The organism is Burkholderia sp. TSV86 (genome assembly GCF_001522865.1).
Lineage (GTDB): Bacteria > Pseudomonadota > Gammaproteobacteria > Burkholderiales > Burkholderiaceae > Burkholderia.
The window spans coordinates 115,344-157,783 of sequence record NZ_LOWB01000103.1 but is presented as its reverse complement, the minus strand read 5'-3'; the positions used below and the strand labels follow the sequence as shown (position 1 = coordinate 157,783).

Below are 42,440 nucleotides of genomic sequence, written 5' to 3'. Positions count from 1 at the left end.
CTATCGGCAGTTTGAGGACGTCGCCAAGGCGGCCTGACTCAAACAAATCGGTCTCCGATGAACCCGGGGCGATTCAGGGCTCGACACTCGAGAGAGCCGGGGTCGCCGGCGTTGCCATGCTCGTGCCGCCGTTTAATTCGGACGGACGTGACGCGGCGATCGTCCAGTTTCCTGGCGGCTACATTGCCGAGATTCACGCAAGCGTTGCGAAATGAGATCCGAGGACACCATTCTTTCCGCGGTGGCCGGGTTCGTCGATACGCTGAGCTTCGTTTCGCTGTTTGGACTGTTTACCGCCCACGTGACGGGCAACTTCGTGTTGATCGGCGCTGGTGTCGCGGGTTTCGGGCAGGGCATCTTGCTGAAGCTAAGTGTTTTCCCCGCGTTTGTGTGCGGCGTCGTCGCAGCAAGCCTGATCGTGCGGTCGATGTCCGCACGACCGGCATGGCAGGGCGCTCGCGCACTTCATGCGGTGCAGGCAGTGCTCTTGTTCGGCTTCTGCACCGCAGGCGTCTGGGCAACGCCCGTTACTCAACCCGACAGCCTGCCGGCTCTCGTGGCCGGTATCGTCGGCACGTTCGCGATGGGCGTGCAGAACGCGCATCCGCGCGTGGTTGCGCGCGCCGGCGTACCGAACACCGTGATGACAGGGAACGTCACGCAGGCGATCCTCGACGTCGTCGACATGCTGTCCGCCGGCACGGCCGACAGTGCACGCACGGAAGCGCGGGGGCGGTTCGGCAAGATGCTGCCGGCGATCGCCGCTTTCGCGCTGGGCGCGATGGCGGGTGCGCTCGGTTTCCGCCACGTCGGATTTCTGGCACTGCTCGTGCCGGCTTGTGCGCTTGTGGTGCTGGCGTTGTCCCCCGGAAAGCGAGAAGGCGCAGCCACATCGAGTCGCGGGTGAGATGGAAGTGGTGTGGTGCCACGTCGGCCCTGTAATCTCATGCCCACCCTCGAATTCATCGAATCCGCGACCTGCGAGTATCGAACCGAGCGAGCGTCACGAAGGCGCGTTCTCCACGCTCTCCGTTCCTGTCGATTGAGGATACGGTGTTGGAATCACTCGGTGGTCAGAAAGAATCAGGACCGTCTGCTGGAATTCGAGCCATGATGGAGTTGTTTAACGCGACGGTAGAAACGGCAGAAGAACGCGGTTTACTGTCGGGTGAGCACTACGTGGCGCCGGCGTTGCTCAGCTATTTCAGCCATGTGCTGACCGGCAACCGGCACGGTCTGTTGGTCAACGTGCAGGCGAGCCGGGCGAATGGGCGGGCCGAGCTCGACATTGTCGTCCAGATGCTGCGAAAATCGAGAGCTTCGTGGCGATCGTCGCGAAACGCGAGATCGGACATGCGTCCAGCCGACCGGTAATTCAACAGCCTGCTTAAAGCTCCGCGCTCCGAGTCAACAGGGAATCGCGACCGGCACTGGCTCGATGGAGCGGTGAACTTCAGGCCATAGTTATTATTTTACATAATGAAAATTATCGACCTAATTGCTGTGACGGCTATTTAGTAATGTCCGCTTCCGGCTGGGTTCAGATGCCGCGTTTGAATCCATCGCAACAAACCGACCGCTGACAATCCCGCACTCGCGCCACAACGGAACGATTCGCGCCGACGATGTGACGATGCGCATGCGCGAGTTGGCCAGGTTTCAGGCTTGTGCGGCGCACGCCGGCCCGGCAGGCGTCAATCGGGCCTACCGCATGGCATACATCCCGCAGGTTCTTCCTATCCGCCACACGGCTCGCCAGCTTGCCACGCGCCGTCGCCACCCGATTGCTGAATAATGATTGTATTTTCACATTTAATGTGATTTTATTACCATTCACGATATCGGCTTATTCACGAGCCGGCTTGCCCTTCATCCCAAGGAAGACAAGGAAGACAGATGAAGACAATCGCTGTCATCGGCAGCAACATGGTTGACCTGGTGACTTACGTCACCCGCATGCCGGCGCGCGGCGAGACGCTCGAAGCGCCGAGCTTCGAACTCGGCTGCGGCGGCAAGGGCGCGAACCAGGCCGTTGCAGCCGCCCGCCTCGGCGCGCCGGTCGTGATGGTGACGAGCGTCGGCGACGATGTATTCGCCGACAACACGATCCGTAATCTCGAGTGCGCGGGCATCGACACGACGTATGTGCGCAAGGTGCCCGGCGTGCCGAGCGGCGTCGCGCCGATTTTCGTCGAGCCGGATTCAAGCAACAGCATTCTGATCGTCAAGGGCGCGAACCGCCATCTGCAGCCTGCCGACATCGACGCGGCCGCGCCGAAGCTCGCTGAGTGCGGCTTGATCGTGCTGCAGCTCGAAATCGAACTCGAAACGGTCTATCACGCGATCGCATTCGGCGCGCGGCACGGCATCGCGGTTCTGCTGAATCCGGCGCCCGCCGTGCCCGATCTCGATTTCGAGCGGATCCGCTCGGTCGAATTCTTCGTGCCGAATGAAACCGAGCTGGCGATCGTATCCGGCATGCCGGTCGATTCGCCGGGTGCGGCCGCACGTGCGGCCGCGTCACTCGTCGAGCGCGGGCTCAAGCACGTGATCGTCACGCTCGGCGACAAGGGTTCGCTGCACGTGTCGCGCGACGGCGCGCGGCATGTGCCTGGCGTGCCGGTCGACGCGCGCGACACCACCGGCGCGGGCGACGCATACATTGGCTGCTTCGCGCGCTACTACGTCGAATCGCGCGACGTGGCGGCGGCAATGCGTTACGCATCTGCGTATGCCGCGCATTCGGTCACCGGTTTCGGCACGCAAAAGTCTTACGCGAACGCCGCGACGTTCGAGCGCTTTATCCGCGACGCCGGTTTTTAAATGCGGCGGCGCAAGCCAACCAGACCGACAAAAACCGACAAAACATCCCTTCCCGGGAAGGAGACGCCCATGAATCGCGCCAGCATAGTACCCTCGCCCGACGGCTATTATCTGAACCGCACGCCCCTGTTCGCGTTCACGCTGCTCTGCTGCTTGTTCGCGCTATGGGGCACCGCGGCGAACCTGAACGACGTGCTGATCGCGCAATTCAAGAAGTCTTTTTTCCTGTCCGATTTTGAATCGGCGTTCGTGCAGTCCGCGTTTTATCTGGGTTACTTCTTCCTTGCCATCCCCGCTGCCACCGTGGTGAAGAAATTCAGCTACAAGACGACGATCCTCGTCGGCCTGCTGTGCTACACGCTCGGCTGCCTGTTGTTCTTTCCGGCCGCCTCGATGGCGAAATACGGGATGTTTCTCGCCGCGCTGTTCGTCATTGCCGCCGGCCTGTCGTTTCTCGAAACGGCGGCGAATTCGTATTCGACGCTGATGGGCCCGCGCGAAACCGGCACGCGGCGTCTGAATATCTCGCAGACGTTTTATCCGTTCGGTGCGATGGCCGGCGTGTACATGGGCAGCTTCCTGATCTTCAAGGAAGGCGATGCGTCGCACGCGCAGCTTGCGGCGATGTCGGCCGCCCAGGCGCGCGTGCATCAGCTCGCGATGATCCAGGCCACGCTCGAGCCGTACAAATGGCTGATCGCCGTGCTCGCGGTGGTATTCGTCGTGTTCGTGCTCACGCCCTACCCGGCATGCAAAGGCAACGGCCCGCGCGCGGCGGCGCCCCGGGCCGATGTGCGCGGCACACTGGCGCGCCTCGCGGGCAATCGCCGCTTCGTTGCCGGCGTGCTCGCGCAGTTCCTGTATGTCGGCGCGCAGGTCGGCGTGTGGAGTTTCACGATCCGGCTCGCGATGCAGATCGGCCAGCTTTCCGAGCGTGACGCGTCGCGCTACCTGCTCGCGACGTTTTTCGCGTTCTTCGTCGGCAAACTGATCGCGACGCTCGTGATGAGGCGCGTCGGCCCGGCGAAAGTGCTGATCGTCTACGGGCTGCTGTGCATCGCGCTGCTCGCGTACACGATCAGCGTGCATAACATGACGGCCGTTTATGCGGCGGTCGGCGTCAGCGTGTTCCTCGGCCCGTGCTGGCCGACGATCTACGGGCTCACGATCGACGGCCTCGGCAACGATACCGAGTACGGCGGCTCGATTCTCGTGATGAGCATCGTCGGCGGCGCGGTCGTGCCATTGATCCAGGGACTGATCTCCGATCATACGGGCGGCAACATGCAGCTTGCGTTCGCCGTGCCGCTCGCGTGCTTCGTCGTGATCGTCTGCTACGGCTTCCATTGCCTGCGCCATCTGCCGGCAGCAATGCCCGGCGCGCTTGCCGATACCGGCGAGCCGGCGCGCTATGCCGATACCCGCAACGCATCGGGAGCCTGATCATGCGGGGCGAGATCGAACTGCGCCGCGACGACTTCCGCGACACGCCGCGCACGCTATACCGGACCGATGGGCTCACGGCGACCGCGTTCGCGTATCCGTCGGGCGTCGAGGCGCTGAGGCTCGAGAACCGGCGTGGGCACATTGTCGTGCTGCCGTATCTCGGCCAGATGATCTGGGCCGCGGCGTTCGACGGCCGCGATTTGACGATGAAGCATATGTTCCGGCAACCGAGGCGCGCCGCGTCGATCATCGATACATACGGCTGCTTCATGTTCCATAGCGGCATGTTGCGCAACGGCTGCCCCGGCCCGCACGACACGCACGCGCTGCACGGCGAGATGCCCTGCGCGCCAATGGACCAGGCCGGCATGATCGTCGGCGCCGATGCGCACGGCGCCTACGTCGAGGTGACGGGCGAATACGAATACGTGCAGGGCTTCGGCAGCCACTACGTCGCGCGCGCGTCGGTGCGCATCGAGGAGCACGATGCGCGCATGCGGATCCGGATGGAAGTGACCAACCTGGGCGGCACGCCGATGGATCTGATGTACATGGCGCACTTGAACCACGCGTATGTGCCGGGCGGCCGGTTCGTGCAGTGGCTGCCGGGCGGCGGGCGGCGGCTGCGCGAAAGCGTGCCGGCGCACGTGAAGCCCACCGCCGCGTGGCGCGACTACATGGCCACGCTGGCGCGCGCGCCCGAGCGGCTCGACACGCTCGATGCCCCCGCGCTGTACGATCCGGAAATCGTGTTTTTCATGCGGGATGTGCAAACGGACGCGAACGGCGTCGCGCATTTTCTGCTCGTGCATCCGGACGGCGGCGCATTCCACACCGCCTATCGCCCCGACCAGTTTCCGCGCGCGACGCGCTGGATCCTGCACAATGTGAACCAGCAGGTCGCCGCGTTCGCGCTGCCATCGACATGCGAGCCGGAAGGTTACGAAGCGGAGCGCCGCAAAGGCCACGTCGCCGTGCTCGCGCCCGCTCAAACGCGCGTGTTCGAGGTCGTCACCGGTTATCTGGACGCGGCCGGCGTGCGCGATTGCATGGCGCGTCGCGATGCGTGATGCTGGATACGGCGCGCTCGCGTTACGTCACGAGCGCGATGCCATGCTCGCGAATTGCCGTTTCGTAATGGCGGCTCAACTGCCCGTCGCAGATCACGTAGTTGAAGTCGGCCAGCTCGCCGAAGTAAGCGGCGCGCACTTCGTCGAATTTCGTATGATCGACGAGCAGGAAGCGGTTTTGCGCGCGCTGCATGACCTTGCGTTTCGCGTCGACTTCGTGGAAATTGAAGCAGGTGACGCCGCAGCGGTCGCTGACGCCGGCCGCCGAGATGAAGGCTTTCGACACCCGAACGGTATCGAGAATGCTCGCCTCCGCGGCCGATTCGAACACCATGTTCTTGCGATGATAAACGCCGCCGCACAGAATCACGCTGCAATGCGGCTTTTGCTGCAGTTTCGCAAACACGTTCAGCGAATTGCAGATGGCCGTGAATTCGAGATCGTCCGCAATGAAGTCGATGATGAACGGCGTCGTGGAGCCGCAATCGACGAAGATTGTGTCGCCGGTTTTCACGAACTGCGCGGCGAGCTTGCCGATCCGGCGCTTCTCCTCGATCTGCCGGTTGTTCTCAGTGCTGATCAGGTATTCGCCGATGTCGCTGCGCTGCGCGGCGAAATGACGTGTGACATAGCCGCCGATCAGACTCAGGCCGTGCGGATTGTCGGCGAGGTCGCGGCGGATCGTCATTTCGGAGACGTCGAACAGCTCGGCGACTTCGCGCAGATGGATCGCGTTCTGTCCTTGCAGCATGTTCATCAATGTCTTGATCCGCTCGCTTTTCTTGGTTTCCATGCCTGTCCGTTATCCGCCTGTCGCTCGTCGGGCCGGGTGCGCGGGCCCGGCAGAAGTGCCGTATTTGTAACAAACCGATATGAAAACATCAACCTTCCGTGCGGCGTGCTGCCGCACGGCCCTTTGGAGTCCTGAAACATGTCGTATTCCCCTGCCCAGCTCGCCCACATGATCGACCACACCCTGCTCGCGGCCGACGCCGGCGACGCGCAGATCCGCACGCTCTGCCGCGAGGCCGCTGAGCACCGTTTCTACTCGGTCTGCGTGAATTCGGCCAACGTCGCGCTTGCCGCGCGCGAACTGGCGGGCACCGGCGTCAAGGTGTGCGCGGTCGTGGGCTTTCCGCTTGGCGCGAGCCTGTCGGCCGCGAAGGCGTTCGAGGCGTCGGCCGCGATTTCGGCCGGCGCCGGCGAAATCGACATGGTGATCAATCTCGGCGCGCTCAAGAGCGGCCGCCTCGACGACGTGAAGGCGGACATCGCGGCCGTGCACGCGGCCTGCGGCGCAGTGCCGCTGAAGGTGATTCTCGAGACGGGCTTGCTGAGCGATGACGAGAAAGTACGCGTTTGCGAGCTCTGCCGCGATCTCGGCGTGGCGTTCGTGAAGACTTCGACGGGGTTCGGTCACGGCGGCGCGACGCTTGCGGACGTCGCGCTGATGCGCCGCGCCGTCGGGCCGGACGTGGGCGTGAAGGCGTCCGGCGGCGTGCGCGACCGCGAGGCCGCGATTGCGATGATCGAGGCCGGCGCCACGCGGCTCGGCACAAGCTCCGGCGTCGCGATCGTCACCGGCGGCGGCGGCGAAGCGGCGTATTGAGCGGCGATCGAGCGGCGCCGGCCGATTCGATCGGCGTTAGACGCGCCGGCCCAGGCCGGCGCGCGCGTTAAGCGCATGTCACGCGCGCGAGGCGCCATCGGCCTGCGATCCGCGTCTATCGGCCAGCACCGATCGGTCGACGTCAGTGACGAGACGCTTGCCGGTCAAGGCCATCGTGATATCCAGTTCGTTGCGAATGATCTCGAGCGCGCGCGTGACGCCGTCGCGCCCGCCCGCGCCGAGCCCGTACAGAAACGGCCGGCCGATATACACGCCGCGCGCGCCGAGCGCGAGCGCTTTGAGCACGTCCTGCCCGCTGCGAACGCCACCGTCGAGATGGACCTCGATGCGCTTGCCCACGGCATCGACGATGTGCGGCAGCATGCTGATCGACGACGGCGCGCCGTCGAGCTGACGCCCGCCGTGGTTCGATACGATCAGCGCATCCGCGCCGCTGTCGGCGGCGGCGCGCGCATCGTCCTCGTCGAGAATGCCTTTCAGAATGAGCTTGCCGTTCCAGCGCGACTTGATCCATTCGATATCCCGCCACGACAGCCGCGGATCGAACTGCTCGGCGGTCCACGCGGACAGCGACGACAAATCCGACACGTTGCGCGCATGCCCGACGATGTTGCCGAACGAGCGGCGCTGCGTGCGCGCCATGCCGAAACACCAGCGCGGGCAGCGCGCCATCTGCCACAGATGCAGCGGCGTGAGCTTCGGGGGCGCGGACAGGCGGTTGCGCAGATCCTTGTGCCGCTGGCCGAGAATCTGCAAATCGAGCGTCACGATCAACGCCGAGCAGCGCGCCGCCTTCGCGCGCTCGATCAGCGCCGCGACGAAATCGCGGTCCTTCATCACGTACAGCTGGAACCAGAACGGCTTTGCCGTGTGCGCGGCGACGTCCTCGATCGAGCAGATGCTCATCGTCGACAGCGAGAACGGCACGCCGAACGCCTCGGCTGCCTGCGCGGCAAGAATTTCGCCGTCCGCGTGCTGCATGCCGGTCAGGCCGGTCGGCGCGATCGCGACGGGCATCGACGCGCTCTGGCCAGCCATCGTCGTCGCGAGCGACCGGTTGCTCATGTCGACGAGCACGCGCTGGCGCAGCTTGATCGCCTCGAAATCCGTCTCGTTCGCGCGGTAGGTTCCCTCACTCCACGAGCCGCTGTCCGCGTAATCGAAAAACAGTTTCGGCACACGGCGGCGCGCGGCGGCTTTGAGATCGTCGATGGTCAATGCATTCTTCATGTTTGTCTTCCGGGGTGTCGGCTTGATACGCGTGAAGATATCCGATCGGGCGCGGCCGGCAAACCGCGGCGTGATGCACGGCGCTGCACTGCCGCGCACCGGACGCGCCGGCTGCGGGCGCACGCTTTGCCGTGCGGTGCGCCGTCATGCGGCAGTGCGCCGCACGCCGCCGCCCGCCCTGCGCCGCATAGCGCGCCGCCCCGCGCAGATCCAGGCCGGCGGGCCGAATGCACGCGGCCGGCATCGCCCTCGCGCGGCCGTGGAAATCCGCGCGAACGGGCACGCCGATACGCGCGGCGACCGGCTCGACATCAGATCAAGGCAAAATAGAGGTTTTGCGCCGCCTGGCTCGGATGGACGAGAGGCTGGAGCGGGCCGAACCTAGGCCCGCCGCCGGCGGACCCGGTTCGTTCCGGGGCTGGCGCAATAGCCCGCCACCGGCGGGCCCAATGGAGTTTTTTTCCGATGACCGAACCGAACATTTCATTTGCCGGCAGGCTGTCACTTGCCTTCGGCCTATTCTTTTCCGTACTCGGCGATCGCGCGCTCGCGAGCCGCGCCCGCCGGCTGCGCGACGGCGAAGCCGACGCCGCCGCGCCCGTTTCCGCCGCCGCGCCCGTCACGCCCGCTCAACCCGCCGCCGCGCCTGCGCCCGCCGATATCGCGCAAGCCAGCCCGGACACCGCGCTGCAACTGCTTGCGCTGCTGCAGCGCGACGCGCGCCTGATCGATTTCGTCGAGGAAGACATCTCCGGTTACGCCGACGCGGATATCGGCGCCGCGGCGCGCCTGGTCCATGACGGCTGCCGCAAGGCGCTGCGCGAGCACTTCACGATCCGCCCGGTGCGTGACGAGGCCGAAGGCACGCGCGTGACGATCCCCGAAGGGTTCGACGCCGCCGCGATCCGCCTGACCGGCAACGTCGTCGGCACGCCGCCGTTTCACGGCAGCATCGGCCATCGCGGCTGGCGCGTCGACGCGGTGCGGCTGCCCAAGCTCAACAAGGGACACGATGCGACGATCATCGCGCCGGCGGAGGTGGAACTGTGAGCGAGCCGCGTTATTCGATCGGCATCGACCTGGGCACCACGCATTGCGCGCTGTCTTACGTGGATCTCACGGCCAGCGACGGCGAGAAGACTCACCTCGGCGTGCTGCCGATCACGCAATTGGTCGCGCCGGGCACACTCGAATCGCCGTCTTTGCTGCCGTCGTTTCTGTATCTGCCGCACCCGAACGAGCTTGCGCCGGGCGATCTCGCGCTGCCGTGGGCGGCCGAGCGCGATTTCGCGGTCGGCGAGCTGGCGCGCAGCCGCGGCGCGGGCACGCCGATTCGTCTCGTGTCGAGCGCGAAGAGCTGGCTGTGCCATCCGGGCGTCGATCGCCGCGCGGGCATCCTGCCGAGCGATGCGCCGCCGGAAGTCGCGCGCGTGTCGCCGCTCGACAGCTCGGTGCGCTATCTGACGCATTTGCGCGATGCGTGGAATCATGCGCATCCCGACGCGCCATTCGATCAACAGGACATCACCGTCACGATCCCCGCGTCGTTCGATCCGGCCGCGCGCGAATTGACCGCCGAGGCCGCGCAGGCGGCGGGCTGCGCGCGCATGACGCTGCTCGAGGAGCCGCAAGCGGCGCTCTATAGCTGGATTCAGCAAAGCGGCGGCGCATGGCGAAAGGAAGTGAGAGTTGGCGACATCATCCTGGTCGTCGACGTCGGCGGCGGCACGACCGACTTGTCGCTGATCGCGGTCGTCGAGCGCGACGGCAACCTCGAGCTGCACCGCGTCGCGGTGGGCGAGCACATCCTGCTCGGCGGCGACAACATGGATCTGGCGTTGGCGCATGTCGTCGCACGCAAGCTGGCCGCGCAAGGCACGCAGGCGGACCCGTGGCAGTTGCGCGCCCTCACCTATGCGTGCCGCGGCGCGAAGGAAACGCTGCTTGGCGATCCGTCGGCGGACGCGGTGCCGCTCGTCGTGCCGAGCCGCGGCTCGAAGCTGATCGGCGGCTCGATTCGCACCGAACTGACCCGCGCCGAGTTGACGCAGACGATTCTGGAGGGCTTCTTCCCGCAAGTCGACGCGGCGGCGCGGCCCATTGCCCGCACGCGCGCGGGCTTGACGCAGCTCGGCCTGCCCTATGCGCAAGACGCGGGCATCACGCGGCACCTCGCGGCGTTCCTCTGCCGCCAGGTCGCCGCGCTCGCGGATCTCGACGGCTCGCAGCACGCGCAGCCCGCGTCGGCAAGCTTTCTGCATCCGAGCGCCGTACTGTTCAACGGCGGCGTGTTCAAGTCGCCGCTGCTCGTCGAGCGCGTGCTCAGCACGCTCAACGGCTGGCTCGCGGCCGAGGGCGCGGCGCCGGCCCGCCTGCTGGGCGGCGCCGATTTCGATCTCGCGGTGGCGCGCGGCGCGGCCTACTACGGTTACGTGAAGCGCGGCAAAGGCGTGCGCATTCGCGGCGGCACGGCGCGCGCGTACTACGTCGCGGTCGAATCGGCGATGCCGGCGGTGCCGGGGCTCGAGCCGCCGATTCAGGCCCTCTGCGTCGCACCGTTCGGCATCGAGGAAGGTTCGGAGGCGGCGCTGCCGCCGCAGGAATTCGGCCTGGTGGTCGGCGAGCCGGTGCAATTCCGGTTTTTCGGCTCGTCGGTGCGCCGCCAGGATCAGGTCGGCACGCTGCTCGATTTCTGGTCTGCCGACGAGTTGCAAGAGCTTGAGCAGATCGAGGCCACGCTGCCGCCCGAAGGACGCACGCCCGGCGAGATTGTGCCGGTCAAGCTGCATGCGCGCGTCACCGAGGCCGGCACGCTCGAACTCGAAGCGGTGCCGAGCGGCACGAACGAACGCTGGAAGGTGGAGTTCGACGTGCGCGGCGGCGCGAACGCCTGAGCGATGAAACCGTTCATCGTCGGCATCGATCTCGGCACGAGCAACACCGTGGTCGCCTATGCCGAGGCGGCGGGCGGCGCGATCCGCGTGTTCGACGTCGAACAGCTCGTCGCGCCGGGCGAAATCGGCGCGCGGCCGCTGCTGCCGTCCGCGCGCTATCACCCGGCGCCGGACGAATTCGCGCCCGGCGCGCTGACGCTGCCGTGGCGCGACGCCGATGCGCACGGCGAAAATGACGCCGCGCGCGGCGCGAACGGCCGCCCGCCCGCCGTGATCGGCACGCTGGCGCGCTCGCTCGGCGCGCAAGTGCCGGGGCGGCTCGTGACCAGTGCGAAAAGCTGGCTGTCGCACGCGGCGGTCGACCGGCTCGCGCCGATTCTGCCGTGGGGCGCGGCCGATGCCGAGCGCAAGGTGTCGCCCGTGGCCGCGAGCGCGAGCTACCTCGCGCATGTGCGCGCAGCGTGGAACCGCCGGTTTCCGCACGCGCCGCTCGAGGATCAGGACGTCGTGCTGACGGTACCCGCGTCGTTCGACGACGGCGCGCGCGCGCTCACGCTCGAAGCCGCGCGGCTTGCGCGGCTGCCCGCGCTGCGTCTGCTGGAGGAGCCGCAGGCGGCGTTCTACGACTGGCTGTATCGGCATCGCGCGACGTTGCGCGAATCGCTCGCGCAAACGCGGCTCGTGCTGGTGTGCGACGTCGGCGGCGGCACCACCGATCTCACGCTGATCAAGGTACGGATCGACGACGGCGAGCCGCAATTGACGCGCATCGGCGTCGGCGATCATCTGATGCTCGGCGGCGACAACATGGATCTCGCGCTCGCGCGTCTCGTCGAGACGCGCATCGCGCAGGACGGCGCGCGCCTGTCGGCGGCGAGTTTGTCGCAGCTCGTCGAGCGGTGCCGCACGGCGAAGGAGCGCCTGCTCGGCGACGAGCCGCCCGATTCGGTCGGCATCACGCTGCTCGGCTCGGGCTCGCGGCTCGTTGGCGGCGCACGCACGGCGCAGTTGAGCCGCGCCGAAGCCGAGCGGATCGTCGTCGACGGGTTTTTCCCGGCCGGCGGCGCGGGCGACCTGCCGCGCCGCTCGCGCGCGGCGCTCGTCGAGTTCGGCTTGCCCTATGCTGCCGATGCGGCCGTTACGCGGCATATCGCGGCGTTCCTGAACCGGCTGGCTGCCCAATCGCGCGATGCGCTCGGCGCGCCGGGCGCATCGGCTGCCGATGCCGCCGCGTGCGCCGACGCGGCGGTGCCGATCCCCGATACGCTGCTGCTCAACGGCGGCGTGTTTCGCTCGAAGACGCTCGCCGGGCGGCTCGCGGACGTGCTCGGCAGCTGGCGCGGCAAGCCGTTGCAGGTGCTGAACAACGACCATCCGGACGTCGCCGTCGCCCGCGGCGCGGTGGCGTATGCGCTTGCCCGCGCAGGGCATGCGCCGCGTATCGGCGGCGGCTCGCCGCGCAGCTACTTTCTCGTGCTCGACGATAACGTCGGCGGCAACGACGGCAACGGCACGCATACGCCGCGCGGCGTATGCGTGCTGCCGCGCGGCACCGACGAGGGCCGCGAGGTGCGCCTCGACGATCGCGTGTTCGCGTTGCAGCTCGGCCAGCCGGTGCGCTTCCATCTTGCGTCGACCGTCGCCGACCGCGCGTGGCGGCCCGGCGAACTCGCGGAGCTGACGGCCGGCGAGTTCGTCCGCCTGCCGCCGGTGGCGGCCGTCGTCGGGCAACGCGACGCGAATCGCGCGCGCGAGCAGCGCGTCAGGCTGACGACTTCACTGACCGAAGTCGGCACGCTCGACATGCACTGCATCGCCACCGACGACCCGTCGCAACGCTGGCACCTCGAATTCCAGCTGCGGCGCGAGCGCGCCGCCGACGCTGATGATGCCTCTTGCGCGCCTGCGGCGGCGCCGCGCGCGCAACTCGACAAGGCGATCGAATTGATCGACCGGTCGTTCGGCGCGCGCCTAGCGAATGTCGAGCGCAAGGAGACCGGGCGGCTACGCACACAGCTCGAACAACTGCTCGGGCCGCGCGAAAGCTGGGACATCGCCATTCTGCGCGAGTTGTTCGGCGCGCTGTGGGAGCGTCACGGCCGGCGCCGGCGCTCGGCGGATCATGAACGCGTCTGGCTGAATCTGGCCGGCTATTGCGTGCGCCCCGGCTTCGGCTATCCGCTCGACGATTGGCGCGTCGCGCAACTCTGGACGCTGTTCGACGACGGCATCCAGTACGTGAACGAAGGCCGCGTCTGGTCGGAATGGTGGACGCTGTGGCGCCGCGCGGCGGGCGGGCTCGACGAGCACGCGCAGCATCAGGTGCTCGATGCAATGGCGTGGCTACAGGACGCGGCACGCGCGAAGCGGCCCAAACTGCCGTTCGATCCGGCGAAGATCGGCGATATGGATATGGTCCGGCTGTCCGCGTCGCTGGAGCGCGTGGCCGTCGATCGCAAGATCGATCTCGGCGAGCGCCTGCTCGCGCGGCTGCAACGGCCGGCCGAAAACTCCCAGTGCTGGTGGGCGATCGGTCGCATCGGCGCGCGGCGTCCTCTGTACGGCAGCGCGCACGGCGTCGTGCCGCCCGAGGTCGCGAGCCGCTGGCTGGACGCGATCCTCGCGCTCGATTGGAGGAAGGTCGAGCCCGCCGCGTTCGCCGCCGCGCAGATCGCACGGATGACGGGCGACCGCTCGAGCGACCTGCCGCTCGACACGCGCGACACCGTCGTGCGGCGGCTCGCGGCGGCGAATGCGCCGCAGGCGTGGAGCCGGATGGTGCGCGAGGTCGTGACGCTCGATCACGCGGATACCGGCCGCGCGTTCGGGGAATCGCTGCCGGCGGGGCTGAAGCTGCTCGGGGATTGAGCTGCGTGACGCGCAGGTTGAACTGCGTGCCGGGGTCCGCCATGTCGTAATCGATATCGATGCGCAGGCCGTTGCCGCTTATGCCGGCACTGGCCGCCGTCGCGGTCAGCACCTCCTGCGCATCGCCCGGCGCGGCCGCCATCGCGATCGCTGCCGCCACCGCCGCATTGCCCGGCGTAACGGACGACACACGCACGGCGTAGGCTTCGGTGCTGCCGTTCAAAAAGAATTAGTGAATCGCGTAGCTTGCTTCGCTACGCGCATCGAGGCCGCCGAACTGGCGCTCGAAATCCGCGAAGCTGGACACTGGCACGGCCCGGTCCATCGGTCCCGAGGCGAAGAAATCGACGAACGCGGCAATCGATGTTGCAACGCCAGTGATCGTGCGCACGCCGCTCGAAATCTCCTGCACGTAGACGCCGGGATAGGTGCGGCAACAGGCATCGCACACCTCCATTCGAACTCGGCGGCCCATGCAGCCCACCCTGCGGACGCCGTACAGCGCTGATGGTTCAAGCAGCCAGCCCGGCTTGCCGATGCCGGCCAACGGACAACGGATCGTTACGAAGCGAGCGGATCGATTCGCAAGACAGCGGCCCGTTCGACAAGGCGGCCGGCACTGGCGCGCGCGTCACCCGTCTTCGCGCGGCGATGCGGCGAAGCAGTGAATTGTCGCAACGGGTTACCGAAGCAATTGGGATGACCAGAGGCTCGAGACCGAATGAACGACACGGTCTGTTTCAATGCAGCAACCATCCCATACATGATGGGCCCTTTAAGCAAAACAGCTATCGATCGATGCCGCGGCAGCAACGGTGCGCGGCATGCGGTTTCGAAATTACACTAGGTGGCGGGCTGTGAATAGTCAAGAACGATCTGCCGGGCCGCAGACGTCCATGCGCCGTCAGCGATTCGGCATCGTCGAGCATTCGGATAGTTGGGATGTCGAATCAACTCGCGCTGAATCCGCGGTTACGTATTCAGCGTTTAACTTAATCACGCATCAGCGCTCTGCGCAGGCGCGCCGCGCATGTGCCGGCGCTCAGCTCAATGCGCTTGATCGCGCAGCCGCAGGGTCTGCCTCACGCGCTTGGCGACTAGCACGGTCAAATAATCGCGAATCAATGCGCCCTCGCTGTATTCCGCGAGCGTTTCTTCATACAACCGAAGCACCGCTTCAGCGGGCGTGTGCGTTTCGCAGGCGATTGCCTGAACGATTTCGTCGACGCGGTTCTGGGCCATGTTTGCTCTCGGCGTGGGGAGGGAAACGGACAAAACGGCATGGGCGCGGACGTTCATTAAAAGACAGACAAAATTTCGTGGCCAATTGAATGCGCCTATGAGCGCGCCGCAGGCGTGATGGATGTTCTATTCGAACAAGTCAGACGAAAACGAGCGCAATCGACGCAGGCGCGATGCCCGCCAGATACCCGCCCGTCACACGCATGGCATGCAAGCATCGGGAACAGCGCCGTGCATTCGCCGGCCGTTTGCCGAATCACCCATGCGCCCGCTCAGGTTCCCGCGCGCGTCACCGCGAGGAACAAAAACGGCGGGCGGCGGCACTCCGATTCGAGATCGGGCCGCACCGCCAGCGCTTCGGGTACGGGCGCGGGCTCGCCGAGATGCGTGAGCGTGAAGCCTGCTTTGAGCAGCGTGTTCACGTAGGTCTCGATGCTCCGGTGATACTTGACCACGCCATCGACGAACCAGCGCGTATCGCGCCGCCCCTCCTGCCGGTAGCGATCGACAGGCCAGTGCTGCTTGCGGCCGTCGTCGTCGCGCACCCAGCCGGCGGGATACGCGGTGCAAACCGGATGCTCGACCGAAAACACGAAACGGCCGTTCGAGCGCAGCGCCTCATAAACGCGGGAGACAACGCCCGCGTAATCCTCGACATAGTGCAGCGCAAGTGACGACACGACGAGATCGAACGCGCGCGCAGGCGCATGGTAGGTTTCGATCGAGCGCTGCAAATAGACAATCGCGTGATCGTCGGAGCGCTCGCGCGCGGCCTCGAGCATGCGCGACGAAATGTCGATGGCGGTGACCGACGCCGCGCCGTGGGCCCGCGCGTAGCGGGCGAAATCGCCGAAGCCACAGCCCAGATCGAGCACGGCAAGGCCCGTCAGATCCGGCAGCAGGCGCTTGAGCGCGGGGAACTCGAGCGCGCCGTTCAGGCCGGTGTCGCCCTCCCGCAGCGCGCGATAACCTTCGAAGAAAGAAGCGTCATCGTAGATATTTTGCGGGGCGCGATGGCGCGTGACATGGGGATCGCTGCTCACGATGAACGCTCCTTGACGTTGACGGCAAGTTGACTGCAACCGGCGAAAAGGCCGGCGGAAAACCACTTTCGCCGCGACACCATGGGACGCAAGCGACGCAATCCGGCGCAGCGCCCGGCCAACCGAATTCCGGCTCCGACGGCCAGATTGTATCGCTGTCCGAATGAATTGCGCAGTGCCCGGCAGGCCGCATTTGGGATGCATCGGCAAGCGAGCCGGTTTGCCAAAGCGCGCGCGCTCAAGTAACTTGGACCCTTGCCGCTTGCGATCAGCCATTTTGCCCTGCTTTGCCGCGGCGGGGCGATGCCGTCGCATCCTTTCATCTGCCTTGACAGAATCAACCGGAGTTTCAGTCTGATGAAGATGTCCCGCTTTACCCATTCCCTGCGCGCCGCTGCGGCAGCCGCCGCGCTCGTCTTTGCCGCGAGCGGCGCGCACGCCGCCGACACGGTGACCGTCTCGTCGAAAATCGACACCGAAGGCAGTCTGCTCGGCAATCTGATCGCGCAGGTGCTGAAGGCGCACGGCATCGCCGTCGTCGACAAGATCGGCCTGGGCGCGACGCCGATCGTGCGCAAGGCGCTCACGACCGGCGAAATCGATCTGTATCCCGAATACACCGGCAACGCCGCGTTCTTCTTCAACAAAGCGGGCGATCCCGCGTGGAAAAGCGCGGCGCAAGGCTATGCGCTCGCCAAACAGCTCGACTACGCGGCGAACCGGATCGTCTGGCTCGCGCCCGCGCCCGCGAACAACACGTGGGGCATCGCGGTGCTGAGCACCGTCGCGCACGCGCAGCATGTGAGCACGCTCAGCGATTTCGGCAAATGGGTGAGCACGGGCGGCAAGGTAAAACTCGCGGCATCGGCCGAGTTCGTCAACAGCGCATCCGCGCTGCCGTCGTTCGAAAAAACCTACGGCTTCAAGCTCAAGCCCGAGCAGTTGCTCGTACTGTCGGGCGGCGACACCGCCGCGACGATCAAGGCTGCCGCGCAGCAGACGGACGGCGTGAATGCGGCGATGGTCTACGGCACCGACGGCGGCATCACGGCAACCGGCCTGAGCGTGCTCGACGACGACAAGCACGTGCAGCCTGTCTACGCGCCCGCGCCGATCATCCGCGAGGCCGTGCTCAAAGCGCATCCGCAGATCGCCGACTATCTGCGCCCCGTATTCGCGAGCCTCGATCTGAAGACGCTGCAAACGCTCAATGCACGGATTCAGATCAACGGCGAGCCGGCCGCGGGCGTCGCCGCGAGCTATCTGAAAGCGAAAGGCTTCGTCAAATGACGGACCGCACGGCGGGCGCGGGCGGCCTGCCAGCTTCCGCGCCCGCACCGGACGGCGCCCGCGCGCCGCGTATCAGAATCGACAAAGTTGGCGTGCTGATCGCCGCGCTCGTCGCCATAGCCGCGTTCGCCGAGCCGTTCGTCACGTGGCGCGCGAACCGGATCGTCGGGGGCAAGGGGCTCGCGCTCGGCGCGGTGTTCCCCGCTCCCGCTTCGTGCGCGCTCGCCACGCTATGGGCCGCGGCCGCGGCATTCGCGCTCGTGCGCAGCCCGAGCGCCTGGCGCGCGACCGCCGGCGCCGCGCTCGTCGTCGTGTTGTGCATCGCGCTCGGCGCCGCGCCCGCTTATCTCGTCACGCCCGATACGCCGCTCGCGCGCGTATCACCCGCGGCGGGCGCGTGGCTGTTACTGTTCGCATTCGCGGTGCTGATCGCCGATGCGCTCGCGCGCATCGCGCTGCCGCCGGGCAAACGGCTCGCCGCGCTCGGCGCCGCTGTCGCGGCGAGCGTCGCGTTCGTGTTAAGCGGCGCGTGGGACGGGCTGTCCGTGATGCAGGAGTATGCGGTACGCGCGGACACTTTCCGCAACGAAGCCGTCAGGCACCTGGAACTCGTCGCCGGCTCGGTCGCCGCGGCAATCGCGTTCGGCGTGCCGCTCGGCATCGGCTGCGCGCGCTCGCCCACGCTGCAGCGCGCGCTGCTGCCGCTGCTGAACGTCGTGCAGACGATCCCGAGCATCGCGTTGTACGGACTCCTGATGGCACCGCTCGCGCTCGTTGCCGCGCGCGTGCCGCTTGCGGCCAGGCTCGGCGTCTCCGGCATCGGCGTGACGCCCGCGCTGATCGCGCTGTTCCTGTATGCGCTGCTGCCGATCGTATCGAGCGTCGTCGTCGGCATCGCGCAGGTGCCGCCCGCGGTCGTCGAAGCCGCGCGCGCGATGGGGATGACGGACCGCGAGCGGCTCGTCTCGGTCGAGTTGCCGCTTGCGCTGCCGGTGATGCTGTCCGGCGTGCGGATCGTGCTGGTGCAGAACATCGGGCTTGCCGCAGTGGCCGCGCTGATCGGCGGCGGCGGCTTCGGCACCTTCATTTTTCAGGGAATCGGCCAGTCGGCCACCGATCTCGTCTTGCTCGGCGCGCTGCCGACGATCGCGCTCGCGCTCGTCTCGGCCGTGTTGTTCGAAGCGATGACCGAACTCGCGAAAGGAGCGCGCCGATGATCGAAATCGAACGCGTGAGCCGGTATTTCGACGAGCCCGCCGGCGGGCATCGCCCTGTCGTCGCGCTCGATGACGTGTCGCTGAGCGTCGCGCGCGGCACCGTGACCGCGCTCGTCGGCGCATCCGGCAGCGGCAAATCGACGCTGTTGCGCACAATCAACCGCCTGATCGTGCCGACGAGCGGCGCGATTCGCGTCGACGGCGTCGACACCGCGAGCGTGCCGGTCGAAACGCTGCGGCGCGGCATCGGCTACGCGATCCAGGGCCACGGGCTGTTTCCGCACTGGACAGTCGAGCGCAACATCGCGACGGTGCCGCGTCTGCTCGGCTGGCAGGCGCCGCGCATCGACGCGCGGGTGCGCGAATTGCTCGAACTGTTCGAACTCGACTACACGACCTACGCGAAAAAGCTCCCCCATCAGCTATCGGGCGGCCAGCAGCAGCGCGTCGGCGTCGCGCGCGCGCTCGCTGCCGAGCCGGCGATCCTGCTGATGGACGAACCGTTCGGCGCGCTCGATCCGATCATCCGCAACAAGGCGCAGGACGATCTGATTGCACTGCAACGGCGGCTTGGGATCACCATCGTCATCGTCACGCACGACATCGACGAAGCGCTGCGCCTCGGCGACCAAATCGCCGTGATGGATGCCGGACGCATCCTGCAAGCCGGCTCGCCCGCCGAGATTCTCGGGCGGCCAAGACCAGGCGTCGTCGAGCGGCTCGTCGCTGGAGTCGACCGGCCGCTGCGGCGGCTGTCGCTCATGCGCGTGGACGAGCTTGCCGAGCCGGGCGACGCGCCCGGCGAGCCGATCGCGCCCACGCTCAGCCTGCGCGATGCGATTTCCGAGCTGCTGTGGCGCGGCGCGAACGCGCTGCCGGTGCGCAGCGCCCACGGCGCGCCCGCCACGCGGATCACGCTTGCCGCAATCACGGCCCAAGCGAAGCGGCCCGAATGATGCGCTCGACGCCCGCCCTCGCCGCGCGACGCCGGATCGGCGCGGCTGCGTTTCGTATTGCCGTGCGCATTGCCGCGCTGGCGCTGCTCGCCGTGCTGCTGCGGCGGCCGGACTGGCTCGAGCCGCTGTTCGCGCCGTTCGCCGACAACGGCGCGCCCGTGATCTACCGGCGCGCGAGCCTGCTCGATCTGACGCTCGCGCATCTGGCGACCGTCGCGGCGGCAAGCGCTGCGGGCGCGGCGCTTGCGCTCGCGGCGGGGATCTTCGTCACGCGGCGCGCCGGCGCGGAATTTCTGCCGGTCGCGCGCAGCGTCGTGCATATCGGTCAGACGTTTCCCCCCGTGGCCGTGCTCGCGCTCGCGGTGCCCGCCGTCGGCTTCGGCATGACGCCGGTGCTGATCGCGCTGGTGTTATACGGATTGCTGCCGGTTTTCGAAAGCACGATCGCGGGCTTGTCGGAAGTGCCCGCGGATGCGATCGACGCCGCGCGCGGCATGGGCATGAACGCGCTGCAACGGCTCATGTGGATCGAGCTGCCGCTTGCATTTCCGGTGATCCTGAACGGCATCCGGCTTGCGGTCGTGATCAATCTGGGCACCGCGACGATCGGCTCGAGCGTCGCGGCCAAGGGGCTCGGCGACGTGATCATCGCCGGGCTGCAAACGTCGAACACCGCGTTTGTCTTGCAAGGCGGCCTGGTCGTCGCGCTGCTCGCGGTGCTGATCTACGACGCCCTCGGCGCGGCAGGCCGCCGGATCGCGCCCGCCGCCGTGGGGCAACGCGACGGCGGCGGCAAATAACGTCGACACGATTGCTGCCATGGCCGCCGACGTCCCGCCGACGCGCCTGCAGCGGCAATCGCCATCACGGCGCTCGTTAGTCATTGGCATCGCTGTGATGCCAGCCGAACGGCCGGCGCGGCGCGCCGATTCAGTGATGGCTGCCGAAACCCGCCCCGCGATTTTTCCGTCATAGCACGAATCCCGCCTCCCGCATCGACCTTTATCGATTTCTTGATCGATAACATAGATCCCCCTCCGACTCGTTTCCCGCCGGCCCGGAATCGGGAAGAATCAAAACAATGAAAGCGAGTTTGAAGAGCAATCGATGCGGCTTTACATCGAAAACATCCTGCCGACGATCACGCGCGATGCATTGCGGGAATTCATTTTCAAATATACGAAAAAACACTGCGGCGACATTCGGTTCGTCGCACCGTCGGCGTCGTCATCCAATGCATTGATCGAGATCAACGGCATCGGCAGTTTCGAACTCGCGCAAATGCGCTGCCGTTTGCATGGCATGTATTGGAAAGGACGCCGAATCGCCCTCTGGACTTTCGCGTTCTGGGATTTCAGCGACGCCGCCGATTTACGGCGTCGAAGCGACAGGCCGCCGCCGTCGCCAGGAGCATACCGATGACGACATTGCGCTGATAACGCCCGAATGCGCCCGAGCATGCCCGGCACGGCACGCTCTTCACCGCCGCGCGCTCTGCCCGATCACCGCCGCAAACCGCCGATCACGCGCTTCGCGCCGCATGCGAAGCCGCGAGGGCCGCGTGCGTGCCGCGACCGGATGCGAGCGCCGATCCTCGAGGAAAAATCATGACCGAAACAACCCATACCGAAGCGGTACCCAACACCGTCGAGCAGCCCGCCGCGCGCAAATTGCGGCTCGGCGCGCTGACCGCACTCGTCGTCGGCTCGATGATCGGTGGCGGCATCTTCTCGTTGCCGCAGAACATGGCCGCCGCGGCCGGCGCGGGCGCGGTGCTGATCGGCTGGGCGATTACCGCGGCCGGCATGCTCGCGCTCGCGTTCGTGTTCCAGACGCTCGCGAACCGCAAGCCGCAGCTCGACGGCGGCGTCTATGCGTATGCGAAAGCGGGTTTCGGCGACTATATGGGCTTCTCGTCCGCCTGGGGTTACTGGATCAGCGCGTGGCTCGGCAACGTCGGCTACTTCGTGCTGCTGTTCTCGACGCTCGGCTATTTCTTCCCGGTCTTCGGCCAAGGCAATACGCCGGTGGCAATCGCGTGCGCATCCGTGCTGCTGTGGGCCGTGCATGCGCTCGTGCTGCGTGGGATCAAGGAAGCGGCGTTCGTTAATCTCGTGACGACCATCGCGAAAATCGTGCCGCTCGCGGTGTTCGTGCTGATCTGCTTGTTCGCGTTCAAGCTCGATGTGTTCAGCGCCGATATCTGGGGCCACGCCAATGCGTCGCTCGGCTCGGTGGCGAACCAAGTGCGCGGCACGATGCTCGTGACGGTTTGGGTATTCATCGGCATCGAGGGCGCAAGCATCTTCTCGGCGCGCGCGCAACGGCGCAGCGACGTCGGCCGCGCGACCGTGATCGGTTTCGTCGGCGTGCTGCTCGTGCTGGTGCTCGTCAACGTGCTGTCGCTCGGCATCATGACCCAGCCCGAGCTGGCCAAGCTGCAGAACCCGTCGATGGCGGCCGTGCTCGAACACGTGGTGGGCCACTGGGGAGCGGTTCTGATCAGCGTCGGCTTGGTGATTTCGCTGGCGGGCGCGCTGCTGTCATGGGTACTGCTGTGCGCCGAGATCCTGTTCTCGGCCGCGCAGGATCACACGATGCCCGCGTTTTTGCGCCGCGAGAACGCGAACCACGTGCCGGCGAACGCGCTCTGGATCACGAACGCCATGGTGCAGGTGTTCCTGTTCGTCACGCTCTTCTCCCAAAGCACCTATTTGTCGCTGATCTATCTGTCGACGTCGATGATTCTCGTCCCGTATTTCTGGTCGGCTGCCTATGCGCTGCTTCTGACCGTTCGCGGCGAAACCTATACGCGAGGCGCGCGGGAGCGCCGCAACGACGCGTTCGTCGCCGCGCTCGCCGTGATGTATGCGGCGTGGCTGTTGTATGCGGGCGGCATCAAGTATCTGCTGCTGTCGGCGCTTTTGTATGCGCCGGGTGCGTTCTTCTTCGCGAAGGCCAAGCGCGAGGTCGGCCAGCCGGTCTTCACGCCGCTCGAGAAACTCATTTTCGCCGCGGTCGTTGCCGCCGCCGCGCTGGCGGCCTACGCACTCGAACGCGGTCTCCTCACCCTTTGAGTCATCTTTGAACCAGGAGGTATCCGATATGACCCAAGCCACCCATGCCCCTGAAGTCGGCGTCCATTCCGAGGTCGGCAAGCTGCGCACGGTGCTCGTCAGCTCGCCCGGTCTCGCGCATCAGCGCCTGACGCCGAGCAATTGCGACGAACTGCTGTTCGACGACGTGATGTGGGTCAATCAGGCAAAGCGCGACCATTTCGATTTCGTGTCGAAGATGCGCGAGCGCGGCGTCGAAGTGCTCGAAATGCACAATCTGCTGACCGAGACCGTCACCAATCCGGTCGCACTCAAGTGGATTCTCGATCGCAAGATCACCGCCGACAGCGTCGGCATCGGCCTCGTCGACGACGTGCGCGCGTGGCTGGAAAGCCTCGAGCCGCGCGCGCTCGCCGAATTCCTGATCGGTGGAGTCGCCGCGAGCGACATCACCGGCCGCGACGATTCGAAGGCGCTGGCGCTGTTTCGCGGCTATCTCGGCCGGTCGTCGTTCGTGTTGCCGCCGCTGCCGAACATGATGTTTACGCGCGACACGTCGTGCTGGATCTATCGCGGCGTCACGCTCAATCCGATGCACTGGCCCGCGCGCCGCCAGGAAACGCTGCTCGTCGCAGCGGTCTACAAGTTCCACCCGCATTTCGCCGATTCACAGTTCGACATCTGGTATGGCGATCCTGACCGCGATCACGGGATGGCAACGCTCGAAGGCGGCGACGTGATGCCGCTTGGCCGCGGCATCGTGCTCGTCGGCATGGGCGAGCGCACGTCGCAGCAGGCGATCGGCCAGCTCGCGCGAGCGCTGTTCGACAAAGGCGCGGCCGAGCGCGTGATTGTCGCCGGGCTGCCCAGCTCGCGCGCGTCGATGCATCTCGACACGGTATTCAGCTTCTGCGACCGCGATCTCGTCACGGTGTTTCCCGACGTCGTCGAGCGTATCGTGCCGTTCATGTTGCGCCCGGACGATCGCGCATGCGGCGGCATCGACATCGTGCGCGAGGAGCGGCCGTTCGTCGAGGTCGTCGCGCAAGCGCTCGGCCTGAAAACGCTGCGCACCGTCGAGACGGGCGGCAACGAGTTCGCCGCCGAGCGCGAGCAATGGGACGACGGCAACAACATGGTCTGCATCGAGCCCGGCGTCGTGGTCGGGTACGACCGCAACACCTACACGAACACGCTGCTGCGCAAGGCGGGCGTCGAGGTGATCACGATCGGCTCGAGTGAACTCGGCCGCGGACGCGGCGGCGGCCATTGCATGACCTGCCCTGTCCTGCGCGACCCGGTCGACTACTGAGCGCCTGATGCGTGCGGTTTCGCCGCACGCATTTCCAATCATTCACGGAGAAATTCGATGGGCTTCAATCTGCACAACCGCCATCTGCTGAGTCTTGTTCATCACAGCCCGCGCGAGCTGCGCTATCTGCTGGATCTCGCCCGCGACCTGAAGCGCGCGAAATATAGCGGCACCGAGCAGCCGCATCTTGCCCGCAAGAACATCGCACTGATCTTCGAGAAAACCTCGACCCGCACGCGCTGCGCATTCGAGGTGGCCGCGCACGATCAAGGCGCGAACGTCACCTACATCGATCCGGTGTCATCGCAGATCGGCCATAAGGAAAGCATGAAGGACACCGCGCGCGTGCTCGGCCGGATGTACGACGCGATCGAGTATCGCGGCTTTGCGCAGGAGACGGTCGAGGAGCTGGCGAAATACGCGGGCGTGCCGGTCTTCAACGGGCTGACCGACGAATATCACCCGACGCAAATGCTCGCGGACGTGCTGACGATGCACGAGCACAGCGACAAGCCGCTGCACGACATCCGCTACGCGTATCTCGGCGACGCGCACAACAACATGGGCAACTCGTTGTTGCTGATCGGTGCGAAGCTCGGGATGGACGTGCGCATCGGCGCGCCGAAATCGCTGTGGCCGGCCGCCGAATTCGTCGAGCAATGCAATGCGTTCGCCGCCGAAAGCGGCGCGCGGATCACGCTGACCGAAGACCCTTACGACGCGGTCAAGGGCGTCGATTTCATTCATACCGACGTATGGGTATCGATGGGCGAGCCGGTCGATGCATGGGACGAGCGGATCGCCGCGCTGCTGCCCTATCAGGTGAATCGTCAGTTGATCGAATCGACCGGCAATCCGCGCACGTGCTTCATGCATTGCCTGCCCGCGTTTCACAACTGCGACACGAAGATCGGCAAGCAGATCGCCGAGCGTTATGCGCAGCTGAAAAACGGCATCGAGGTGACGGACGACGTATTCGAATCGCCCCGTTGTATCGCATTCGAGCAGGCCGAAAACCGGATGCACACGATCAAGGCGGTACTCGTCGCGACACTCGGGGACATTTGAGTCGGTCACGCGGCGGCGCTTTGCCGTTGGCTTTTTAAGAATCGAGGAGAAACACGATGCGTATCGTCATCGCACTGGGCGGCAATGCGCTGTTGCAGCGCAATCAGCCGATGACCGAAGCCCACCAGCGGCAGAACGTGAGGACCGCGGCCGAGCAGATCGCACAAATCGCCCCCGGCAACGAACTGGTGATCGCGCACGGCAATGGGCCGCAGGTGGGGCTGCTTGCGCTGCAAAGCGCCGCGTATGCGGACGTCGAGCCGTATCCGCTCGATGTGCTCGGCGCCCAGACGGAAGGGATGATCGGTTATCTGATCGAGCAGGAAATGGGCAATCTGCTGCCGCCCGACGTACCGTTCGCGACGCTTCTCACGCAGGTCGAGGTCGATCCGGACGATCCGGCGTTCGCGCATCCGACCAAGCCGATCGGCCCCGTTTATTCGCGCGACGAGGCCGAGCGCCTCGCGCACGAGCACGGCTGGCACATCGCGCCCGATGGCGAACAGTTCCGCCGCGTCGTGCCGAGCCCGAAGCCTCGGCGCATCTTCGAGATCCGCCCGATCAAGTGGCTGCTTGAGCAAGGCGCGATCGTGATCTGTGCGGGCGGCGGCGGCATTCCGACGCATTACGACGCAAACCGCAAGCTCTGTGGCGTCGAGGCCGTGATCGACAAGGATCTGTGCGCGTCGCTGCTCGCGCGCGAACTGCAAGCGGATCTGCTCGTGATCGCGACGGATGTCGACGGCGCCTACGTCGACTGGGGCAAGCCGACGCAAGCGCGCATCGACGCCGCGCACCCGGATGCGCTCGAAGCGTTCGGCTTCGCCGCCGGGTCGATGGGACCAAAGGTTGCAGCAGCCATCGAGTTTGCGGCGCAGACTGGCCGTGACGCGGTGATCGGCGCATTGTCGGATATCGTCGCGATTGTGGACGGCCGGGCAGGCACCCGTGTCAGCAGCCGCGTGCACGGGATGCGTTGCCGCCCGCCGCGATAGCGGGCGCGGGCATCGCGCTGGTGTTCATGCGCGGGCGCATCGAGGACGACTTGCGTCGCGGCACGCTGCACGAAGTGCTGCCCGGTGCGTACCGCACGCTGCCGCCGATGCGGCTTTACTACGCGAACAGCAAGCATGTCCCGCCGAAGCTGCTCGCGTTCATCACGGTACTGCGCGAGCATGCGGCTGCGCCCAAACCGCGTTGACGGCAACGTAACGCATCCGTGCCAGACAGGTTGCCGGGAAAGACCGGCCGTGTGCAGACGGCCGAGGCACATATGCCGCGCAGGCGCTGGACCGGGGTGCCGCAACAGTGCGATCGCTGCGGTCCGCCGCTCGAATTCAACCGGTCATTCGACTAACCTTCCGTGCGCGCCGCGCACGTCGCCTTCACGCCGCCCGCATGGCTAGACGCCGCTCTCCGCACACACCCACAGCGCCACAAAACGCCACGCGATTCGTCGGAACGGCAACGGCACACGCAGCCCAGTTCCGGCACCCGGCGGCTTCAACCGGGCCTCGAATGCCCCGACTCTTGAAGACCAAGCAACAATGCGCGGGATCAGCTACATTGATGTACGCGCATCGGCCTGTTCTCCCGACGGGCCGGCGGCGCCCCCGTCTGGTTTCTTCGAACGAGTGAAATCCACCCATGTCCGATCTTTCCGCCTTCCCGATTACGCAGAAATGGCCCGCCCAACACCCGGATCGCCTTCAGCTCTATTCACTGCCAACGCCGAACGGCGTCAAGGTATCGATCTTGTTGGAAGAGACCGGCCTGCCTTACGAGCCTCATCTGGTGCGCTTCGACACGAACGACCAGATGTCCCCCGCCTTTCTGTCGCTGAACCCGAACAATAAGATTCCCGCGATCATCGATCCCCATGGCCCGGGCGGCAAGCCACTTGCATTGTTCGAGTCGGGCGCGATCCTGCTCTATCTCGCAGACAAGACCGGGCAATTCATTCCGGCCGATCCGGCGCGCCGTTACGAGACGATCCAGTGGCTGATGTTCCAGATGGCGGGCATCGGCCCAATGTTCGGACAGGTCGGGTTCTTTCACAAATTCGCCGGTCGCGAATACGAAGACAAGCGCCCACTCAATCGCTATGTCGACGAGGCAAAGCGCTTGCTGCGCGTGCTCGACGGCCGCCTCGCGGACCGCGCGTGGATCATGGGCGATGCATACACGATCGCCGATATCGCGACGTTCCCGTGGGTGCGCAATCTGATCGGTTTTTATGAGGCGCGCGAGCTGGTCGAGTTCGATCGCTATGCGCATGTCGCACGCGCGCTCGATGCATTTGTTGCTCGCCCCGCAGTCGCGCGCGGACTGAATATCCCGGCGCGCACGTAAAGCCGCCTCGCGCGAACGGCGCGCATGCCCGTTCGCGCATTTGGGTCATTTGCTGATATCCCCGCCGCCTTCCATTCGACCACGATCCGCGCATGAATAGGCAATCCATAGGATTAATCCGAATATACAGCCGGATAAGCCAATTTACGCAACCCCAACAATTCAATCGACCAAAATACGGATCGAGTATTAATCCACATTGATCAATTGAAAATCCGAATGGCCGGCTGATATAACGCGCCGGCATCGTAATTCAGTCAAATAACCAGAACATATAGCGCATTCCCAACGCGGCATCGCTAGACGGGATCCGATTCCACTCGTCATTCAGCGGATACACACTATTTTTCGGCAAAAAATCAACGTGTCCGCTTCACCGCTTTTCTGATGCTCAACACCGTTCCTGCGATCCTTTCAGTTTGTGTGTCAACGAACTTTCATTCATGAAATTTTTTGTTATTTTTCGTAATCGAGTCCAACCCGGCTCGACACGGAAATTCGACGCGTGCCACGCTTTATTTCTATCTACTCACCACCGCCATCAAAATGCGGTGGATTTGCCGCGATACCCGTGGCATATGCATACAAAAATGATTCGAACTGCAAATTGGTTGCGGATCGACAACCCTGCCAGATGGGACATCTGGTATTTTTTGGAGATAAGTAATGCAAGAGCTCAACCAGCAAGAAATCGCATACGTTTCCGGCGGCTATTACAACGGCAACAGCATTTTCGACGCGATTGGCAATTTGAGCGCGACTGTTGGTCAAGTCGGCGAAACCGTCGGTAACGTCTTGACGCTTGGTCTGGGCGCGCCGATCGGCAAGCTCGCATACAGCGTCGGCGAGGTGGTGACCACGGCGTTTGTGAACCTGGGTAACGGTTTGCTGAACGTGCTTGGCATTCCTGCCAACCACTATTAATCCGTCTCATCGACGAGATGCGGTGTTTTCGTAATGGCCTGGCATTGATGTTTTGATTGCGAATCCACCGTTGTGGCTCGTGCGAACGCGTTCGCACGAGCCGTTTGTTTCATATGCACCATCCAACGGTGGTTTGCCACGCCGTTCTCGCGCCCGGCCGCCGCTGCGGATCGTGCCGCTATTTCCCGGCCTGCCCTTGCAGCAGCTTGCCTAGCAACTTCGCCAGTTGACGCTGCTGCGCATCGCTGAGCGGCGACAACACGCGCCGCTGATTGTCCACGTGCGCGGCAAGCGCCTCGTCGATCAGCGCAAACCCCTCGGGCGTCAACGCGACAAGCGTGCCGCGCCCGTCCGCGGGATTCTTTCGCCGCTCGACCCATCCCGCACTTTCGAGACGATCGATCCGGTTGGTCATGCTGCCCGAAGAAATCATCGCCGCATCATAAAGCTCGGTCGGCGTCAGCGCGTATGGCGCGCCGCTGCGGCGCAGTGTCGCGAGCACGTCGAATTCTCCCGGCTGCAGGCCGTAGCGTGCAAAAAGCGGATTGAGCGCATCGCGCGCGATGACGAGCGCCGCCTCCTGCAACCGGCCAAGCACGATCATCGACGACACATCGAGATCCGGCCGCTCGCGCTGCCATTGTTCAACCGCATACGCTGCACGATCCATTAACCCTCCTCGTCGCCCAAGTTATCTTGACGTCGAGATAAACCGAATTTATCTTGATGTCGAGATAATTATACGTGGTGTACGCGGCTGGCAACCAGCCTCGTGCATCACTCATCCGATATGCGCTTACCCAATTCTTCCGCCTGGCGGCTTGCCGCTATTGTCGTGGTTGGCCTCAATCTTCGTCCGGTGCTTGCGTCGATCGGGCCGCTTCTCGATACGATCCAGCGCGCAACCGGCTTATCCGACAGTGCCGCCAGCTTGCTGACCACCGTGCCGATCTTATTGATGGGCGCGGGCGCACTGAGCGCGCGATGGCTCGCGCATCGCGCCGGTGTGCGGGCGGGCGTCTGGCTCGGCGTCGTGCTGATCGCGCTTGCGTGCGCGTCGCGCATCGGCGCGGATTCGCCCGCCGTGCTGCTGGCTTCCGCAGTAGGCGCGGGGCTCGGCATCGCGGCCGTGCAAGCGCTGCTGCCCGCGTTCATCAAGGCGCAATTCGCCGCGCGCGCGGGTAGCGTCATGGGTTTTTATTCGACATCGATCATGGGCGGCGCCGTGCTCGCGAGCGTCTCGACACCGTTTGCCGCGCGCACGACCGGCTGGGCGCCCGCACTTGCCGGCTGGGCATTGCCCGCCGTCGCGGCGGCCGTTCTGTGGCCGCTTGCCACGCCAACCGCCGCGCGCACCGCGCAATCACGCACGACTGCGTGCAGCACGCCCGGCGCGCGCGCATGGCTGCTGGCCACCTTTTTCGGTCTCGGCACGGGCGCCTATACGCTCGTGCTCGCGTGGCTGCCGCCTTATTACCTGGCGCTTGGCTGGCCGTCCGAGGCGGCTGGCGGCCTGCTCGGCGGCGTGACGCTCGCCGAGGTCGTCGCCGGCCTCGCCGTATCGGCATTCATTGACCGGCTGCCGGATCGCCGCCCCGCGCTTTTCACCGCGATCGCGTCATTGTTCGCAGGCCTGATCGTCCTGATCGCGGCGCCGCTCGCTGGCGCATTGCCCGCATCGCTGCTGATCGGCTGCGGCATCGGCGCACTGTTTCCGCTGTCGCTGATCGTCGCGCTCGATCATGCGCCGCATCCGGCCGAGGCCGGCGCGCTGGCGGGTTTTGTTCAGGGGATCGGTTACTTGATCGCAAGCCTGTTTCCATTCGTCGCCGGCGTGATCCGGCAGAATGTCGCCGATCTGTCGCCGGCCTGGAGCTTCATGGCCGCCGTCTGCGTCGTGATGGCCGGAATCGCCGCACGTTTTGCGCCCCACATGGCCGCCGCCGTGCGAAGCGGCGCGTGATGGGACGCATGCCGCATATGGGGCCAATCGGCGTGGCGGCATATCGGACTTCTATCACGCATGCGGTTTTCTTCGGCGCGGCTCGAGCCGCGCCCGAACCCGCGATTCAATCTTTCGCATAGAGCGTCGAATCGTCGAAGCCTCGCGCATCGAGCACGCGCCCAATCAGAATCAGCGCGGTGCGTTCGATTTGCGTGTTCGCGATCTTGCCGACGATATCGCCGAGTGTGCCCGTCACGCGCTGCTCATCAGGCCAACTGGCGCGGTAGATCACCGCGACGGGACAATCCGCACCATAGTGCGGCAGCACATCGTCGACGATACGCGCGAGGTGCCGCACGCCGAGATGGATCGCGAGCGTTGCGCGATGCACGGCAAGACCCGCGAGCGCTTCGCCTTCCGGCATCGTCGTCTTGCCCGCATAACGCGTGAGGATCACTGTCTGCGCGATGCCCGGCAGCGTCAACTCGACGCCGAGCGCGGCCGCGCACGCGGCCGTCGCAGTCACGCCCGGGACGATTTCGTAAGGAATCCCGAGCGCGCCGAGCCTCCGGATCTGCTCGCCGATCGCGCCGAACAACGACGGATCGCCCGAATGCACGCGCGCGACGTCCTGCCCTTTTGCGTGCGCATCGGCGAGTAACGCGACAATCTCGTCCAAATCGAGTTCAGCCGTATTGACGAGCCGCTCGGCACGATGGCCGTCGAGCACTGCGGCGGGCACGAGCGAGCCCGCGTACAGGATCACCGGGCAGCTTCGCACCAGGCGCTGCCCTTTCACCGTAATCAGCTCGGGGTCGCCAGGCCCCGCGCCAATGAAATATACCGTCATTCAAGACTCCGTCATTCGTCGGCAAAAAATTGGATTTCGACGTGCGTAAGGCGCGCGACACGCACGCTCGATCGCACCGCCTTTATGCCGCAAGCCTGCCTGCGCGGCGGAGCCGCCCGTGTGCGGCCCCGGCTGCCGTTGCGCCAATGCCAAGCGTTGTCATGTATGTTCGCCGCCGCGTCGGCGTTGCATGTGACCGAAACGCATCGCGCGCCACGCGTCATCCCGCACGAAACGCATGTAACGCGCCGGCAAGCGCGGCGGCGTCGTCGAATTCGCAGTCCGCATCAGGAAGCGCCGGGCGCTCGACCATCACCACCGGAATGCGCCGTTCGCGCGCGACGTCGAGTTTTGCTTCCGTCGCCGCCCCGCCGCTGTTCTTGCTGACGACGACGTCGATCCCGCAAACAGCAAACAGCGCCCGCTCGCCGTCGACCGTAAACGGGCCGCGCGCCGCGAGCACGTGCGCGCGTGCGTTGCCGGGATGCACGTCGAGGCAGCGCACGATCCAGTGCTGGTGTGGTGCGATTTCGTCGAGATGTGCAAGCGGCTCGCGGCCAAGCGTGAAAAGCGGCCGCGAGAACGGCGCGATCGCGGCGGCAACGCCGTCCCAATCCGCGACGCCACGCCAATCGTCGCCCGGCCTCGGGCGCCACGGCGCGCGGCGCAGCGCCCAATAGCGCACGCGCGCCGCATCGCAGGCGGCAGCCGCGTTCGCGCTGATGCGCGCGGCGAATGGATGCGTGGCGTCGATGACGAGTGCGATCGCCTCGTCGCGCAGATAGCACGCGAGACCGTCGGCCCCGCCGAAGCCGCCCACGCGCACGCGGCAGGCGAGATCGCCGGGCGCCTTGCCGAGGCCCGCGAGGCTGTACACGTCTTGCGGGCCGAGCGCGCGTGCGGCGCGCAACGCATCGCCCGTTCCGCCGAGCATCAGGATACGGCGCGCGCTCATGATGCAATGCCGACGATGCGGCCCTCGCGGTCGATCGCGAGCGTCTCGACGGCCACCGACGCCGGCACGATCTCGCATGCAACGCGGCGCGCGTGCGCGCAGACGATGTCGCCAAGCGGCACGCGCGCCGCGAGCGCGACCGCGAGCGCTTGCTGGCTCGTATTCGCCGCGCGGATCGCCTGCTGCAACGCCGCGCTCGCGCCCGCATCGGCGGCCCATTGGGCAAGCTGTGGCATATCGATGCTGGAATGGCGGCTGTGGAGATCGAGATGGCCGGCCGCGAGCTTGCTGAACTTGCCGAAGCCGCCGCACAGCGTGAGCCGCGCGACGCTCGCGCGGCGCAGATACTTGAGCACGGCCCCGGCGAAGTCGCCCATCTCGATCAATGCGATATCGGGCAGGCCATAGCGCGCGCGCACCGCATCCTCGCTCGCGTTGCCGGTGCACGCAGCGATGTGATGCATGCCATTGGCCCGTGCGACGTCGATGCCCTGGTGAATCGACGCGATGTACGCCGAACATGAGAACGGCCGCACGATGCCCGTGGTGCCGAGAATCGACAGTCCGCCGACGATCCCCAGGCGAGGATTCATCGTCTTTTGCGCAAGCGCGTCGCCGCCCTCGACGCCGATCGCCACGTCGAAGCCGCCCGCATAGCGGTGCTCGGCCGCAAGCGCGCTCAAATGCTCGGTGATCATCCGGCGCGGCACCGGGTTGATCGCTGGCTCGCCGATCGCGAGCGAAAGTCCCGCGCGCGTGACGGTGCCAACGCCTGGCCCCGCGCGAAAGCGCACGCCCGGTGCGCCGGCGAGCGCGACGCGCGCGAACACGAGCGCGCCGTGCGTGACGTCGGGATCGTCGCCCGCGTCCTTGATGGTGCCCGCTTCCGCGTGGCCGTCAGCGCGCATGCGGCAGTACTCGAGCCGCATCGTCACATGCTGGCCCTTCGGCAGCACGATTTCGACCAGCTCGCTGCGCTGTCCGGCGAGCAACAGACGCGCGGCCGCAAGCGATGTCGCGGTCGCGCAGCTGCCCGTCGTATAGCCGAAGCGCAGCGGCGCAGGTTGCTCGGGTGTTTCGTCGCGCATCATCCGCGCTCCGGCAGCGAACCGGCGCACGGGCCGGGTTCGGGCGGGCCTGCGGCGTCCGGGGTGTGCGATGCGGGTGCGATGCGCGGCGGCATACCGGCCGGCGTATCCGATCCGCGTGCCGGCATGCCGTGCGCGCCCGTCGCAGGCATACCGGCCGGTGACGTGACATCTTCCATTGTCGATCCGCCCGAAAGCGCATCGCTGCGCACATTGCGCGCGCGCGAGTCTGCCGACAGCCGCCCGTTCAGGCCGTGCGCAAGAGAATCGTCCGAATCGATCGACAGGTCCTGATTCGGGCCATGCGCGCCACTCGCCGCCACACGTTCCTCGCTGACAGCTTCGAGCGCCTGGGTGCGGCACGATTCCTCGCATGGTTTGCGCCCGTCGTACAGCGTCACCGGCAGCGCCTGCCGCCATGCGTCGAAGCCGCCGAGCGGCTGCGCATGGGCGATCGACACGCGCGTCAGCGCGCCGCCGTGCCGCTCGCGCCACGCAACGAGCGCCGCTTCGCCTTGCAGCGTGACCGCGTGCGCGATCAACCGCCCTGCCGGCTTCAGGCTGCTCCAGCATGCATCGAGCACGCCCGCGCGGCTCACGCCGCCGCCGACGAATACGGCGTCGGGTGCGGGCAGTCCCGCGAGCGCATCGGGCGCGCGGCCGGCAACGAGCACGAGAGCCGGCACGCCGAGCGCATCGCGGTTGTGCTCGATCAGCCGTTGCCGGTCCGGATGCGCTTCGATCGCGATCGCGCGGCAGCTTGGGTGCGCGCGCATCCACTCGATACCGATCGACCCGCAGCCCGCGCCGACATCCCACAGCAGTTCGCCCGGCGCGGGCGCGAGCCGCGCGAGCGCGAGTGCGCGCAACTCGCGCTTGGTGAGCTGGCCGTCATGGCGATAAGTGTCGTCCGGCAAGCCGGGCGTAAGCGCGAGACGCGGCGCGCCGGCGTGCGCGCGGCATTCGATCGCGACGAGATTGAGCGCGGCCGCGCGCGCGCCGCCCCACGCGTCGGCGCGCGCATCGACGCGCCGCTCAAGCGGCCCGCCCAGGTGCTCGAACACGCTCATCGCACTCGGCCCGAAGCCGCGCGCGACAAGCGCGCCCGCGATCGCGGCGGGCGTCGCGCCGTCCGCGCTCAGCACCAATAGGCGGCGGCCCGGATAAAGATAGCGATGCAGCGTCGCGAGCGGACGCCCGACGAGCGATACGGCGTCGACGTCCTGCAGCGCCCAGCCGATGCGCGCGGCCGCGAGCGACAGCGACGACGGCGCGGGCAGCACCTGCCACTCGTGCGGCGCGAGCATGCCCGCAAGCGTCGCGCCGACGCCGAACAGCATCGGATCGCCGCTCGCGAGCACGCACACGCGAGCGGGGCGGCGAGCGACGAGCGGCGCAAGATCGAACGGCTTCGGCCACGGTTCGCGCTCGGTAGCAAGCCACGCGGGCAGCATCGCCAGGTGACGCTCGGCGCCGATCGTCACCGCCGCATCGGCCAGCGCGCGCCGCGCCCGCTCGCCAAGCCCTGCATATCCGTCGTCGCCGATTCCCACCACCGTCAGCCACGCGGTCATCCGTCGTACTCCATCTTGTCCCAGTCGATCGTCCAGACTCCGCCCGCGCGCACGGCACAATGCATTCGGGCGTCGTGAAAAAAGGCATAATACCGTGTCCGTCCGCCGGTGCCCCACGGGGCCGAACAGGGAACGCAGAGCGCACCGCACCGCACCGCGCCGCTGCGGCTGCCCCCGCAACTGTGAGCAGCGAGTCCGCATCCGATTGACGCCACCGGCAGCGCCGCGCGTTGCGGCCACCGGGAAGGCCACACTGTGGATGACGACCTGCCAGCCAGGAGACCTGCCGGTGACGTTTCGTTCGTGCCAGCCGACATCGGGCGGGGTGTACCGATGCATCAGCCTGCGTTGCGCGCGCCGTGCGCGCCACACGCTGTGCCCGGCCTGTCGCGCGACGCTTATCCGGAGCGCCGTTGAATCCTACCGCCACGGTTTTATCAGCCGATGCCGACGCCATTGAGCGCGCGCCAAACGCAACGCGCGGCGCCAGCGCTTGCCCGGGGCTCGTGCGGATCGTCGCCGCGCGCGACGGCGGCCTGTGCCGCATCCGGCTCGCGGGCGGCTCGCTCACGGCCGCACAGGCGCGCGCGATCGCGGCGGTCGCGCATGCATTCGGCTCGGGCGTGATCGAGGCGACCAATCGCGCGAACCTGCAATTGCGCGGCGTGAAGCCCGGTTGCGGCGCGGACGTCAGCCGCGCGCTGATCGACGCCGGGCTCGGCCCGCTGACCGAAGATCTGCCGCGCGCAGCGCGCGCGGCCTGCATGGGCGCGCGCGACGACGTGCGCAATTTGATGCTGAGTCCGACCGCCGGCCGCGATCCGCAGGCGCTCATCGACAGCGCCGCGCTCGCCGCGCCGCTGCTCGCGATGCTGCAAACCGAGCCGCGCTGCGCGGCGCTGTCGCCGAAATTCTCGCTGCTGCTCGACGGCGGCGAACGGCTGGCGGCGCTCGATCATCCGCACGACATCTGGCTGTGCGCGCTGCGCGACGCGCACGGGCACACGCGGCTCGCGCTCGGCCTGGCCGGCTGCCCGCCCGTCGACGGCGCACGCATCGGGCCGCAACAGCGCGCGCTCGCGAGCATCGCGCCGGCGCAAGCGGTCGAATGCGTGCGCGCGCTCATCACGAGTTTCGTCGAGCTTGCGCCCGCCGGCGCGACGCGAATGCGAGACTGGCTCGCGCTCCACCCCGCCGACCAGCTTCTTTCGCATGCCGAAGCACGGCTGCCGTTTGCGCTGCGCCGCGATCCCGGCCTCGCTGGCTGGCGCCGCGTGCGCGCCGAGCCGGCCCGGCGCTTCGGCATCGAGCCCGAGCGCGATCCGGCGCGCTGCTTCGTCGGCGGGCAACCGCCGCTTGGCCGGCTCGACGCCGCGCGCCTCGACGCGCTTGCCGCGCTGGCCGATTCGCACGGCGACGGCACGCTGCGCATCACGCCTTGGCAAAGCGTGATGCTGGCGGGCGTCGCGCGCGATGCCGCGCATGACGCGCTTGCCCGGCTCACCGCCCTCGGCTTCGTTTGCGATGCGCTCGCGCCGCTCGCGCATGTCGTCGCGTGCGCGGGCGCGAGCGGCTGCGCACGCGCGCACGCCGATACGAAAGCCGACGCGCTCGCGCTCGCCGCCCGGCTCACGGCGCCCGCCGAGCTTCACATCAGCGGCTGCGCCCGTTCGTGCGCGATGCCGCGCGCGGCCGCGCATACGCTCGTCGCGACCGCGGCCGGCCATTACGACCTTTATCGGCGCGACGGCGCGGCGGGCTTCGGCGCCGCCGTCGCGCGCCACCTGACGATCGACGAGGCCGCCGCCGTGCTCGCGCGCCGCGCGCGGCCCATTGAGGACGACATTGATGCTTGACTACCTTCGCGACGGCAATGCGATCTACCGCGAATCGTTCGCGACGATCCGCGCCGAAGCCGATCTCTCGGGCGTGCCGCCCGATCTCGAAAAACTCGCGGTGCGCGTGATCCATGCATGCGGCATGGTCGATATCGTGCGCGATCTGCGATTTTCCGCCGATGCGGGCGCGGCCGGCCGCGCCGCGCTCGCGGCGGGCGCGCCGATCCTCTGCGACGCGCGGATGGTCGCCGAGGGCATCACGCGCGCGCGGCTGCCGGCGGCCAACCCGGTGATCTGCACGCTTGGCGAACCCGGCGTGGCGCAACTCGCGCGCAAGCTCGGCAACACCCGCTCGGCGGCCGCGCTCGAACTGTGGCGGCCGTACCTGGCAGGCAGCGTCGTCGCAATCGGCAACGCGCCGACCGCCCTCTTCCATCTGCTCGACATGCTCGATGCGGGCGCGCCGCGGCCCGCGCTGATTCTCGGCTTTCCGGTCGGTTTCGTCGGCGCGGCGGAATCGAAGGCGCTGCTGGCAGCCGACAGCCGCGGCACGCCATTCGTCGCCGTGGCCGGCCGGCGCGGCGGCAGCGCGATGGTCGCGGCAGCCGTCAACGCACTCGCTTCGGAGGCCGAATGACTCGCGCAACCGGCCGCCTGTTCGGACTCGGCGTCGGCCCCGGCGACCCTGAGCTGTTGACGCTCAAGGCGCTGCGCGTGCTGAAAGCGGCGAGCGTCGTCGCGCACTTCGTCGCCAAGGGGAAAAAAGGCAATGCGTTCGGCATCGTCGAAACGCATCTGAGCGATGCGCAAATCCAATTGCCGCTGGTCTATCCGGTGACGACCGAAGCGTTGCCGCCGCCGCTTTGCTACGAAACCGTGATCGCCGAGTTCTACGATACGGCCGCCGCCAGCGTCGCTGCCCATCTCGACGCGGGGCGCGATGTCGCCGTGATCTGCGAGGGCGATCCGTTTTTCTACGGTTCGTACATGTACCTGCACGACCGGCTTGCGTCGCACTACGACGCCGAAGTCGTGCCGGGCGTGTGCTCGATGCTCGGCGGCGCGGCGGTGCTCGGTGTGCCGCTCGTCTACCGGAATCAAAGCCTGTCCGTGCTATCCGGCGTGCTGCCGGAGCACGAGTTGCGCGAGCGGCTCGCCAGCGCCGACGCGGCCGTCGTCATGAAGCTCGGCCGCAATTTCGACAAGGTGCGCCGCGTGCTCGACGAACTCGATCTCGCGCAGCGCGCGCTGTATGTCGAACGCGCGACGATGGACACGCAGCGCATCGTGCCGCTTGCGCAAGTCGATCCGATGGCGTCGCCGTACTTTTCGTTGCTCGTGATACCGGGGGAAAAATGGCAAGGATGACGGCCGCGCCCGCGATCGTGATACTCGGGCCGGGCGCGCTGCCGGCCGCGCAGCGCATCCGCGCGCGCTACGACGGCGCGCTGATCCATGCGCTCGCGGGCCGCGCGCAAGGCGATCTCGCCTTCGCCGAGCTTGGCGCGCACTTGCGCGAACTGTATGCGCGCGGCGTGCCGATCGTCGCATTGTTCGCCGCCGGCATCGTGATCCGCTGCATCGCACCGTGCTTGATCGATAAAGGCGCCGAGCCGCCGGTGCTCGCGGTGGCCGAGGACGGCAGCGCCGTCGTGCCGCTGCTCGGCGGGCTCACGGGAGCGAACCTGCTGGCGCGGGACATTGCCCGCGAACTCGGCGTCGCGCCCGCGATCACGACGAGCGGCGAGCTGCGCTTCGGCGCGTGCGTGCTGAATCCGCCCGACGGCTACGCCCTGGCCGATCTCGATGCGGGCAAGCGCTTCGTGTCCGACTTGCTGGCGGGCGCGAGTACGCGCGTCGTCGGCGCGGCGCCGTGGCTCGACGAGGTCGCGCTGCCGCGCGACGCGCACGCCGAGCATGCGATCCGGATCACGCCCCATGCGTCGCGACGCGCGGCACACGAGCTGCTGATTCATCCGCGCAGTGTCGTCGTCGCAATCGGCGGCGACGACGACGCTGCACGCCATGATCCGGACGGCGATGCGCGTGCGCACACCGCCGACGGGATGGCCGGCCCGCGGGACGATGCGCAACGGCATGCCGGCAGCTGCGCCGGGTCCGATGGCGATAGCGCCGAGCTGGCGCCCGCGCCGGGCTGCCGTGCTGCGCTGCCCCCGCTCGCCTCGCGCATCGCCGCGCTGCTCGCCGCACACGATCTCGCGCCGCTCGCGCTTGCCGCGCTCGTCGCCCCCGCGCGCCGCATCGGCGACTCGGCGCTGACCGAAGCAGCGCGCGCGTTACGCGTGCCGCTGCGCTTCGTCGAAGGCGACGCGCGCGACGCATCCGCCGTGCTGGATATCGCGCTGTCCGCATTGCCCGCGCGGCACGTCCCGGCCCCGCACGGCGCTCATCCCGCGTCCGCGACGCCGCGCGGCCTCGCGATCGCCGTCGCCGATGCCCCTATCGACCCCGAGGCGCTCGGCGCCGCGCGCGGCCGCGTCACCGTGCTGGGCCTCGGCCCCGGCCGGGCCGATCTGCTGACGCCCGCCGCGCGCGCCGCGCTCGCCGACGCGACCGATATCGTCGGCTACGCAACCTATGTCGACATGGCCGGCCCGTTCCGGGCAGACCAGCGGCTGCACGCCTCCGACAATCGCGAGGAGTTGCAGCGCGCGCGCCACGCATTCGAGCTTGCCGCGTGCGGCCGGCGCGTCGCGGTGGTGTCGTCCGGCGACCCCGGCGTGTTCGCGATGGCGGCCGCCGTGCTCGAAGCGCTCGACGCATCCGGCGACGCGCGCTGGGCAGCTATCGAACTCGATATCGTGCCGGGCGTGTCGGCCGCGCTCGCCACCGCCGCCGAGGCGGGTGCGCCGCTCGGCCACGATTTCTGCATGATCTCGCTGTCGGACAACCTCAAGCCGTGGGCAATCATCGAAAAGCGCATCGAGCACGCGGCGGCAGCCGATCTCGTGCTTGCGTTCTACAACCCCGTGTCGCGCGCGCGCCCCGTGCAGTTCGATCGCGCGCTCGACGCGGTGCGCCGTCATCGCGCGCCGGAGACGGTCGTCGTGCTCGGCCGCGATATCGGCCGCCCGGGCGCCACACTCGTCACGACGACGCTCGGCGCGCTGTGCGCGCGGCAGGTCGACATGCGGACCATGGTGATCGTCGGCTCGTCGACGACGCGCCGTTTCACCCGCGACGGCGCGCGCGAATGGGTGTACACGCCGCGCTGGTATCGATGATCGATCGATCAGCAATCCGCGAAATTGTTTCGGGGTGCTTTTGAACAGGAAGCCGAATTGATTGTCAACTGATAAGAAATAACACAGTAAACAACATAACCAATCATTCCTTTTTGCCCGGAATCCTCCATGATGTGCGCGCCGATGCATCGATCGCCGCATCGAACGCGGCGGCCCGGCGGCGACATGTGGGCCAGCATGTCCCGCCTCCCCAACATGGAGACACATCATGAAAACCAGTCGGTTGTCTCGGTTCGTCCCGCGTGCGCTCGCCGCGGGCTGGATGCTCGCTGCGGCGGGCGTCTGTCATGCGACGGGCGTCTACGCGCCGTATCTTGACGTGACGCTCTATCCGACGCCGCAAATCGACAAGATCGGCGTCACGCAAGGCATCCAGCAGTTCACGCTCGCGTTCGTCGTCTCGAACGGCCAGTGCGTGCCGTCGTGGGGCGGCGTTCAGCAGATTGGGGGCGGCGCGAGCGGCGATCTGCTCGCGTCGATTGCGGCATCGCTTGCCAGCTACCGCGCGAAAGGCGGCGAAGTCGCGGTATCGTTCGGCGGCGCGGCTGGCACGCCGCTGATGCAGGCGTGCTCGAGCGTGCCCGCGCTGAAGACCGCATATCAGACGGTCATCGATACATACGACCTTCGCCACCTCGATTTCGACATCGAAGGCGCCGCGCAGCAGGACAGCGCGGCCGTCGCGCGCAATTTTCAAGCAGTGTCGCAGCTTCAGGCCGAGTATGCGGCGAAGGGCAAGACGCTGTCGGTCACGTTGACGCTGCCCGTGATGCCGACGGGTCTCATAGACGACGGTCTGAACGTGCTGAACGCGGCGCTTGCGAACAAGACGGCGATCGATGCGCTCAACATCATGACGATGGACTACGGCCCGGCGAACCTCGACATGGGCGCCGCCGCGATCGGCGCCGCGCAGGCGCTTTATTCGCAGCTCGATATCGCGTATAAGGCCATCGGTCAGCCGCAGACCAGTGCGCAGCTCTGGCAGCGGATCGGCGTCACGCCGATGATCGGCATGAACGACGTGCAAGGCGAAACCTTCACGCTGGCCAACGCGCAGAGCGTGTTGAACGCCGCGCGTGCCAATGGCTACGGCTTGATCAGCAACTGGTCGGCAGGCCGCGATCAAGCGTGCCCGAACAATGGCGCGTCGGTTTCCGATACTTGCTCGGGCATCGTTCAACAACCGTATGCGTTCGCCGCGATCTTCAAGCAGGCCGCCGGACACTGGGGCACCGGCGTCACGCAAGATCCGAACTACGGCGGCACAACGGGCGGCGGCACGCCCCCGTCGGCCGCGCCGTGGTCGGCAAGCCAAGTCTATACGGCGGGCCAGACGGTCACGTACCAGGGCATCACGTATCAGGCGCAATGGTGGACGCAAGGCGAAGTGCCGGGGCAGGCAGCGGTCTGGAAACCGGTCAGCGGCGGCACGCCAACCTGGTCGCCTGACGCGTCGTACCCGGGCGGCACCTGCGTGATGTATCAGGGCGCGAAGTACTGCGCGCAGTGGTGGACGCAGGGCAACGTGCCGAGCGCGGGCGGCGTGTGGGTGAAATCGTAAGGATTGCGCAAGAACGAGCGGTCTGGGTACCTCCCTCCTGTTGCGCATCGCTGAAGGGAGGCGCCGCTTGCGGCGGTGCACATCGCCCGCTGTCCCGGCATCGGGTTGCGCCGACACCGGCGTTCGGGCTTCGCCGCGGATTCGCGCCGAAGCCGACGGAAGTCAACGGCGTTGCGCACGGTAACGCGCACGCGCGAACGGCGGTCTTTTGATGATTCACTGCGCGACGATCGGCACGATCCTAAGGCCGGCACGTCGAACGAATCGACGTGCCGGCAATTGCAACCGGAATGGACCGCCACCGGCGGCCCACGGCAAAGATCCGCTGCCCGTCGCGCAGCGGGCCACCGCGTCACACGGAAATAATAGATTGGTTCAGACGATGGAGCGCCATGGCCTGATCCTCTTGCGCCAGACTCCCAATCGTAATGAGGAGTGCATTGTTGAGCTGCTGGAGAGGGTAGTCGCCGGGCAGTCGAGCGGCCGCGCCGAGAACGCTGTCGAACGCCGCCGTCCGATGGGCTGACGGCAAAACCCCGATCCAGGTCGCAAGTGTATTGAGCAGCCCGTGGCGGAATTCGTCGGGCAGTTGTCCGCCCGCATCGAAAACGCCATCGAACGCTGCCGCCCTGTCGGCTAACGGCAGCGTCCAGATATGGCTGGCAAGCTCCGTGAGCGGCTCGCTGCGGCGTTCGCCGGGCAGTTGCCGGGCCTGAACGAGAATGCGATCGAACATCAGCGTCCGATCGACTAGCGGCAAACGTCCGATCCACCTGGCAAGCGTCCCGAGTGGTTCGTGACGGTGTTGAGCGGGCAAGTGTCCGGTTGCGTCGGAAATACGATTGAACACCGTCATCAGGTCGGCCTGCGGCAAATGCTCGATCATGCGGGCGAGTGCGCTAAGTGGCTCGCGGCGCAGCCCGGCGGGCAGTTGCTGGG

34 protein-coding genes, 4 pseudogenes and 1 riboswitch (1 of these 39 only partly in view) are annotated in these 42,440 nt (G+C 66.8%); of the genes and pseudogenes, 27 read left to right on the top strand and 11 right to left on the bottom strand.

All coding sequences use genetic code 11. From position 1 onward, the window contains the following. From WS68_RS29015 to WS68_RS17955, 6 genes and pseudogenes are all read left to right on the top strand, one after another. Nucleotides 1-215, top strand: a pseudogene (locus WS68_RS29015) (hypothetical protein); the annotation flags it as partial. Continuing rightward, the gene (locus WS68_RS17975) at nucleotides 212-907 is read left to right on the top strand and encodes a YoaK family protein (RefSeq protein WP_059572071.1); all 696 of its coding nucleotides are present in this window, start codon (nucleotides 212-214) and stop codon (nucleotides 905-907) included. The pseudogene WS68_RS29015 and the gene WS68_RS17975, both read left to right, overlap by 4 nt. Nucleotides 908-1,035: 128 nt before the next feature. Further along, nucleotides 1,036-1,305, top strand: a pseudogene (locus tag WS68_RS17970) (hypothetical protein); the annotation flags it as partial. A gap of 591 nt (nucleotides 1,306-1,896) precedes the next feature. Then, nucleotides 1,897-2,823 carry a ribokinase gene (gene rbsK, locus WS68_RS17965; RefSeq protein WP_059572069.1) on the top strand — a complete coding sequence of 309 codons (927 nt, stop codon included), beginning with the start codon at nucleotides 1,897-1,899 and terminating at the stop codon, nucleotides 2,821-2,823. 69 nt (nucleotides 2,824-2,892) lie between these two features. After that, complete coding sequence (gene fucP / locus WS68_RS17960; RefSeq protein ID WP_059572068.1) at nucleotides 2,893-4,266, top strand: L-fucose:H+ symporter permease; 1,374 nt, start codon at nucleotides 2,893-2,895, stop codon at nucleotides 4,264-4,266. A 2-nt stretch (nucleotides 4,267-4,268) separates the two neighbouring features. Beyond that, complete coding sequence (locus WS68_RS17955; protein ID WP_059572067.1) at nucleotides 4,269-5,339, top strand: aldose 1-epimerase family protein; 1,071 nt, start codon at nucleotides 4,269-4,271, stop codon at nucleotides 5,337-5,339. A 22-nt stretch (nucleotides 5,340-5,361) separates the two neighbouring features. Here WS68_RS17955 and deoR read toward each other — a convergent pair whose 3' ends face one another. Further along, a complete protein-coding gene (gene deoR / locus WS68_RS17950; protein ID WP_059572066.1) occupies nucleotides 5,362-6,132 on the bottom strand; it encodes a DNA-binding transcriptional repressor DeoR in 771 nt (256 codons plus the stop codon). Between the two features lie 138 nt (nucleotides 6,133-6,270). On the opposite strand from deoR, the gene deoC reads away from it, so the two are divergent. Continuing rightward, the gene (gene deoC, locus WS68_RS17945) at nucleotides 6,271-6,948 is read left to right on the top strand and encodes a deoxyribose-phosphate aldolase (protein WP_059572065.1); all 678 of its coding nucleotides are present in this window, start codon (nucleotides 6,271-6,273) and stop codon (nucleotides 6,946-6,948) included. 78 nt (nucleotides 6,949-7,026) lie between these two features. On the opposite strand, the gene WS68_RS17940 is transcribed toward deoC, so the two are convergent. Continuing rightward, complete coding sequence (locus tag WS68_RS17940) at nucleotides 7,027-8,199, bottom strand: alpha-hydroxy acid oxidase (protein ID WP_059572064.1); 1,173 nt, start codon at nucleotides 8,197-8,199, stop codon at nucleotides 7,027-7,029. 465 nt (nucleotides 8,200-8,664) lie between these two features. Here WS68_RS17940 and WS68_RS17930 point away from each other — a divergent pair, with 465 nt between their 5' ends. Genes WS68_RS17930 through WS68_RS17920 form a run of 3 tightly spaced genes read left to right on the top strand, consistent with a single transcriptional unit; the run spans nucleotide 8,665 to nucleotide 13,961 of the window. Next, on the top strand, nucleotides 8,665-9,249 hold the full coding sequence (locus WS68_RS17930) for a DUF2760 domain-containing protein (RefSeq protein ID WP_059572062.1): 585 nt from the start codon (nucleotides 8,665-8,667) through the stop codon (nucleotides 9,247-9,249). Then, on the top strand, nucleotides 9,246-11,093 hold the full coding sequence (locus tag WS68_RS17925; RefSeq protein WP_059572061.1) for an Hsp70 family protein: 1,848 nt from the start codon (nucleotides 9,246-9,248) through the stop codon (nucleotides 11,091-11,093). The genes WS68_RS17930 and WS68_RS17925 overlap by 4 nt, the downstream gene beginning before the upstream one ends. A gap of 3 nt (nucleotides 11,094-11,096) precedes the next feature. Further along, nucleotides 11,097-13,961: an Hsp70 family protein gene (locus WS68_RS17920; RefSeq protein WP_059572060.1), complete on the top strand. Its 2,865-nt coding sequence runs from the start codon at nucleotides 11,097-11,099 to the stop codon at nucleotides 13,959-13,961. Between the two features lie 229 nt (nucleotides 13,962-14,190). Here the strand turns inward: WS68_RS17920 and WS68_RS17915 are convergent, their stop codons facing one another. The 3 genes from WS68_RS17915 to WS68_RS17905 form a co-directional block, all read right to left on the bottom strand. Continuing rightward, nucleotides 14,191-14,508 (bottom strand): hypothetical protein, encoded by a 318-nt coding sequence (locus WS68_RS17915; RefSeq protein ID WP_197419636.1) that lies wholly within the window; start codon nucleotides 14,506-14,508, stop codon nucleotides 14,191-14,193. A gap of 500 nt (nucleotides 14,509-15,008) precedes the next feature. Then, nucleotides 15,009-15,203, bottom strand: a complete 195-nt coding sequence (locus WS68_RS17910) for a DUF3562 domain-containing protein (protein ID WP_059572058.1) — start codon at nucleotides 15,201-15,203, stop codon at nucleotides 15,009-15,011. A 272-nt stretch (nucleotides 15,204-15,475) separates the two neighbouring features. Continuing rightward, nucleotides 15,476-16,246, bottom strand: coding sequence for a class I SAM-dependent methyltransferase (locus WS68_RS17905; RefSeq protein ID WP_059572057.1), 771 nt, complete (start codon nucleotides 16,244-16,246; stop codon nucleotides 15,476-15,478). Between the two features lie 357 nt (nucleotides 16,247-16,603). Here WS68_RS17905 and osmF point away from each other — a divergent pair, with 357 nt between their 5' ends. The 11 genes and pseudogenes from osmF to WS68_RS17845 all read left to right on the top strand — a co-directional run bounded on the left by osmF (nucleotide 16,604) and on the right by WS68_RS17845 (nucleotide 28,421). Then, complete coding sequence (gene osmF, locus WS68_RS17900) at nucleotides 16,604-17,536, top strand: glycine betaine ABC transporter substrate-binding protein OsmF (protein ID WP_059572084.1); 933 nt, start codon at nucleotides 16,604-16,606, stop codon at nucleotides 17,534-17,536. Continuing rightward, nucleotides 17,533-18,753, top strand: a complete 1,221-nt coding sequence (locus WS68_RS17895) for an ABC transporter permease (protein WP_059572056.1) — start codon at nucleotides 17,533-17,535, stop codon at nucleotides 18,751-18,753. The genes osmF and WS68_RS17895 overlap by 4 nt, the downstream gene beginning before the upstream one ends. Beyond that, entirely contained in the window at nucleotides 18,750-19,709 is a 960-nt protein-coding gene (locus tag WS68_RS17890) for an ABC transporter ATP-binding protein (RefSeq protein ID WP_059572055.1), read from the top strand. Before WS68_RS17895 ends, WS68_RS17890 begins: the two co-directional genes overlap by 4 nt. After that, entirely contained in the window at nucleotides 19,709-20,509 is an 801-nt protein-coding gene (locus WS68_RS17885; RefSeq protein ID WP_059572085.1) for an ABC transporter permease, read from the top strand. Before WS68_RS17890 ends, WS68_RS17885 begins: the two co-directional genes overlap by 1 nt. An 807-nt stretch (nucleotides 20,510-21,316) precedes the next feature. Continuing rightward, the gene (gene arcD, locus WS68_RS17875; protein ID WP_059572054.1) at nucleotides 21,317-22,786 is read left to right on the top strand and encodes an arginine-ornithine antiporter; all 1,470 of its coding nucleotides are present in this window, start codon (nucleotides 21,317-21,319) and stop codon (nucleotides 22,784-22,786) included. A gap of 28 nt (nucleotides 22,787-22,814) precedes the next feature. Next, nucleotides 22,815-24,077, top strand: coding sequence for an arginine deiminase (gene arcA / locus WS68_RS17870; protein WP_059572053.1), 1,263 nt, complete (start codon nucleotides 22,815-22,817; stop codon nucleotides 24,075-24,077). Nucleotides 24,078-24,134: 57 nt separating this feature from the next. Then, nucleotides 24,135-25,145, top strand: coding sequence for an ornithine carbamoyltransferase (locus tag WS68_RS17865; protein WP_059572052.1), 1,011 nt, complete (start codon nucleotides 24,135-24,137; stop codon nucleotides 25,143-25,145). 56 nt (nucleotides 25,146-25,201) lie between these two features. Further along, nucleotides 25,202-26,140, top strand: coding sequence for a carbamate kinase (gene arcC / locus WS68_RS17860; protein WP_059572051.1), 939 nt, complete (start codon nucleotides 25,202-25,204; stop codon nucleotides 26,138-26,140). Beyond that, nucleotides 26,119-26,346 (top strand): annotated as a pseudogene (locus WS68_RS17855) (LysR family transcriptional regulator); the annotation flags it as partial. The gene arcC and the pseudogene WS68_RS17855, both read left to right, overlap by 22 nt. Nucleotides 26,347-26,792: 446 nt before the next feature. Continuing rightward, the gene (locus WS68_RS17850) at nucleotides 26,793-27,497 is read left to right on the top strand and encodes a glutathione S-transferase N-terminal domain-containing protein (RefSeq protein WP_059572049.1); all 705 of its coding nucleotides are present in this window, start codon (nucleotides 26,793-26,795) and stop codon (nucleotides 27,495-27,497) included. A 666-nt stretch (nucleotides 27,498-28,163) separates the two neighbouring features. After that, nucleotides 28,164-28,421, top strand: a complete 258-nt coding sequence (locus WS68_RS17845; protein WP_059572048.1) for a hypothetical protein — start codon at nucleotides 28,164-28,166, stop codon at nucleotides 28,419-28,421. Nucleotides 28,422-28,599: 178 nt separating this feature from the next. Here WS68_RS17845 and WS68_RS17840 read toward each other — a convergent pair whose 3' ends face one another. Further along, nucleotides 28,600-29,091 (bottom strand): MarR family winged helix-turn-helix transcriptional regulator, encoded by a 492-nt coding sequence (locus tag WS68_RS17840; RefSeq protein WP_059572047.1) that lies wholly within the window; start codon nucleotides 29,089-29,091, stop codon nucleotides 28,600-28,602. Nucleotides 29,092-29,211: 120 nt separating this feature from the next. Here WS68_RS17840 and WS68_RS17835 point away from each other — a divergent pair, with 120 nt between their 5' ends. Then, nucleotides 29,212-30,384 (top strand): MFS transporter, encoded by a 1,173-nt coding sequence (locus WS68_RS17835; protein ID WP_059572046.1) that lies wholly within the window; start codon nucleotides 29,212-29,214, stop codon nucleotides 30,382-30,384. Nucleotides 30,385-30,490: 106 nt separating this feature from the next. Here WS68_RS17835 and cobM read toward each other — a convergent pair whose 3' ends face one another. From cobM to cbiE, 4 genes and pseudogenes are all read right to left on the bottom strand, one after another. Then, on the bottom strand, nucleotides 30,491-31,216 hold the full coding sequence (gene cobM / locus WS68_RS17830; RefSeq protein WP_059572045.1) for a precorrin-4 C(11)-methyltransferase: 726 nt from the start codon (nucleotides 31,214-31,216) through the stop codon (nucleotides 30,491-30,493). Nucleotides 31,217-31,436: 220 nt separating this feature from the next. Beyond that, nucleotides 31,437-32,171: a cobalt-precorrin-6A reductase gene (locus WS68_RS17820; protein WP_059572043.1), complete on the bottom strand. Its 735-nt coding sequence runs from the start codon at nucleotides 32,169-32,171 to the stop codon at nucleotides 31,437-31,439. Continuing rightward, a complete protein-coding gene (locus tag WS68_RS17815) occupies nucleotides 32,168-33,262 on the bottom strand; it encodes a cobalt-precorrin-5B (C(1))-methyltransferase (protein WP_059572042.1) in 1,095 nt (364 codons plus the stop codon). The genes WS68_RS17820 and WS68_RS17815 overlap by 4 nt, the downstream gene beginning before the upstream one ends. 371 nt (nucleotides 33,263-33,633) lie before the next feature. Further along, nucleotides 33,634-34,833 (bottom strand): annotated as a pseudogene (cbiE, locus tag WS68_RS17810) (precorrin-6y C5,15-methyltransferase (decarboxylating) subunit CbiE); the annotation flags it as partial. An 89-nt stretch (nucleotides 34,834-34,922) separates the two neighbouring features. After that, nucleotides 34,923-35,138: riboswitch (cobalamin riboswitch) on the top strand. A gap of 108 nt (nucleotides 35,139-35,246) precedes the next feature. Here cbiE and cobG point away from each other — a divergent pair. From cobG to WS68_RS17785, 5 genes are all read left to right on the top strand, one after another. Then, the gene (gene cobG / locus WS68_RS17805) at nucleotides 35,247-36,689 is read left to right on the top strand and encodes a precorrin-3B synthase (RefSeq protein WP_059572041.1); all 1,443 of its coding nucleotides are present in this window, start codon (nucleotides 35,247-35,249) and stop codon (nucleotides 36,687-36,689) included. Then, the gene (locus tag WS68_RS17800; protein ID WP_059572040.1) at nucleotides 36,682-37,308 is read left to right on the top strand and encodes a precorrin-8X methylmutase; all 627 of its coding nucleotides are present in this window, start codon (nucleotides 36,682-36,684) and stop codon (nucleotides 37,306-37,308) included. Before cobG ends, WS68_RS17800 begins: the two co-directional genes overlap by 8 nt. Beyond that, entirely contained in the window at nucleotides 37,305-38,039 is a 735-nt protein-coding gene (locus tag WS68_RS17795; protein ID WP_059572039.1) for a precorrin-2 C(20)-methyltransferase, read from the top strand. Before WS68_RS17800 ends, WS68_RS17795 begins: the two co-directional genes overlap by 4 nt. Continuing rightward, on the top strand, nucleotides 38,036-39,916 hold the full coding sequence (cobJ, locus tag WS68_RS17790; protein ID WP_059572038.1) for a precorrin-3B C(17)-methyltransferase: 1,881 nt from the start codon (nucleotides 38,036-38,038) through the stop codon (nucleotides 39,914-39,916). Before WS68_RS17795 ends, cobJ begins: the two co-directional genes overlap by 4 nt. Before the next feature lie 229 nt (nucleotides 39,917-40,145). After that, nucleotides 40,146-41,501 carry a chitinase gene (locus WS68_RS17785; RefSeq protein WP_059572037.1) on the top strand — a complete coding sequence of 452 codons (1,356 nt, stop codon included), beginning with the start codon at nucleotides 40,146-40,148 and terminating at the stop codon, nucleotides 41,499-41,501. Between the two features lie 352 nt (nucleotides 41,502-41,853). Here the strand turns inward: WS68_RS17785 and WS68_RS17780 are convergent, their stop codons facing one another. Continuing rightward, nucleotides 41,854-42,440: the 3' portion of an F-box protein gene (locus tag WS68_RS17780; protein ID WP_197419635.1), read on the bottom strand. 655 nt of this gene lie beyond the right edge of the window; only the last 587 of its 1,242 coding nucleotides appear in the window; its start codon lies off the right edge, out of view — the gene reads right to left on this strand; its stop codon occupies nucleotides 41,854-41,856.

Bases quoted from the DNA above. Each gene is read 5' to 3' on its own strand.
- WS68_RS17820 (WP_059572043.1), bottom strand. From the start codon at position 32,171: ATGAGCGCGCGCCGTATCCTGATGCTCGGCGGAACGGGCGATGCGTTG.
- WS68_RS17885 (WP_059572085.1), top strand. From the start codon at position 19,709: ATGCGCTCGACGCCCGCCCTCGCCGCGCGACGCCGGATCGGCGCGGCT.
- WS68_RS17955 (WP_059572067.1), top strand. From the start codon at position 4,269: ATGCGGGGCGAGATCGAACTGCGCCGCGACGACTTCCGCGACACGCCG.
- arcA (WP_059572053.1), top strand. From the start codon at position 22,815: ATGACCCAAGCCACCCATGCCCCTGAAGTCGGCGTCCATTCCGAGGTC.
- WS68_RS17815 (WP_059572042.1), bottom strand. From the start codon at position 33,262: ATGATGCGCGACGAAACACCCGAGCAACCTGCGCCGCTGCGCTTCGGC.
- WS68_RS17930 (WP_059572062.1), top strand. From the start codon at position 8,665: ATGACCGAACCGAACATTTCATTTGCCGGCAGGCTGTCACTTGCCTTC.
- WS68_RS17865 (WP_059572052.1), top strand. From the start codon at position 24,135: ATGGGCTTCAATCTGCACAACCGCCATCTGCTGAGTCTTGTTCATCAC.
- WS68_RS17835 (WP_059572046.1), top strand. From the start codon at position 29,212: ATGCGCTTACCCAATTCTTCCGCCTGGCGGCTTGCCGCTATTGTCGTG.
- arcD (WP_059572054.1), top strand. From the start codon at position 21,317: ATGACCGAAACAACCCATACCGAAGCGGTACCCAACACCGTCGAGCAG.
- WS68_RS17920 (WP_059572060.1), top strand. From the start codon at position 11,097: ATGAAACCGTTCATCGTCGGCATCGATCTCGGCACGAGCAACACCGTG.
- WS68_RS17785 (WP_059572037.1), top strand. From the start codon at position 40,146: ATGAAAACCAGTCGGTTGTCTCGGTTCGTCCCGCGTGCGCTCGCCGCG.
- cobM (WP_059572045.1), bottom strand. From the start codon at position 31,216: ATGACGGTATATTTCATTGGCGCGGGGCCTGGCGACCCCGAGCTGATT.
- osmF (WP_059572084.1), top strand. From the start codon at position 16,604: ATGAAGATGTCCCGCTTTACCCATTCCCTGCGCGCCGCTGCGGCAGCC.
- WS68_RS17850 (WP_059572049.1), top strand. From the start codon at position 26,793: ATGTCCGATCTTTCCGCCTTCCCGATTACGCAGAAATGGCCCGCCCAA.
- cobJ (WP_059572038.1), top strand. From the start codon at position 38,036: ATGACGGCCGCGCCCGCGATCGTGATACTCGGGCCGGGCGCGCTGCCG.
- rbsK (WP_059572069.1), top strand. From the start codon at position 1,897: ATGAAGACAATCGCTGTCATCGGCAGCAACATGGTTGACCTGGTGACT.
- WS68_RS17910 (WP_059572058.1), bottom strand. From the start codon at position 15,203: ATGGCCCAGAACCGCGTCGACGAAATCGTTCAGGCAATCGCCTGCGAA.
- WS68_RS17845 (WP_059572048.1), top strand. From the start codon at position 28,164: ATGCAAGAGCTCAACCAGCAAGAAATCGCATACGTTTCCGGCGGCTAT.
- WS68_RS17795 (WP_059572039.1), top strand. From the start codon at position 37,305: ATGACTCGCGCAACCGGCCGCCTGTTCGGACTCGGCGTCGGCCCCGGC.
- deoC (WP_059572065.1), top strand. From the start codon at position 6,271: ATGTCGTATTCCCCTGCCCAGCTCGCCCACATGATCGACCACACCCTG.
- WS68_RS17800 (WP_059572040.1), top strand. From the start codon at position 36,682: ATGCTTGACTACCTTCGCGACGGCAATGCGATCTACCGCGAATCGTTC.
- WS68_RS17975 (WP_059572071.1), top strand. From the start codon at position 212: ATGAGATCCGAGGACACCATTCTTTCCGCGGTGGCCGGGTTCGTCGAT.
- WS68_RS17890 (WP_059572055.1), top strand. From the start codon at position 18,750: ATGATCGAAATCGAACGCGTGAGCCGGTATTTCGACGAGCCCGCCGGC.
- WS68_RS17840 (WP_059572047.1), bottom strand. From the start codon at position 29,091: ATGGATCGTGCAGCGTATGCGGTTGAACAATGGCAGCGCGAGCGGCCG.
- WS68_RS17940 (WP_059572064.1), bottom strand. From the start codon at position 8,199: ATGAAGAATGCATTGACCATCGACGATCTCAAAGCCGCCGCGCGCCGC.
- fucP (WP_059572068.1), top strand. From the start codon at position 2,893: ATGAATCGCGCCAGCATAGTACCCTCGCCCGACGGCTATTATCTGAAC.
- WS68_RS17895 (WP_059572056.1), top strand. From the start codon at position 17,533: ATGACGGACCGCACGGCGGGCGCGGGCGGCCTGCCAGCTTCCGCGCCC.
- deoR (WP_059572066.1), bottom strand. From the start codon at position 6,132: ATGGAAACCAAGAAAAGCGAGCGGATCAAGACATTGATGAACATGCTG.
- arcC (WP_059572051.1), top strand. From the start codon at position 25,202: ATGCGTATCGTCATCGCACTGGGCGGCAATGCGCTGTTGCAGCGCAAT.